The following is a 52,399-nucleotide window of genomic DNA, read 5'->3' on the forward strand; positions in this document are numbered from 1 at the left end:
CGGTTCCTCGGGACAATCTACAAGTCGTTCCCCACTAACCATAACACATGGTCACAACGACCGAACGGGACGGGACGACGTGGTTCGCGTGTGAGGTCTGTGGCATGCTGTTCGACGATCGCGAGGACGCACGACGCCACGAGGAGTCCTGTGACGGTGAGGATCCGTCGTATCTGCAGTAACCTGACCCGGTAGCCGGACTCGAGTGGATTATTTCTTGCTGGACAGCCGCATCCGTGCTCCGCCGTCGATTCGGGAGAGCGGGGTCGTTTCCGTTATCCGCGCGAAGACGTTCACGGGCGATGCGGCTCGTGGTTCGTCATCAGTACTGGCCGGCGTCGGTCCCCAAAAGAGGCACACGGCCTGCCCCTGTGGCCAGTAGGCGAGCGTCCCCGGTTCGACCGTCTCGCGAGCATTCTCGATCGGGACCTCGATATCGGTCGAGAAGTAGAGTTCGTCGCCCCATCGGGACGCCCGTCCCTCTATCGGGAGCGCATCCGCGATCGCTGCACGCGTTTCGGGATTCTCCGCCACCCATGTCGCCGTGAACTCGTGGTCGTCGACGACGACCGTGAACTCGTCCATGGATCCCCGTGTGTCCCCGACTGACAAACGCGTTTCGGGCCTGGCTGCAGGACGGAACCGACACCCGGATTCGCTTTGAGAACCCTCTATCGGAAGCGCATTTACAAGCTGGGTGTCTAACTCGATGTATGACCGACGGATCTACCGGCTCCGGCTGGTTCCACGACATTGATTCTCACGAGTTGGGTGCCGCACGTGAGGCTATCGAACAGGGAGAAGCGGAGGAACCGGCTGACTGGCCCCAACGGGCCGTCGACGCCGGCTTTGCGGACGATGAAGACGACTATTACGACCTGCTTCAGGAAGCCACGATACGGACGACTCAGGAAGTAGTTCGGGAGCGAGAACGGGCCGGTGACCAGCAATTAACGTATAGTATTCGTGCCATGGACGACTGCGAGCGGATGGCGAACGAACTGTCCGAACGCGCCGCTGAGTGGGCTGGTGGCCTGTTCACGGACGTCGGTTCGGGGGTTGAGGATATCCGTGTAGTCGCCGACCGCGATCCGGAGACGGCCGCCGAACGCCGGGCAGTTTCGATCGCCACCCGGGTGGCGGACCTCGCCGACGAGGCCGAGGCGATCCGCGCATTCATCGAGCGGACCGCTCCGAGCGTGGCGCCAAACCTCTCGGCGATGGCAGGTCCCGTGCTCGCCAGCCGGCTGATCGCCCTCGCGGGCGGCCTCGAGCCGCTCGCGAAGAAGCCATCGGGGACGGTACAGGTGCTCGGCGCGGAGGACGCGCTGTTCGCCCACTTGGAGGGGCATGCACCCTCGCCGAAACACGGCGTCATCTTCACCCACGAGTACGTTCGGGAGACGCGACCCGAGGATCGCGGCTCCGCCGCGCGAGCGTTCGCCGGCAAGTTGGCGATCGCCGCGCGAATCGATCACTACAGCGGCGACTATCGCGAGGAGATCCACGAGGAGCTTCGCGAACGCATGGCGACCATCCGCGCTCGTGCTGAGGATGAGCCGGATACAACGGAGGGAGACCGATGAACGACGATGGCGAACTTCCGGCTGGAGTCGAACGCCGGACGATCGGCGGACGTGAGCGGCTGGCGACGCGCGGCGAACCCGTCTCCGGAGAGCCCACGGATGGCGAGTGGCGGGCGTGGGATCCCTCACGCTCGAAGCTCGGGGCGATGATCGACTTCGGGATGGACGTCGGTCTCACTGGCGGCGAGCACGCGCTGTATCTCGGTGCGGCCGCCGGGACGACGGTCAGCCACGTGGCTGATTTCGCCGGACCGACCTATGCCGTCGAGTTCGCACCGCGTCCCATGCGCGATCTCCTCGACGTAGCCGCCGATCGAGATCGGCTCTTTCCGCTCCTGAAGGATGCCAGACGTCCGGAGACGTACGCACACATCGTCGAATCCGATCTCGACGTCGTCGTTCAGGACGTGGCGACTCGCGGGCAGGCAGCGGTCGCGATCCGGAACGCACGGTTTCTGTCCGAGGACGGCCGTCTGTTGATGGCGGTTAAGGCGCGAAGCGAGGACGTCACGGCCGAGCCGTCGGACGTCTTCGAGGACGTTCGATCGGAGCTCTCCGATGAGTATCGAATCCTGGAGAGTCAACGACTCGAACCGCACCACACCGATCATCTCGGGGTCGTCGCGACGCCGCGCTAGCAAGTCGAGCGCGAGCGTCCGCCTTCCGACCATATATGGTTCCCCACGAACAAGGGGGTCCTGATGGAACTCGGCTCACGGGACGCCTTCGACCGAATGGGGACGCTCGGTATCGAGGAGGAGTTCTTCATCGTCGACGAGACGGGACGTCCCACCTCTGGCATCTCCGATCTCGTGTACGGTCCCGATCCGCCGGAGCCGATCGCGGAGGCGGTCGACCACGAGCTGTTCGCGTGTACGATCGAGGTACAGACGCCGCTCATCGAGGATCCCTCCCGAGCGCGGGACCATCTCCGGCAGGTTCGGAACGCGCTCATCGACCACGCCGAGGACAACGGCTACCGGATCGCCGGCGCCGGATTACATCCGGCGGCGCGATGGCGGGAACTCGATCACGCACGGAAGCCACGGTATCGCTCCCAACTCGACCGGATCCAGTACCCCCAACACCGCAACACCACCTCGGGCGTTCACGTTCACGTCGGGGTCGACGACGCCGACAAGGCGGTGTGGATCGCGAACGAACTACGGTGGTACGCACCGGTTCTGCTCGCGTTGTCGGCGAACTCCCCGTTTTGGAACGGGTTCGATACGGGTCTTGCCTCCGCGCGAGCGAAAATCTTCGAGAACCTTCCCAACACGGGGGTCCCATCCCGGTTCGAGAACTTCGATGCGTTCAGACGGTACGAACGCCGAATGGTCGAGTACGGCTCGATCGAGGACCGCGGCGAGTTGTGGTTCGACGTGCGCCCACACACCGGACACGGTAGCGTCGAGATACGAGCACCCGACGGCCAGCGCGACCCCGACGTGACGCTCGCGCTCGTCGAATACGCACACGCACTCGTCGAGGATCTCGCCGAGCGCTACGACCGTGAAATATCGGCGGAGCCGGAATCGAACGCCGGATCCGACGGGATAGGGACCCGATTACGCCGGGAACTGCTCGATGAGAACAAATGGCGGGCGATGCGATATGGCCACGACGCCTCCGTTATCACCCGCGATGGAGAGGAGACGATCGATCTGGAGACGCTCGTCCACCGCGAGTGCGATCGACTTGACATCTCCGGGATTCAGGAGCTCATCGATCGGGAAAGCGGAGCCGAACGGCAGCGGCGGCTCCAGCGAACCGAGGGCGTCGACGCACTCCGTCGCGATCTCCTGCTCCGGCGGTGGTGATCCCAGTTCGGCCGGATCGGGGGCGGCGGATCCACGACGAATTTCGTCGGACTGGAAGCCACGAGAAACCCTTTTCCCCGCTGAGCGGTGAGTATTCGGTATCATGACCGAACACGAGGAGTCCGACGACGAGGCGTCCAGAACGGATCGGCCCCGCGAGGAGATCCGCAAGACCCGTGAGAAACTCGGTGAGGAGGCCGACAAGGCGGTCCGGGAGTTCGACGAGGGCGTCGTCGACCTGCTGTCGTGGCTGCTCGAGACGGAGACGCGCGCGCGCATCTACGTCTACCTTCGTGAGAACCCGAACAGCACGAGCGAGGAGATCGCGGACGGAACCGGACTCTACCCGAGTACCGTTCGTGAGGCGCTCGCGGAGCTTCACGAGGAGGAAACCGTCGATCGACGGAAACGCGAGAGCGAGGGCGCCGGCAACAACCCCTACGAGTACGAGGCGATCGCACCGAGCGAGCTGGTTCGTGACGTCGTTGGACAGGTCCAATCGGAGCTGAACACGGTGTTCAACCTCGACCAGCGCCTGGGCGGTAAGGTGACTGACGAGGCGGACGACACGACCGAGCCCGTCCAGATCTCCGTCGAGAGCGAGGACTCGACGGATTCGGAAGATGCGGACGCGGACGAGGAGACGGAACGCACTGATACCGATTCGGACGACCCGGTCGACGTCTGAGACGTCGTCGGTTCGGGACGTTTTAAGGTTCGTCACTGCGAGATGCGGGTATGGATGTCGCGTTGGGTGGCACCTTCGATCCGATTCACGACGGCCACCGCAAACTGTTCGAGCGCGCCTTCGAGCTCGGCGACGTCACGGTCGGGTTGACCTCCGACGAGCTCGCCCCGAGGACACGCCACGTCGAGCGGTACGTTCGGTCCTTCGAGGAGCGCAAACGCGACCTCGAGGCGGAACTGGAGCCGTTGGCGGACGAATACGATCGCGACTTCGAGATCAGAGAACTCACCGAGCCGACGGGGATCGCCACCGAACCGCAGTTCGACGCGCTCGTGGTCTCCCCCGAGACGAAGGAGGGGGGCGAGCGCATCAACGAGATCCGGCGTGAACGAGGCTACGATCCCCTCGAGATCGTCGTCGTCGACCACGTTCCGGCCGAGGACGGCGAGTGGATATCCTCGACGCGGATCGTCCGCGGCGAGATCGACGAACACGGAACCCTCACCCCCGACCGGGAGGGACGGGAAGCCACCCAACGGAAATGACCGCGATCGAATCGCTTCGCCGGCTCGCGGTGGGCGCGGAGCCGATCGAACGTCCCGTCTTATGGGGGATCGTCGGCGGATTGATCGTCGGATACGGCTCCGTGCCCATCGTGGGCGGTGGGCTCATACCTCCCGAGACGTACGTGCTCGCGATCGCGATCGTCTCGGCACTCGCATCGCTTGCACGGGCCTCCGGCGCCGGCGGGGTCCTCGCGTGTGTGTTCCTGGCGTGGGGGCCGATCGCGGGCGCGCTCGTGGGAGCGAGTCGGTATGGCACCCGATCGGAGCCCGGCGTCGGATCCGGACTCGTTCCTCCCGAAATCCTCGGTGGATCGATACCGGTGTCGCTCGGGATCGCGTTCGTAGCGGCACTCGTGATCGGAGGTCTGGCGTTCCTCGTGGGCGGGGCTGTACGCCGATTTCGGAACGATCGGTAGCTCCGGGATGGTCAGCGGAGACGCTCACCAGGTCGGGGGGCGAAATCCGGCCTCCTCAAGGACCGACTTCCAATGATTGTGGACGCTGAGGCGTGTGACGTCCATGGCGTCGGCGACGGCCGACTGTGATCGTTCGTCGCCGCGAATGAGTGCGGCTGCATAGAGGCTTGCTGCGGCGATCGTCCGTTTCGATCGGTCGGATTCTGGAACGTTCGACAAGAACAGGTCCCCTGCTGTGGTTCGAACGTCCTCGCCGAGATCGAGTCGGTCACAGGCCTCCCGGATCCGGTCGATCCACGTTTCGTTCGCGACCCGATCGCTCGCCCGGTACATGCGCGCTCGTAGACGGCGGGTGTATATAAACGATCGTCGACGGTGGCGCAAGGAGGGTGGACGTCGGATGGGGAACGCCGGATGATCGGGAGTCACGTCCGACAGGTTCTTGGGCGACGTTCGAGTACGTTCGGGCGCGCGTGGGTAGCCAAGCACGGAAACGGCGTAGCGCTTAGGACGCTATCCCGTAGGGGTCCGCCGGTTCAAATCCGGTCCCACGCACTGAGCGAACGACCGTGAGCGAGGGAGTCGGACCGGATTTGTGCCCAGAGGACGAGCGAAGCGACGTCCTCGCGGTTCAAATCCGGTCCTACGCATTCTGCTGCGAGCAATCTCGCGAGCAGCAGATAACTGCGAAGGGGTGACCCCAACGAGTCGATCTCTCTCGCGATCAGTCCTCGCCGCGGGCGGCCTCGAACATGGCGAGCGCCTCCTCGCGTCGCTCGGCGTGGTCGACGATCGGCGCGGGATACTCGGGGGCGACCTCCCGACGACGCTCATCGTCCAGTTCGGGCCACTCGTGAACGAGGTCGGGATCGACCTCGCGGAGTTCGGGGACGTACGTCGCGATGTACTCGGCGTCGGGGTCGTACCGTTCGCCCTGCGTCATCGGATTGAATATGCGGAAGTAGGGCTGGGCGTCGGTGCCCGTGGAGGCCGCCCATTGCCAGCCGCCGACGTCGTTGGCGGTGTCGTGGTCCCGCAGATGCTCGCGAAAGTAGGCGTATCCCGCCCGCCAGTCGAGGAGGAGGTCCTTCGTGAGAAAGGAGGCGACGATCATCCGAACGCGGGTGTGCATGTACGCCTCCGCGCGAAGCTGGCGCATTCCGGCGTCGACGATTGGATATCCCGTCTCGCCGCGTTTCCAGGCCTCGAGAGCTGCCGGATCGTCGCGCCATTCGATGGCGTTTTCATACTCCTTGTAGTTCGCCGAGACGGTCTCGGGGTTGAAAGCAAGCACCTGCAAATAGAACTCCCGCCAGGCGAGTTGGCGTTGGAACTCCGTCACGCTCGATTCCGGGTCGGCAGCTGCGGGAAGATCGAGCCCGTCGAGGGCTCCCTCGCGTGCGCGATCCATCGCCGTCTCCGTGGCCGCGTACGTCTCCCGAATCCCGATCGTGCCGAACGAGAGGTCCTGTGAGAGTTTCGAGGTCGCCGATTCGGCAGGGTGATCGCGCAACTCCTCGTAGCGAAACACGTCACGATCGGTGAACGCCTCCAGCCGGGACCGGGCCGCCTCGGTGCCGGCTGATGGAAGCGAGGCGTCCGGCTCCTCGAACCCGAGGTCGTCGATCGTCGGAAGCGATCCCACCTCGACTGACTCGTACGGTTCGAGCCGCGATCCCAGTTCCGTTGGGGCCACGAGATCGACCGCTTTCGGGCTCGGCTCGGGCGGGTCCATCCTTCGATCGTGCCACTTTCGCCAGTAGTAGGTGAACACGGAGTAGGGGTCACCATCGTTGGTGCGAATGGTACCCGGCGGATGGAGAACGGCGTCGGGGTGCGTCTCGTGGCCGATCGTCGGTTCGGCGTCGTCGAGTGAGGCCCGAACGCGACGATCGCGTTCGGCCGCGAGTCCCGAGTATCCCTCGTTCCACACGACCCGATCGACTGTGAGCGTGTTGGCGATCTCGGGGAGGACCACTGCCGGATCTCCGCGACCGATCACCAGATCGCTTCCGCGATCGCGATAGGCATCACGGAGCGCGGCGAGCGAATTGAGCAGGTAGCGCACGCGTGGTGGGCCGGCGTGTTCGAGAACGTCCTCGTCGAACACGAAGCAGGGAACGACTGGGCCGCGGTCGGCGGCGGCCGCGAGCCCGACGTTGTCCGAAACCCGGACGTCGCGTCGGTGCCAGAACAACTCCATACACCATGCTGGGGCGGGACGTCCCTGAAGTTGTTGACGGACTCAAGTGATCGATCCGGATGGAACCGCCCGAACCAAGATGCATCGATTTTAGTGGATCCACACCACTCCTCAACACGACGAACTCCGACCGGACGATCGTCGGTGGTCGCCGATCAGCCTGACAATCGCCGTTCAGCTCCGATCGGCCTTGCTCATCGACGATCATCCGGTCGACCTCGATACCCATGCAACAGTACCTCGATCTCGTCGACGAGACACTCACGGAGGGCACCTACAAGCCGAACCGCACGGGCGTAGACACGATCGCGAGCTTCAGCGGCCAATACACCGTCGATCTCTCCGAGGGATTCCCGCTTTTGACCACGAAGCGGATGGACGGCTATCGGTGGAACTCGCTCATCCACGAAGTGCTGTGGTACCTCTCGGGAGAAGAGCACGTGCGAACGCTCCGAGAGCACACGGGCATCTGGGACGCCTGGGCCGACGAGGAGGGACACCTTGATACCGCCTACGGAAGATTCTGGCGACGCTATCCGGTCCCCGACGCCGGGCTTCCCGGAGAGAGCTGGCCCGCGGACGCCCACCGATGGGTGACGGTCGAGGAGGACGAGGACGGCACCGAACGCCGGACCTTCGATCAGATCCGGTACGTGCTCGATACGTTACGTGAGAACCCCCACTCCAGACGGATGGTCGTGAACGCCTGGCACCCCGCCAACGCGACCGTTTCGACGCTCCCGCCGTGTCATTACACCTTCGTCGTGAACGTTCAGGACGGGCGGTTGAACCTCCACCTCACCCAGCGATCCGGGGACATCGCACTCGGCGTGCCGTTCAACGTCGCCGCATACTCGTTGCTGGCGACGGCGATCGCACAGCGGACGGGCTTCGAGATCGGTCAGTTCGGACACAGCATCGTCGACGCTCACGTCTACTGCGGGCAGGGCGACCGCGGCGAGTGGTACAGCGAGAACCTCGACCGTCTCCAGAACCGCCTGGTCGACGCCGACGGGAAGGTGGACTACCTCGACGTCAAGGCGTGGCTTGCGGACGTGACACCGACTGAACCCGACGAGAAGGAGGGGTACGACCACGTTCCCGGACTTCTCGAGCAGCTCTCCCGGGAGCCCCGCGATCGACCGCGGATCGAGATCGCCGACAAGCCGCTCGATGAGTTGGTCTTCGAGGACGTCGAACTTCACGACTATGACTCCGCGGACGGGATCACGTTCGCGGTCGCGGAATGATGGGGTCGTCCGATTCGGCCGACTCAGGCACCGGGACCGCCGTTCGGGATCTCGACGTCCCCGACGACCTCACGATCACGGTGATCGCGGCGGTGGCCGAAAACGGGGTGATCGGCGACTCGGGCGGGATGCCCTGGCACTATCCGGCCGACCTCCGTCATTTCAAGGAGACGACGACCGGTCACCCCGTGATCCTCGGACGCCGGACCCACGAGAACATCGTCTCCCGACTCGGGGAACCGCTTCCGGACCGGATCTCGATCGTCCTGTCGCGATCGGAACTCGATCTTGATGAGGGTGCCGTTCCAGCCGGAAGCATCCGCGAGGCGATCGAACGGGCTGAGAGTGCAGCCGAGGATCTCGACGTCGAAACCGTCTACGTGGCCGGGGGCGCGACCATCTACGAGGCCTTCCTCCCGATCGCGGACGAACTCTCGATCACTGCGATCCACGAGACATACGAGGGTGACACGACCTTCCCGACGGTGGACATGGACGAATGGGAAATGGTGGAACGTGAGGACCACGAGGAGCTGTCATTTCTCAGGTATCGACGGCGTTGACACTCCGGGTGAGCGGCACGATAAGGAGGGTTTTTCCCGGGGGAGATGTTACGGGTAGCCAATGATCGAGGACGCGATGGACCGGTATGGAGGGCGGCAACGATGAATCAGGACCAGCAGGCCTACGACCGAGGAACCTCGCTGTTCTCCCCCGACGGTCGTATCTATCAGGTCGAGTATGCCCGCGAGGCCGTCTCACGTGGGGCACCGAGCCTCGGAATTCGGACGGCGGACGGGATCGTCTTTGCGGCCATGAGTCGGGCCTCCTCGTCGCTGATGGAGGCCGAGAGTATCGAAAAGCTCCACAAGCTCGACGACCACGTCGGGACCGCCTCGGCCGGCCACGTCGCCGACGCGCGCAAACTGATCGACTTCGCCCGCAGGCGCGCACAGATGAACCGCCTGCGGTACGGCGAGCCGATCGGCGTCGAGACCCTGACGAAGGACGTGACGGACCACATACAGGAGAACACCCAACTCGGTGGGACGCGTCCCTACGGTGCCGCGTTACTGATCGGCGGCTTCGAGGACGGGGACCCACGTCTGTTCGGCGCCGATCCCTCCGGAACCCCCCACGAGTGGAAGGCGACCGTCATCGGCGACGGGCGCGAGGATATCCAGGCGTTCCTTGAGGACGAATGGAACGAGGAGGCCTCCCTCGACGAGGGGATAGAACTCGGCGTACGGGCCCTCTCGATGTACGAGGAGGAGTTAGTCGCCAAGGATCTCTCGGTCGCGACGATCACCGAATCGGACGGCTACCGCGTGTCATCCGACGAGGAAGTCGAAGCGGCCTTCGAGGACCGAGATTCGGACGCGGAGAGCACGGACGAGGATCCGTCCGACGACGGGTCCGACGAAAACTGACGGCCATCGTGGGGGGCGGGAGCGACGGTGCGCAAGCGCTTTTACGCGGCGGCGAGCGCTAACGAACGAATGAGGAGTTCGGTCTCCGTCCGCGCCGGTCTCTGTTTGCTTTTACTCGTCGTCGCGATGGCGGGAGCCGTCGGCGCCGCCGAACCGGCCGGTACCGGATTCGAACCGGTCGAGAACCCAACCGCGATCGACGCCGAGACCGGCGATCCCCAGATCGATCTCGCGGGGTTCGATCGAAGCGTGATCGATATTACGGTCGCGGAGTCGGGACGGGGTGTCTGGACGCTACGGTACGAACGAGCCCTGACGAACGAGACCGAGCGCGACAACTTCGAGGCGTTTGCAAGGGAGTTCAACGAAGAGGAAACCGACCTCTATCGGAACTTTCGGGCGGACGCGTCGGCGCTCGTCACTGAGGGTGAAAACGTGACCGATCGAGACATGGCCGCCACCGGCTTCGACCGGGAGGCATTCATCCACTCAAGTCTCGGCAACGACGTCGGCGTCGTCGAACTCACGTTCACCTGGCGCGGGTTCGCCGCCGTCGAGGCGGACACCGTCATCGTCGGGGACGTCTTCGAGGGCGGGTTCTACATCGGTCCCGACCAGGAACTCGTCATCCGCCCTGGCGATCAGCTCGCCTTCGAGTCTCACGATCCGGAGGGAACGCCGTCGAATCCCGATTCCCTTTCGGAGAGCGTCTCGATCACCTGGCAGGGCGAACGGCGATTCACGGACCGGCGCCCGCGCGTCGTGTTCACGAGGAATTCGACGGCGGATAACTCGACGACGGAGACCTCGACAACCACGGAGCCGGGGACAGCGAGTTCCACGGGTGGATCGGAGTCGCCGACGGTGACCGAGGGATCGTCGGCCGAGACGGAGGCCCCGTTCGATGGAGGTCTTCTCTGGGGGCTGTTCGGAATCGCCGCCGTTCTCGCGGTCGTGCTTGCCGTCGTGTTCCGATCGCGTGGCGGTGGGATCGATCGATCGCGGGCGAGCGGCCCGAGCGGCGGGGGGGTCGACGACGGGACGCCGCCACGGGCCGGGGTGAGTGGCGACGATCGCTCCTCCGAAGGCGACGGGAAATCGGGAGAATCGCCTGCCGCAACTCCCTCGTCCCTGTCGCCGCCCGCGATCGCCGACGAGGAGTTGTTGTCGGATGAAGACCGGATCGAGTCGATCCTTCGCGAGCATGGCGGCCGGGTGAAACAGTCACGGATCGTCGATGCGACCGACTGGTCGAAATCAAAGGTAAGCGTCGTTCTCTCGGAGATGGCGGAGGAGGGAACCGTCTCGAAGCTTCGGATCGGCCGCGAGAACGTGATCACCCTCGACGAATACGACTCCGACACCGAGGAGTCGACTTCCCAGGAGTGAGTTCAGTCGGCCGGAGTTGGAGTTCCGTCGGTCGGAGTCAGCCGCGAACGTACTCGGAGAGGCGGTCTCGCAGGGAGTCCCCTCCGAGTTTCAGGTAGTAGGCATTGCCTCCGTCCTCGTAGTACCCGTCGATCCGGCGTTCGACCTCGAATCCGAGGTGGCGATAAAATCCGATCGCGTTCTCGTTCGTCGTTCGAGCGTGACATGTAACCGACCGGTTATTCTCGGCGATATCCGCGATCAGCTGCTTGCCGTATCCCCGACCGCGTGCCTCGGGGGCGACCGCCAGAAACAAGACGTATCCATCGCGTCGGGCCGAGGCGAACGCAACGAGTCGGTCGTCCTCAAAGAGGAGATGCGTCGTCGAGCGTCGATACGCGTCAGTAAAGAATCCGCGTCGCTGCCGGAGAACGCCGTCCCTCGATCGAATTCGCTCTTTGAGGTCCCAGGCCTCGCCCACGTGGTCGGCGTTGCCCGGACGATCGACCCGCTTCTCCACGGTAACGCTCACTGGCGGAGACTAACGCGCGGATTCAATATAACTCCTCCGTCCCGACGACTGAGAACTGACCCGATTTCGGACGCCGACCTCGAATCCGACGGATCGAATCGATACCACTACCACGGGTCCCGACGAACCCGTGAATACGTGACGTTCGAACTCCGCGATCACACCGCCGACGTCGCAGTCGAGGCGACTGCCAGCACGCTCTCCGACGTCTTCGCGGACGTCGCAGCAGGGCTTACCGCCGCGATGTGTGACTCCTGGCCCGACGAAGGGGATCGGTTCTCGATCGAGGAGACGGCCGAATCCCGTGAGGCGCTGTTGTTCGATTACCTCGATCGACTCATCTACGAACGAGACGTCCGTGAGGTGCTTCCGGTCGACCATCGGTGTGATGTCCAGGAAACCCCCGAGGATGAATGGACCCTGTCCGCGAGCGCGCGCGGCATCCCGTTCGAATCGGTCACCGCCCGCGATATCAAGGCCGTGACCTACTCACAGATGCGTCTCGAATCCCGTGACGACGGTTGGTACGCCTACGTCGTCTTCGACGTGTGAGATCGTTGCTCGGTGATCGGCCGACGCCGTAACCCTATTCCACCTGCCCGCCCACGGTCCAGTATGACCACTCGCGAGATCGACGACATCCGTCTGCGGAAGATCCGGGACTACGTCTGGGAGATCCCGAAGGAAGGGGACATGAACGTTCCCGCGCGCGTCTTCGCCTCCGAGGCGCTCTTAGAGGAGATATCGGAGGACGATACCCTCACCCAGCTTCGAAACGCGACGCATCTGCCCGGCATATCGGGTCACGCGCTCTGTATGCCCGACGGCCACCAGGGATACGGCTTCCCCGTCGGCGGCGTGGGGGCGATCGATGCCGAGAACGGCTGCATCTCGCCGGGGGCGATCGGCTATGACATCAACTGCGGCGTTCGGATGGTAAAAACGAACCTCACCTACGACGACGTTCGCGGCCACGAGGTGGAACTCGTCGAGAAGCTCTTCGATCGGATCCCCTCGGGACTCGGTGGCGGCGGGGTCGTCGAGGGTGACCGCGACACGGTCGAGGCGGTTCTTGAACGCGGTGTCGAGTGGGCACTCGAGGAAGGGTACGGCGTTCCGGGGGATCTCGATCACTGTGAAGACGAGGGGCGCCGACTGGACGCGCGCCCCGAATACGTCCCGAAGAAGGCGAAAGACCGCGGGCGCAACCAAATCGGATCGCTCGGGTCCGGAAACCACTTCCTCGAGGTACAGCGCGTGACCGACGTCTTCAACGAGGATATCGCCGACGTCTACGGCCTCGAGACGGATCAGATCGTCGTGCTCATCCACTGTGGCTCACGGGGACTCGGCCACCAGACCTGTACGGAATACCTCCGCCGGATCGAAAAGCGCCACGACGGTCTCCTCGCGGAGCTCCCCGACAAGGAACTCGCGGCCGCGCCGGCAGGATCGGAACTCGCGACGGAGTATTACGGCGCGATGTGTGCGGCGATCAACTACGCGTGGGTCAACCGTCAGCTCGTCACCCACCAGACGCGGAAGGTATTCGGGCACGTCTTCGATGCCGATCCGATGGACGATCTCGGGATGGAACTGCTCTACGACGTCGCCCACAACATCGCCAAACGCGAGACGCACGTGATCGACGGCGAGGAGCGCGATCTGTACGTTCACCGAAAGGGCGCGACGCGTGCGTTCCCGGCCGGCCGCGAGGAAATCCCTGAGGTCTATCGCGATGTCGGCCAGCCCGTCATCATTCCCGGGAGCATGGGCGCGGGCTCGTACGTCCTCTGCGGCGGCGAGAATTCCCTCGACGTCTCCTTTGGATCCACGGCCCACGGAGCGGGTCGACTGATGAGTCGCACGCAGGCCAAACAGGAGTTCTGGGGGGAAGACGTCCAAGACGACCTCGAAGAACAGGACCACGTCTACGTCAAGGCACAAAGCGGCGCGACGATCGCCGAGGAGGCCCCCGGAGTCTACAAGGACGTCGACGAGGTCGTCCGCGTCAGCGACGAACTTGGGATCGGCGACAAGGTGGCCCGAACGTTCCCGGTCTGTAATATCAAAGGATAGTCCCCGTCGAACCGGCAGTCTCAGCTCCAAAAGCCGCCGGCGTCCGGGCCATTCGGTCCGGGCGGTCCGCGCGGTGCCGATGGACCCCGACCCAGGTCAAGGCGGACGCGCTCCCCGCTGGATTCGGCGTTCGGATCGACCTCACGTCCGTCCTCGAAACGGACGAACGAGAGGTAGAAGGGCTCCCCACAGCCGACGTCGACGGGCTGCTCGTCGTTTGCGTTCTCCGTTCCACTGCTGGCGTCGTTCATCTCACTGATAACGTCGTTCGTCTCATCGCCAGCGTCGTTCGTCTCGATCCGACCGTCGCCGAGCGTAGCGGGTGCTTCCTCCGCGGACACGGAATTTTTCGGACTTGGATTCCAGGTGACGCCCGCACTCTCCCCACAGACGAACCGCACGCCGTCGATCGACGTCGCTGCGTCGTCACCATCCGCCGTCTGATCCGCATCGAACTCCGCCGTCGGCTCCGCGTACGTCCACCCCTCGAACGGATACGGAGTAACCGATTTGTCCGCGAGATAGCCGTCCCGCTCGATGGAGACGAGCGTTCCACACCGCGGACAGTGGTAGGTGACCGGATAGCTCATACCGATCGAAAGCGGTCCATCGATAAGTCTTCATCGCCGGTCGAAAGCGGTCTGATCCGGTTCGATTCGACGTATCGATCTCCTGGAAACGCACGGTCCGTCCTCGACGACTGGACCATGCCGGACTAGCCCACGATCGCAAGGAGGGCCGATGCCACCGTTCCGATGGCAGCCTCCCAAAGGGACACCCCGGTCAGGGTGGCCTGGAGGGTGTCGATGCCGAAGAAGCCGAAGGCGGCCGCCGCAAGAAAGTGCGCCTTCCGGAGATCAAAGCGGTTCGCGAACCGGAAGAAGACGAATGCGTTGAGCAGGCTGACCGGAATGATGGCTGCCATTTCACCCATCCAGATGGCGGTCGGATACGCCGGATACTGGGCGGCCAGTCCGATCGTCACGAGCTGGGTCTTATCGCCGAACTCGCCGAAGGCCATCAACGCAAAGATGGGCAAAAAGCCGCCCATGACGTTCGGGACCTGCCAGTCGAGATAGGGAACCCGCACGTCGAGTTCTCCCTGGAGAATACGCGAGACTCCGCCATCGGACTGTGCGTCGGGACCCTCGTTGGAGGGCGCAGATCGGAACAACGCGATCGCGAAGAACAAAAACAGGATCCCGGTCAACACGTCGAGGTAGATCTCGGGAAGTACCGTCTGGATGTAACTCCCGAAGTAGATCTCAAGTACCGTCCAGCCGGCGAACGCGCTCCCGGCGGCCGCCACGACTGTGACCGGATTGTACCGCGTGGAGAGCGCCGCGATAATGAACTGGACCTTCTCGCCCGGTAACACCGCAAGCTGGGCCAGAAACGCGATCGTCGCGATCTCCAGCCAGCCGGTCATCCGTCGTCGCCCGGCGATAGCCGTTTCCGCCGATGGGCGGACCGATCGGTCCGCTGTCGGCCGACAACTGCACGTGTGATCTCGTTCGTTCGTCGAGGGGGGCGGTCGAAGCTCATTCGTTACTGTGAATTAGACGTGTCTAATGTTTGAATTCCGCTCACAAATACCATCTTCGATCGAGGCGATCCGGATCGATCCGATCGACGAGCCGACCGGCGATCCGGTGTTCAAGCCGCGATCCGGCATTTAAGCCGTGAAAACCGAACGGAGGTACGGCGACTACTGGAAGGCGCCGCCGGGGACGGGCTCGGTGTCCGTCTCGACCTCGGAGCGTTCGAACTGGCGTTCGATCTCCGCATAGCGTTCGCGGGTCTCCGCGGTGACGCTCGGGCTGATCTCGTCTAAGGCGTCCTCGAAGTGCGCCATCGTCACGCGGACGTTCCCGACCGACTCGCCGACTTCGTCAGGGGTGACGCTGGTTATGAACTCCCTGGAGGCATTCATCGAGGCCTCGCGAGCGACCGCCTCGATGTCGGCACCCACGTAGCCTTCCGTCCGGCGCGCCAGTGCATCGAGGTCGACGTCGTCGGCGAGCGGCTTCTCGCGCGTGTGGACCTCGAAGATCTTGCGCCGGGCTTCCTCGTCGGGAACCGGCACGTGGATGTGCCGGTCGAGCCGACCGGGACGCAACAGCGCCGAGTCGATGAGGTCCGGACGGTTGGTGGTCGCGATCACCACGACGTCCTCCAACGATTCGAGGCCGTCGAGCTCCGTCAACAGCTGGGAGACGACGCGCTCTCCGACGCCGGAGTCGCCAGTGCGTTGCCCGCGTTCGGCCGCGATCGAGTCGATCTCGTCGAAGAACACGATCGTCGGCGCGTTCTCACGGGCCTTCGAGAAGACCTCTCGAACGCCTTTTTCGGACTCGCCGACGAACTTGTTCAACAGCTCGGGTCCCTTGATCGAGATGAAATTCGACTCGGCCTCGTTGGCGACCGCCTTCGCGAGCAGGGTCTTCCCCGTGCCCGGCGGGCCGTACATCAATACGCCCTTTGCGGCCTGCATGTCGAGTTCGTCGAAGACCTCGGGGTATTCGAGGGGCCACTGGACCGTCTCGCGGAGCCGTTCTTTGGTCTCCCCGAGACCGCCGACGTCGTCCCAGACGACGTCCGGGACCTCGACGAAGACCTCACGGAGTGCGGATGGCTCGATGCCCTTCAGCGCCTCCTTGAAGTCGTGTTCGGTGACCTGGATCGACTGCAGGATGTCCGCATCGATCTCTTCGGATTCGAGATCCAGTTGCGGGCGGATCCGACGCAACGCGTGCATCGCCGATTCCTTGGCGAGGCTCTCGAGGTCGGCGCCGACGAACCCGTGGGTGTTCTCCGCGTACTCATCGAGATCGATCTCGTCGACGATCGGCATGTTCCGCGTGTGGACCTGCAGGATCTCCTTACGGCCGTCACGGTCGGGGACGCCGATCTCGATCTCGCGGTCGAACCGGCCGCCGCGCCGAAGCGCGGGATCGATCGCATCCACGCGGTTCGTCGCGCCGATGACGACCACTTGGCCGCGCTCCTCGAGTCCGTCCATCAGCGAGAGTAGCTGGGCCACGACGCGACGTTCGACGTCTCCGCCTGCCTCCTCGCGTTTGGGTGCGATCGAGTCGAGCTCGTCCATGAAGACGATCGCCGGCGCATCCTCTTCGGCCTCCTCGAAGACGTCGCGCAGTTGCTCTTCGGACTCGCCGTAGTACTTCGACATGATCTCGGGGCCCGAGACCGTATGGAAGCTGGCGTCGATCTCGTTGGCGACTGCCTTCGCGATCAGCGTTTTGCCGGTTCCGGGCGGGCCGTGAAGCAGGACGCCCTTCGGCGGGTCGATGCCGAGCCGCTTGAACAACTCGGGGTGACGCATCGGCAGTTCGATCATCTCGCGGACCTGTTCGAGTTCCTCGTCGAGGCCACCGATGTCCTCGTAAGCGACATCGGGGGTCGCCTCGGCGGCAGCACCGTCTCCGGTCTCTGCGCCCTCGACGATCTCCTCGGCGGGCTTTTCGGCGATCTCGATTTCGGTCTCGTCAGTAACCACCACGGTGCCCGAGGGCGTCGTGGAGGCGACTTTTAGCGGAACCGCCTGTGATTGCCCGCCCATGAATCCGAATCCGAGCGGCAGTTGGATGTTCTGGCCGGGCGTGATCGGCTGGCCGCCGATCTCACGGCGGATCAACGCGTCGATGTTGCCCCGGATCCCGAGCCGCTGTGGAAGCGCGATCGTGACCCGCTCTGCGGGCTTGACGTCCACTTTCTCGACGGTCACGCGGTCGTCGATCCCGACGTCGGCCTGCTGTCGTAGGCGGCCGTCGATACGCACGATACCGGTGCCATCGTCCTCGGGATAACCGGGCCAGACACGCGCGATCGCGCTACCGGTCGATCCCTCGATGCGGACGAAATCGCCGCTGGAGAGATCGAGCTCGTCGGCAGCAACGCGGTCTATCGCCGCGAGTCGACGGCCTGCATCCTTCTGTTTGAGTGGTTTGACGGTGAGTTTCATCTTTCGACCTCGATCGTCAATACGCCGTTTCGCAACTCAACGTTTGCGGCCGGTCCGGGGAGATCGAGTTCCCCCTCCGCGTCCTTCCCGTCCTGCTCGATTGCGATGATCGCCGTGTCTCCGACGGTGTCGACGGCGACCCGATCGTCGGCGACGCCGAGATCGGCTGCGAGGACCCATTGGTCCGGATACTCATAGCGGCGAATCTGCGCGTCGCCGTCGGTAAATTGGGTCTGATTCATTCTATTCCTAACCCCAAGTTAGGCGAGTAAGTATTTAAATCTTTCGTCGAATATCGCCTGATGGCGGCGTACCAGTGGTCGACTGATTGTTTGCGGTTCGTACGCGCGGGATGTGCTCGAATGGATCCTGTGTGGGTGTTCGAACGGATTCTGGAACGGTGTTCGAACGGATTCAGGAAGGGTATTTTTGCCCCTTGCGGCAGGAGTGATCACATGGAGCGGATCAGCCACCACGGCCGCGAGACTGCCTATCGGATCCTCGCTGATGATGGGACGGGTCCGACCACCCTGTGTATCCACGGCAGCGGCGGCACGCACGCCGTCTGGAAGGCCCAAGCGCGCCTGCGTGGGGAGTACTCGATCGTCGCACTCGACCTCTCGGGACACGGAGAAAGCGAGGACGTCGAGGCCGAACCCGGGGTGGAGACGCTCGCCGCCTACGCCGACGACGTGCTCGCCGTCGCGAACGCGACGGGAGCACGCGTTCTCTGTGGTAACTCACTCGGCGGAGCTATCGCCCAGTGGATCGCCATCGAACGCGCCTCCGAGATGGACCTCGAAGGGCTCGTCCTCCACGGAACCGGCGCAAAACTCACCGTCCTGCGAGACCTCCTGACGTGGCTCGCCGATGATTTCGAGCGGGCGATCGAGTTTCTCCACGGGGATGGTCGGCTCTTCTACGACGTGGCGGAGGAACACCGAGAACTCTCGCGCGCGGTGATGCGGGATACTGGTCAACCGGTCGTCGAGCGGGATTTCCGGACGTGCCACGAGTTCGACGTTCGCGACCGCCTTGCGGCGATCGACGTCCCCGCGATCGCGGTCGTCGGCGAACATGACCGGCTTACGCCGCCCTCGTACCACGAGTTCCTCGCGGCGGAGATCCCGAACTGCAACCGAGCAGTCATCGAGGATGCGGCTCACCTCGCGATGATCGAACAGCCGAGAGCATTCAATGCCGCCCTCACAGAGTTCCTCGATCGGCTGTAGGGTATGCCGTCACGGATGCATCGCTCGTGGTACGTCGTGAACGTCGAGAAACGCTCGCCGCTATCCTCGGATCAGTCGTCGTGAATCAGTTGTCGCCCGACTTCGACTGCCAGGCGTACTCGCGACGTTTGGCTGATTTCCCGAACCCACACGAGGAGCAGCGCTCCTTTTTGAGGTGATAGGACTTCTCGCCACAGCGTCGACACTTCACGTGGACCGTCTTATTCTTTTTTCCCTGGGAGGGCGTTCCGGCTCCAGTCATGCGTTGATCGTCACGACGTTATCGCCGCGTATAATCGTTGTGTCTTCGACCGCGACGGCGAAGTCCTCCTCGTCCGGAATTCGCTCCGTCTCCCCCGTTTCGGGGTCGATTACGAGGTTCATGTGTTGGTCGTATCCGGCCAATAGCCCGTGGTACGTCGTTCCGTCCTTGAGATGAACCGTCACCGGCTCGTCGAGCGACGATTCAAGTACGTCGAGAGGTCGGCCACTCATGCTTTAAATTGCCTCTCGATGGACTATTAAAAATGTCGGGTTGTCCGCCGGATCCGTCGGATCGATCGTTTCCGGAGGATACCGATGCGTCGAGATCAAATCACCGTCACAGAAACCGGAGAATATGACCTATTTCGCGGACGATTGAACCGGCATCAATAGGCTTAACTCCCGGAGACTGAAATTCAATGATAGTGACCCGCCGAGCGTCTCTTAGTGATGCGATTCGACGTTCCTGGAATGCCCTCGATCGCGGCTGGCAAGCGGTCTGCCTGTCGATCGTTTTCGTTCTTGCGAGCGTCGTCGGATTGCCGATCCCGTGGTAAAAATGGCCGGTATCGGTCGACTCATTCCGGGCCTGTTGATACTTCTCGTGGTCGGGCTTCTCGCGCGCGCGCTCACCGCGGTCGTGCCGATCGACAGTCACCTCGTGGTCGTCATCATCGTCGGTGCCCTTCTCGGGAACACGGTGGGGGTTCCCGAACGGGCCACTGCTGGAGTCGAAACGCACGGGCTCTGGTTGGAGACGGGAATCGTCCTGATGGGCGCAAGCGTCGCGCTCGATCGCCTGATCGAGGCGGGCGGGCTGTTACTGCTCGTCGTCGTCGGAACCGTCTGTGTAACCGTCCTCACCGTGGAGATCCTCTCGCGATCCGTTCTCGAGATTCCCGAGAAGCTCGGATCCCTTCTGGCGGCCGGCTCCGGGATCTGTGGCGTCTCCGCGGTCGCGGCGGTGGCTGGCAGCATCGACCCCGACCGGCGTCAGATCGCGTATGCGGCCGCGACGGTGTTGCTCTTTGATGCGATCACGCTCGTCGTCTATCCGGTTATCGGGCGGGCGCTCGGCCTCTCGGACGTCGTTTTCGGCGTGTGGGCAGGTGCGACGATGTTCAGCACCGGTCCGGTCACCGCGGCCGGATTCGCCTACTCGCAACCGGCCGGCGAGTGGGCGGTGCTTGTCAAGCTCGCCCGCAATGCCCTCATCGGTGCGGTCGCGATCGGGTACGCGATATACTACGCCCGGCGCGGCGAGGGGGACTCGATCGAGGGGAATCGGGTCGTGTATCTCTGGCAGACGTTCCCGAAGTTCATCGTCGGATTCCTCGCGTTACTGCTGGTTGCGAACCTGGGTGTATTCTCGACCGCTCAGATAGCCGTGATCGAGAACGCCTCGAACTGGCTGTTCCTCGTGGCGTTCGCCGGGCTGGGACTGAGCATCGACGTTCGGGAGTTCCGGAATGCGGGTTTCAAACCGGCTGCCGTCGTCTTCGCCAGTCTCCTCGTGGTGAGCACGTTGGTCCTGCTCGTGCTTCGAACCGTCCTTTGAGTGATCATCGGCGATCGTTTTGCGGGACAACCCACACAGTTTTTAACAGGTGCCCGTATAGTTGCACACACCACCTCCCGCGGGACACGGTGAGCCGGTGTCGGCTCGGCCGTAGCGGGGCCCTCGCCGACGGGCTGTAAGACGCCGGGGCCTTGGCCCCACGATGCGGGTTTCAGTGAGCAGTATCGCCGTGTACGCGGCTTTGGATGCTCGAGGAGACAACTATGGAAATAGAAATTGCAACAATAGGCGGATACGAAGAGGTCGGCCGACAGATGACTGCCGTCCGAGCAGGGGACGACATCGTCATCTTCGACATGGGCCTGAATCTGAGTAAGGTTCTGATCCACGACAACGTGGAGACCGAAAATCTGCATAGTCTCGATCTGATCGACATGGGCGCCATTCCGGACGACCGCGTGATGTCCGAACTTGAGGGCGACGTGCAGGCGATCGTACCCACGCACGGTCACCTCGACCACATCGCGGCCATCCCGAAACTCGCCCATCGCTACGACGCACCGATCGTGGCGACGCCGTTTACGATCGAACTCGTCAAACAGCAGATCCAGGACGAAAGCAAGTTCCAGGTCGACAACGACCTGATAAAGATGAATCCGGGCGGGACGATGCGCATCGGCGACTCCGAGCAGGTCGAACTCGAGTTCGTCAACGTCGCCCACTCGATCATCGATGCGATCAATCCGGTCCTCCACACCCCCGAGGGCGCGGTCGTCTACGGGCTCGACAAGCGGATGGACCACTCGCCGGTCATCGGTGATCCGATCGATATGGATCGATTCCGCGAGATCGGTCGGGAGGACGAGGGAGTCCTCTGTTACCTCGAGGACTGTACGAACGCTGGCAAGAAGGGTAGAACGCCCTCCGAGTCGGTCGCCCGCAAGCATCTCCAGGACGTGATGCGCTCGATCGAGGATTACGACGGCGGGATCGTCGCCACGACCTTCTCTTCGCACATCGCGCGCGTGCAGAGCCTCGTGGAGTTCGCCCGCGATATCGGCCGACAGCCCGTCCTGCTCGGCCGGTCGATGGAGAAGTACTCCGGGACCGCAGAGCGGCTCGACTTCGTCGACTTCCCCGGCGATCTCGGGATGTACGGCCACCGAAAGTCCGTCGATCGGACGTTCAAGCGGATCATGAAGGAGGGCAAAGGCGACTACCTGCCGATCGTCACGGGTCACCAGGGCGAGCCGCGCGCGATGCTCACCCGGATGGGCCGCGGCGAGACGCCCTACGAACTGGACGACGGCGACAAGGTCCTCTTCAGCGCCCGGGTCATCCCGGAGCCGACCAACGAAGGCCAGCGGTATCAGTCCGAACAGCTCCTGCGGATGCAGGGTGCTCGCATCTACGACGATATCCACGTCTCCGGACACCTCCGCGAGGAGGGCCACTACACGATGCTCGACGCGCTCCAGCCCCAGCACGTCATTCCGGCCCACCAGAATATGAAAGGATTTGCACCGTACGTCGACCTCTGCCGGTCGCAGGGCTACGAACTCGGGCGTGACCTTCACGTCACACAGAACGGGAACACCTTCCAGCTGGTCGAATGACGGACGACGCGACGGAGGAACGGGTCCTGGAAGCCATCGGCAGGCGGCGTGACCTCGTCAACGCCGCGATCGACGAGGAGTTGCCACTTGCGGAGCCGGAGCGCCTCTATGAGGCCTCCCGATACATCCTTGAGGCGGGCGGCAAACGGCTGCGACCGACGGTCGCGCTGCTTGCCGGCGAGGCGATCGCGGACGTCGACATCGATTCGGCGGATGTCACGTACCGGTCGTTCCCTTCCGTTTCCGGCGAGACCGTCGACCTAATGCGTGCGGCCGTCTCGATCGAGGTCATCCAGTCGTTCACGCTGATCCACGACGACATCATGGACGAAGACGATCTCCGACGTGGCGTCCCTGCGGTCCACGAGGCTTACGACACTTCGACGGCGATCCTCGCCGGCGACACGCTCTATTCGAAGGCCTTCGAGATCATGTCCGAAACCGGCGCCGACCCGAAGAACGGACTCGAAGCGATGCGACTGCTCGCCTCGACGTGTACGCGCATCTGTGAGGGACAGGCGCTTGACGTGGCCTTCGAGGGGCGCGAGGAGGTACTTCCCGAAGAGTACCTGGAGATGGTCGAGTTGAAGACGGCCGTCCTCTATGGCGCGGCCGCATCGACCCCGGCGGTCCTTCTGGACGCCGACGAGGAGGTCGTCGACGCGTTATACCGCTACGGGATCGACTCCGGTCAAGCGTTCCAGATCCAGGACGACGTTCTCGATCTGACCGTTCCCTCCGAGGAGCTGGGCAAACAGCGCGGCTCCGACCTCATCGAGGGGAAAGAGACGTTGATCACGCTTCACGCCCGCCAGCAGGGGGTTGACGTCGACACGCTCGTCGAGGCCGAGACGCCCGCGGATCTCACCGAGGCGGAGGTCGGTTCGGCCGTCTCGGCCCTTGAGAAATCCGGATCGATAGACTACGCCCGAAAGAAGGCGGCGGACCTCACCGCCCGGTCGAAACGACACCTGGAGGTCCTACCGGACAACGAGGCGCGCGAGCGGCTCGCCGAGATCGCCGAATACCTGATCAGTCGCGGGTACTGAGACCCCGTCGCCGGCTTCGACGATTCGCCTTTCTTCGACCTCGCTCGGATCGCGTGACTCCACCACGGACGAGCGCGTCATAGCCGGCAAGCCTGCCGGAGATGCCACGAGTTATGCCGTCCGGGCTCCGGGTTCTATTCGTGTCCCGCTATCGCGACGTTGCGTCGTTCTTCCTGCTCACGCTTCTGTGGGGCGGCTCGTTCGTGGCCATCGAAGTCGGCCTCGAATTCTATCCGTCGGTCCTTTTCGCTGCCTACCGCTTCGATGTCGCCGCGGTGATCTTGGTGGCGTACGCCATCGGCTACAAGGGGGGATCCCTGCCGCGGACGCGAGATGACCTGCTGGCGATCGCCTACAGCGGTGGCCTCGCGGTCGGCGTCAACAACGCCGCCCTGTTCATCGGACAGCAACACACGACGAGCGGGATCGCGGCCGTCACCTATAGTCTCGTTCCGATCGCCACCGCCGCCATCGCCACGCTCGTCGTCAGCGACGCCACTATCGACGGTCGCGACCTGACCGGGATCGCGCTTGCCTTCCTCGGCGTCGCAATAGTCGCCCAGCCTGATCCGGCGAACCTCTCTTCGGGAGTCTCCCTCGGGGTTTCGATCATTCTGGTCGGCGTTCTCTCGATCGCGATCGGAAGCGTCGGCCTTCAGAAACACCAGCCCACGTTCTCGAGCATGACGCTCACGGCGTGGGCGATGCTCTTCGGCACGGTCGTCTTACACGTGTTCAGCCTCCTCCGGGGTGAAACTCAGATGGCACCCTCCGTGGATCCCGTTGCGATCGGTGTACTCGTCTTCCTCGGCGTGTTTTCGAGTGCGATGGCCTACATCATCTACTTCACGCTGCTCTCGCGGCTCGGCGCCTTCCAGATCAACTTGAACTCCTACGTCGTTCCGGTGGTCGCGACCGTGACCGGGTGGGCGCTGTTGGGGGAGACAATAACTGCCTGGACGGTCATCGGGTTCGTCGGTATCGTGTTCGGGTTCGTGCTCGTCAAACGCCACGCGATCCGTCAGGAACTCCCCGGTATCCGTGCGGCGATCAGCGGCCGATCGTGAGATCGGGGGGGACCGATCAGGTCGATCAGTCCGATCGCAACGATCGGACGTCCGAGAGGATCCGTACGGCGTGTTCTTCGGGATCGACACCCTCGTAGGCGAGACTGATCTCGCCGTCGGCATCGATGACGTAGGTGTTTCGAAACACTCCCTCGACGACGTTTCCAAAGACGTTTTTCTCACCGTAGGAGTCGTAGGCCGACGCCACCGTACCGTCGGTATCAGAGAGCAGATCGAACGGGAGATCGTATTTCGCCGCGAACGATTCGAGATCGGCGACCGGATCATCGCTGATGCCGACGACGGCCACGTCGGTATCGTTGAACGCCTCCCATCGGTCTCGGAAGCCACACGCCTCGGTCGTACAGCCCGGCGTGTCGGCTCGCGGGTAGAAGTAGACCACGACGAACTCGGCGTCGATCGATTCGAGTGAGACCTCCTCGCCGCGGTGGTTCGAAAGCGAGAACGGTGGTGCGGTGGCTCCGATTTCGAGCATGTCCGAGGGTGGATGGGAGACGACAAAAGGACGCCGGTCGATTCTGTTGGGAGGGGTCGGACTGGTTGGGTTGGGACGGAATGGCTCGAACTGTGCGTTCTATTCGATCCGTTCCGCGGCATCCCGGGCCAAAAGCGGCTCGGCGTTGGTTGAAGGAAGACTCACCACGTCCTCGCTGGCGAGATGGTACTCCCGTTCATCGACGCCGAGTATCGACCCGACGTCCCGGGTAATTCGGACCGTCGTCCGCTCGGAGGTATCGCCAAGCGATGAGTTATCCGTCGCTTCAGCCGGTGTCGAGGTCGATCCAGTCTCGACTGCCGTTGATGCGACGGGGTTTTCCGGATCGTTCGAGTCGCTGGCGTGGGAGTCGTCCTCCTCCGAACTCGAACCGTCCGTGTCGATGTGTGGTGGATTCGCCGGGGGTCGCTGATCCGATCCCTCAACGTCGTCGGAAACGTCCTGCGGGGCTTCGTCCGTCGGAACTTCGCCCATCTGGGTCCCGTCCGCCGACGATTCATCCGATCCGGCCATCGCGTCGGCGAGCATTCCGACCTTGTTCTCCTGTGCCGTGTCGGTCCCACCGGCGGCGTCGGATTCCAGCGATTCCTCCGGGGGGAGCGGTGGGTCGTTCGTTCGGCTCGGCGAATCGGACGGATCGACGGTTCCTCCGGCCCCATGAGGGGCCTCCTCAGAGGTGGGTGCTGTCGGAGGTGATTCCGGGGCGAGACGATCGTCGTCCGGAGGGGCTGTGGATGCCTCGTCATCCGGGGACGCTGTGGACGCCTCGCCCTCCGGGTTCGGAGCCGTCGCTCCCGAGAGCACGTCCAGGACGGACGATTTGTTCCGCTCTATCCGGGTCACGAGGTCCTCGAAGAGGGCTCGCTCCTGGCTCGTCATTCCCTCCTGTTCGACGGGCATGTCCGCGGCTGCAAAGGAGGCCAGTTTCACGACCTTGCCGACGCGGCGTTCATAAAGCGCCTCGGCGACCTCCTCTGCGGTCTCGATCTCGTCGGATAGCCGTCGAACGTCGTCGTCGGAGAACGGGTTTTCGACTCGCTCGGCTCGCCGATCACGCGCGTCGCGCAGATCCGTGATGTATGCGGCGACGTCATCGTAGAACGCATCTCGAAGATGCTGGAGGCTATCCTTTCGTCGCTCTTTCGCCTGAACTGAGCGGAGTTCGTCGAGATTCATCGTTCCGGTGCCTTTCGGGCCCGTCCGCGGGCCATCGCGAAGACGCCCACGTATTCCGGGACCGTCGTTTCTCCGGGCTCCAGTATGAACCTGTCGCCGAGCAGTTCCACCGTCGTCCGCTCCGCACACGTGATCGCGATCGATCGCTCGGTGAATCGGTCGGGGATCGCATCCCTGAGGGGATCGAAGTCCGCGAGGTCCTCACGATCGATCCGGCGGACCTCGAGACCGGTTCCGCCGTGAAGGGTTCCCGGAACGCGAATGAGTCGATGCGTGTCGGTCGTCACCGGCTCGTCGACGGGCGCGGTTTGGCCGGCGGTGACGCGTTCACAAAGTGCCTCGACGAGCCGACGGACACCGGGGCCCCCTGCCTCGAGGTTCCCCGCCCGGATCGCCTCGGGGTTTCGATGAAACGCGCCGAGGATCGTTTTCGCTCGCCCGTCACCGATCCCGTCGAGTTCACGGAGGCGTGCCATCGCTTCCTCGTCCTCCAGTTCGCGTAGATCGTCGGCGTATTCGACGAGTGCCTCATGGACGCGTTTTCCCCAGCCCCCCCTGGTTCGAAGCACGCGTTTGTTCGTCCCGCGTTCCTGTACCGTGTGGATCAGGCCTTCGATGTCCAGGTCGATCGCACGGACGTAATCGACGATCTCCCGTCGTGCGTCACTGTCCAACTCGAGAACGTCCGGATCGCGAACGTGAACGTGGTAGCCGCGGCCCCCCGAAAAGACTATCTGGAGGTCCTGGAAGCCGAAATCGTCCTCGAGGAATCCCACGAGTCTGACGAGCGCGTCCTTACACGCGGAAAGCATCTCCGCGTAGGACGCTGCGTCCGGATCGATGCTCGGGAGGTGGTCGGCGTCGAGATCGAAGACGAGGTCCGCCGACCGCCAGCCCTTCTTCGACATCGTCGAGGCGCCGGGGTCGGCGTATCTGGCGGCCGAAAAGTACGCGTGACGCGGGGCCGTCTCGCGAAAGAACGCGTCCGGGCTCCCCAGATCGAAAAGCGAGCGGTGACGCACCATCGTGGTTCCCGTACCCGGCGTCCACGGAATGTGTCCCCACTCGCGCTTGTTCGCGTCCGGCGGCATCGACGGCGACGTGACACGGTAGTAGTCGCCGAACCGGCCGCGGAGGTACTCGCGCGTTCGGTCGTCCATCGCTTTCGGTTCGTAACACCGGTCAGCGTAAAGCCGTTCCGTTCCCACCAGATCGAGGGTTCATGTGGAGCCTATCGGGACGGCGAGAGGGACGCTTGGGGTGACGGGACGGACGCCCGTTGCGATCCGCGTTTCGCCGAGGAAACGAACGTCGAGACAGCAACCTGTACGATCGGGTATGCGTATGGGTCCCACGAGTGGTAACCTAATTGAACGGATCCGATATCGGAGTATACTGTGGTCTGAAGCGGGCTCTCCGGCACACAGACGAATCACGTTCCGACATATTTATGATAATAAGACATGTATAGATCAACGGAACTCACCGATGTACGATCTGACAGGATTCCAGCGGGATCTGCTCTACGTGATCGCTGGACTCGACGAGCCGCACGGACTCGCGATCAAGGACGAACTCGAGGACTACTACGAAAAGGAGATCCACCACGGACGCCTCTACCCCAATCTGGATACGCTCGTCGAGAAGGGACTCGTCGAGAAGGGACAACGCGATCGTCGAACCAACTACTACACGCTCACCCGTCGGGGAAAACGAGAGATCGATGCCCGTCAGGAGTGGGAAGCGCAGTACGTCGACGTCTAACCGACCCGAACCACACGCACGGAGCCCGTTTCATTTCGAACTCGAATTTCGATAGCCGGTCCGCCGATGACCGTCCCGCCTCACATCTGATAGCGCCGCTCATCGTCACGCTGTGGATACTGTGATCCTCCGGTCATCTCGTCGTAGGTCATCCCCATCAGGTATTCGTCGTAGGTCACGTCGTATCCGTTTCGCAACTGGAAGTCCAGATCGCCGGTGTCGACCGTCGATCGAAACAGCGCGTGGATCCCTCGTCGGACCAACTCGCTCGGGTCCGCGCCGGTTGCGGCGGTCAACATCGCCAGTTCGGTTCGGGTCTCCCGATCGAGATCGGCGGAGAAGGTCTCGTCGATATCGCCATAGACGTCCTCCACGTCCGCGGTTAGCTCCTCGAGCGTCATGGTTTTCGACAGCGGTGGGTCCCTGAAACCGGTTTCGCATCGTTCATCGCCGGGAGCGACCGTATCGCGCCGCGGGATCACCACCGTATAAGCGGTCGAAGCGTGAAGGTGGGACATGACGAGTTCGGGAGATGGATCGACGCCTGCCATGGACTCCGAGGGGGAACTGGCACGTTCCGATCGGGGTGATCCCGGCGACGACCCGCCGCTTCCGAATGACACGACGGCGATCCGGAACGGTCTGATCGAGTGGTACCGCCAGGACCACCGCGAGTTTCCGTGGCGTCGAACCGAGGATGCCTACGAGATACTCGTCTCGGAAGTGATGAGCCAGCAGACCCAACTCGACCGGGTCGTCCCCGCCTGGAGGGACTTCCTCGCGGAGTGGCCGACCGTCGAGGACCTGGCCGACGCCGACCAAAGCGACGTCGTGACATTCTGGTCGGACCACTCGCTCGGGTACAACAACCGAGCGAGATATCTCCAGGAGGCCGCACAGCAGGTCGTCTCGGAGTACGACGGGGAGTTTCCCCGGACGCCGGAACGACTCCAGGAGCTGATGGGCGTCGGACCGTACACCGCCAACGCCGTGGCCTCCTTCGCGTTCAACACCGGAGACGCGGTGGTGGAGACGAACGTAAAGCGCGTTCTCCACCGCGCGTTCGGGGTTCCCGACCGGGACGACGCCTTCGAGACCACCGCACAGACGCTCATGCCGGATGGTGACTCACGCGTGTGGAACAACGCGATCATGGAACTCGGCGCCGTCGCGTGTGGGACGACGCCACGCTGTGACGAGGAGGGATGTCCCTGGCGTGAGTGGTGTGGGGCCTACGAGACCGGCGACTTCACCGCCCCCGACGTTCCCACCCAGCCGACGTTCGAGGGAAGCCGTCGACAGTTCCGCGGACGGATAGTTCGGACGCTCGGCGAGTACGACGCGCTTGAGATCGACGATCTTGGACACCGGATCCGGGTCGACTACACTCCCGAGGGCGAATACGGTCGCGAGTGGCTCGCGGGATTGCTCGCCGATCTCGCCGAGGACGGGATCGTCGAGATCGATGAGGAGTCTGACCCCGTCGTCGCTCGTCTTCGCGGGTGATCCGATGCCCCCGATCGAGCGGTATGCGATCGACCAGGGATGTACCGACGAGGAGTTGTTGGCAGTCGCACGGGTGTACGCACGCGACGTCGTGGCCGAACATGGGCTCACGGTTTCGGTCGGCGACCTCGACTGGCGTCTCAGCACCCGAGCGAAGCGTCGGGCCGGTGCCGTTCGATACCGTGACGGCGATCCTCGATCGATCGTCCTCGCCCGACGTCAGTTCGAGAACCGGGGATGGACCGCCATGGCATCGACGATCCGTCATGAACTCGTACACGTCCACCTCCTGAACGAACGTGACGATCCGAGCCACGGTGAGACGTTCGAGCGGCTCGCAGCGGAGCTTGAGACGCACGTTCGCTGTGAGCGCTTCGTCGAGCCGACGTGGTGGGTCCGGTGTGTCGAGTGTGGCGATCAGCTCGCGAGATATCGCCGATCGAAGCTCGTCGAGCGTCCGGAGGAGTACTGCTGTGGGAACTGTGGCGGTCGATTCCACGTCGTTCGAAACGAGTGACTTCGTGGGGGCCGGTGTGCGACTCGTCCGTGGCGAACAGTCGGCACGTGGGGACCGCATTCTGGAAACGACCACGACGGCGTGCCGAACTCCCGCTTGGACCGTCGTGAACCGGCGTCAGATCACGGCGTCGGTGGGTCGCGATCCGGGATAAACCTCCGTGAAACGCCACATCCCTTCAGACCGATCGATCGAGTCGGATTCGTCGATCGTCGAGAGCGAGCAGAACGAGTGGGTGAGAACGGCGGACGGCTCCCGAGAACCGGCAAAACGTGCAAACAGTTATCAGGTCGCACCCATTATCGTGTTGTATATTCCCATGGTTCTCTATGACCGGATCCTGGTTCCGACCGACGGATCGCCCGAGGGGAAACGGGCGGTACGCCACGCACTCGAGTTAGCGACGATCCACGACGCGAGCGTCCACACGCTGTACGTGGTCAACGTTTCGAGTTACGCAGGGTTGCCGATGGAGACGACCTGGGATGGCGTCGACGACCTCCTCCGGTCCGATGCCGAGGCGGCCGTCGGGGAGGTTGAATCGATCGCGGCGGACTACGACGTCCCCGTGGAGACCGCGGTCGTGGAGGGGTCACCGAGCCGGGAGATCATCGACTTCGCCGAGCGGGAGGCCTGTGACATCATCGTGATGGGAACTCACGGCCGCGGCGGGATCGACAGGCTCCTTCTGGGTAGCGTCGCCGAAAAGGTGGTCCGCGGCTCGAGCGTCCCGGTGTTGACGGTTCGAGTCGACGCCGCGGACGCGAACGCCGAACCGGAAGTCGGATCCGCAAGCGACGAGACCGAAACGACGAACGCCGCGGGCGGCTCGGAAGCCTCCGGAAGCAGTTAACGCTCCGGCGATCGAGTGCCGTCCCCGTCGGGATTCTCGTCCGTATCTCCGTTCGATCCATTCGAGGTAGCGTCGGCAGCACCGATCGGTCGCAGATGTTGACAGTCCCCCGAAAGGATCCGTCGTCGGCCGGCTTCGGTCCGGACGACGAGCGCTCCGGGAAACTCGACGTCGATCGCCGTTCCCTCGATGACGTCGGTCGTCGTCTCGATGCGCACGCGCTCTCCGATCGTCATCGCGTGCTCGCGCCAGGCGGGAAGGACGTCCGTGGGCGTCTCGATCAATTCGTGAACCCGTTCGAGCAACCGCTGGAGGAATCGTCGCCGATCGATGTCGCTTCCAAGCACCGACCGCAGGCTCGTCGCACCGGGTGGCAATTCGTCGACATCGACGTTCGCGTTCACGCCGGTCCCGACGATCATCCAGGAGACGCGATCGGCCTCGCCGGTCATTTCCGTCAGGATACCGGCGAGTTTGGCTCCACCGCGGTCCCCCTGCCCGTCGGGATGAAGAACGTCGTTGGGCCACTTGATCCGGGCATCCACCCCGAGTTCCCGACAGGCGTCGGTCGTCGCTACGGCGGCTGCGAGGGTAACGATCGCCGCGTGTGCAGGGGGGAGATCCGGACGGATCACGAGCGACGAGTAGACGCCACCGGACGGTGCCGTCCACTCGCGGTCGAGGCGTCCGCGACCGCCGGTCTGTTCGTCCGCCACGACGGCGACGTCAGTCACACCCTCCTCGGCGAGTTCCCGTGCCCGGTCGTTCGTCGACCCGATCGATTCGTAATACGCTATCTCGTAGGGAGCGTCGAGCCCGAACCGGATCGCATCGGCGCCGTAGCTCGGAACCGACCGAACGACGTAGCCGTCCTCGGTAGCCTCGATCCGGAACCCGTTCTCGCGAAGCGCCTCGATCTGCTTCCAGACCGCCGCTCGGGAGACATCGACCCGTTCAGCGAGTTCGGGGCCCGCAACCGGGCCGGCAGAAAGCGCATCGAGCACCGCACGACGCGTGTCCATACCGTCCCTGATCGGCGCGACGAAATAGGGATTCGGGTTGGGACCCACGCCTCGGCCGAAACGAGGGACCGCCGGCAACGCCGACGTAGCATACATACCGGTGGCGGGCCATCCCTCGGTATGGTCACGTTTCTCGCCGGCGGAACGGGCACGCCGAAGCTCCTCCAGGGAGCACCGGCGGTGTTCGATCCCGGCTCGATCACGGTCGTCGGAAACACCGGCGACGACGTCGAGATCGGCGGTCACCTCGTGTGCCCGGACGTCGATACGGTACTGTTCCGGGAGTCCGGCCTCCTCGATCGCGAGACGTGGTGGGGGATCGAGGGCGACACGACGGCCACCCACGACGAGCTCACACGACTTGCCGAGGCGGCCGACCTCGATCGGCGTCCGCGATATCTCCCGGACGAAGCACAGACGGCGGGACGCGAGATCGCACGCTGGCGACGATTCTCGGGCGTCGCCGAGTTCATGGAGATCGGCGACCGGGACCGAGCGATCCACATCACGCGAACGAGCCTGCTCGATGCGGGACACTCACTCACCGAGGTTACTCGAATGCTCGCGGACGCCTTCGATCTCGACGTCGATCTCGTGCCCATGTCGGACGATCCGGTGGCCACGATCGTTCACACGGATTCCGACGAGATGCACTTTCAGGAGTACTGGGTTGCCGAACGCGCCGACCCGACAGTTGAGGATGTCGAGTTCCGGGGTGCCGAACGCGCCGAGGCGTCCCCGGCGTTCCAGGCGGCACTTTCGGATCCGGTCGTGATCGGCCCCTCGAACCCGGTCACGAGCATCGGACCGATGCTTGCGCTCCCCGGCGTCAAGGATGCGCTACAGGAGACGCCGGTGGTTGCCGTCTCACCATTCGTCGAGGAGACCGTCTTTTCGGGGCCGGCCGCAAAGCTCCTCTCCGGCATCGGCTACGACCCAAGTACCGCCGGTGTCGCGGATATGTACCCCTTCGTGGACGCGTTCATACTCGATACGGACGACGGCACCGACCTTGATCGTCGGGTGGTTCGAACCGATACACGGATCGACGACGAAGCGGACGCCGAGCGCGTCGTGCGGACGTGTCGACGCGCGCTCGAGGACGTGATCGGATCGGAGACGAACGGACGCACCAGTTCCGAGACGAACGGACGCACCAGGTCCGGAACGAACGGGCGCGATGTAAGCGACCCAATCACGGAGTCCGATCCGGAATGACCCGAACGGAGCCGACGAGGTCCGACGACTCCGGAGATTCGGGTGGTAGCGTCGACTCCGGAGAGTCCGATGGAAAGGCGCCCTTCGATCCGCCGATCGCGGCGGCGAGCCTCAGCGGCCGCTCCGACGCCGCATGGGCTCGAACGGCGGCGCCCTACGTCGGCTGTGCCTTTCTCGGTGGGATCGCTCTCGATCCGGCCAGTCGGTCGGCCGCACGCGATCTCGTGGATCGCGATCGCGAGGAATTCCTGCCAGCGGACCCGATCGCGTTCGTCGACGCGCAACTTGAGGCGCTCGCCGATGCCGACGTCCGCCCGGGTATAAACGTCCGGAGCGCGACGATCGACCCCATCTACGAAGTCGCTCGCCGGTGTGTCGATCACGGGGCGATCCTCGAGATCAACGCCCACTGTCGACAACCCGAACTGTGTGCAGTCGGCTGCGGAGAGTCGCTTCTGGCCGACCTCGATCGCCTCTCGAGGTACGTCGAGGCCGCTTCCGAACCCGGCGCGACGGTGAGCGTGAAAGTTCGCGCGGAGGTTCCGGAGGTCGATCTCGCCGAGGTGGCGACGGCGATCGAAACGGCGGGTGCCGAGATCATGCACGTCGACGCGATGGATACCGAGGGGGTGATCGCCGACGTCGATCGGGCAGCCGATCTGTGGATAATCGCCAACAACGAGGTGAGAGATCACGGGACCGTTCGCGAGTATCTCGAGTACGGTGCGGACGCGGTAAGCGTCGGTCGCCCGAGCGGCGATCCGGCGGTCCTCGAACGCGTCGAGCGTGCGGTGGCCGAGATCCGAACGTCTTCCGGAGCGGAACGCCGATCGAGACGGGAGGACGTTCAGCCATGAGCGACCGGCGCGAGGAGCGAGACGACGACCGAAGACGCGCTCGACACGCCCACCCGGATAGTGGCGGTCCAGGATCAGGAGGCCGGGGATCAGGAGGCCGATGGTCACGATCTTCTACGTCACGATCCTCTACCGCCCGGACACCAGCGGAGAACGCCCAACTCGCCCTGTTGCTCGAAGTCGCCGGGACTCCGAAGCCGGGAAACGTCGATCGCGAACGCGATCTGGAGGATCTCCGATTCGAGCATTTCCTGGCTGGAGCGATCGGCGCCGGCGACGGGCTTCGTCGAGCCGAACGTGGAGGGACCGTCGGGATCGCCTTCGAACGGGCGGTCGCTGGAATGAGCCGGCAATCCGGCGGAAACACACAGTTCGGCTGTCTGTTGCTTCTCACGCCGCTCGTCTCAGCGGCGGCAAGCGGCGATCTCACTTCCGCGGGTGTAGAGCGGATCGTCGAGCGGACGACCGCCGAGGACGCGGTGCGATTCTATCGCGCCTTCGAGCATGTGGACGTTTCGGTCGCTGAACCGCCGGCTGATGCCGACGATCTCGACGTTCGACGCGGCGCCGCGGCGGAACCGGCGCTCAGGGATCGCGATCTGACGCTCGCAGATGTGATGGCACTGTCTGCGGAGCCGCCTTCGGGGGATACCGCCGATGTCGATTCGGGCGAGGACATCGAAACTGGTCGCGACTCCGGCGATCGGATCCCCGACGGAAACGCGATCGAGTGGACGACCGGATTCGAGCGGACCTTCGAGGCAGCCGAGTCGATCCGTATCGACGAGGGCCCCATCGGCGATCGGGCCGCCAGAGCCTTCCTCCGGATACTGGCCGACCGCCCGGATACGCTGGTCGCGACCACTCACGGTTCGGACGTGGCACGAGTGGTCTCACGGCGCGCCGCCGCGATCGGGGACGATCTCCATGCGGCCGAGGCGCTCGCGGAAGCGTTCCGCGACGAGCGGATCAACCCGGGAACGACCGCCGATCTCACGGCCGCCGCGCTCTTCGTTGCGCTGGAACGGGGGCTTTGCGTGTGAGTCCCGAACGGAGCAGTGACTGGCCGGTTCGGCTCCGTGGCGTCACCGAATCGATCGTGACCACGCTCGGTCCAAACGACCGGTGGAACGTGGCCGCGCTGGGGCTGCACGCACCGACCGCGGAGAGGGCGATGGTGACTGCACGGACTTACGGTCGGACGCGGACGCGGCGCAACTTCGAACGTCAGGGCGGCGGCATCGTCCAGTTCACCGTCGACCCACGGGAATTCGTCGAGGCGGCGCTGGCGATCGACGAGCGTTCCGAACCGGTGTTGGAGGGGACCGACGCGTGGGTCGAGATCGAGGTGGAACACGTCGGAACCGAACGCGAGGGAGACACCGAGATCGCCACCTGGGAACTCGATGCGGTCGAATCGACGATACTCGAGGAGCGCGTCCCCACGATCAACCGAGGATTCGGAGCCGTCATTGAGGCGACCGTGGCTGCCTCGCGTCTCGACGTTCCGACGTATGACGAGACGGAGTTGCGTTCACGGCTGGCACACCTCGCCGAGACGGTCGACCGCTGTGGTGGCCCCCGTGAACGCGAGGCGTTCGCCCGGATCGACGAGCTCACCGGGTGGCGAGACCGGAACGAACCCTTTTAGTTCGAGCCGAGGATATCGCCCGTATGGCCATCAAACCCAAGTACATCAAACAGCTGGGTAACGTGCTCCTCGAGCAGTATCCCGACTCGTTCAACACGGACTTCGAGACGAACAAGGAGAGCGTCCAGACGCTGACCACGGTCGAATCGAAGGGCGTCAGGAACCGCATCGCGGGATACGTCACCCGGAAGAAGACCCAGTCGACCCCGACCGCATAGACGCGACCCGATCGCTCGACGTCGAGTTCTCACGCCCGAGGTTTATATCGGAAGCCGTGGCCATGTCCGCTGGATGGACCCCGTCGTGCGCCCGATCGCCGATCCGACGTTTACAGCCGCGGCGATCGGATTTCTCCTCGGCGGGGCCACGCTCGGAACGGTAAGTGGCCTCGTTCCCGGCCTCCATGCGAACAATTTTGCGCTGCTTTTGGCGAGTGCGGCACCGAGCGTCCCCGCCGACCCGCTTTTGATCGGCTGTGCGATGATCGGTGCCGGGGTCGTCCACACGTTTCTCGACATCGTTCCCGCGCTCGCGCTCGGCGTCCCCGATGCCGCGATGGCGGTGGCGTCGTTACCGGGTCATCGGCTCGTGATCGCGGGACGTGGTCGGGAAGCTATCCGACTTTCGGCGGTCGGCTCCGGCCTTGCAGTCACCCTGGCCGTGCCGCTTGCGATCCCGATCACGTGGGGAATGGTCCGTGCCTATCCGACGATCCGCGAGCACATCGTCGTCGTTCTCGCGTCGATCGTCGCGTTCCTACTCGTCAGCGAGTCCTCCTGGCGTGCGGCGGCTGCCGGCCTCGCTGTCTTCCTCGCGAGCGCCGCCCTCGGCGTGGTCACGCTCGATGTCGATCCGGAGGCACCGCTTTCGACGGGCGGAATGCTCACGCCCCTTTTCGCCGGGTTGTTCGGCGCACCCGTCCTGATCGATGCGATTCGGGGAACGGGCGTTCCACCCCAATCCGACGCCCGAATCGCGATGGAGCGGCGGGACCTCGGCGTGGCGGCCTCCGCCGGGTCGGTCGCGGGAGCGATCGTTGGCTATCTACCCGGCGTCTCGGCGGCGATCGCTGCGACCGCCGCGCTTCCGGCGATCCCTCGTTCGGCCGCCGACCGCGGGTTCGTGGTCGCAACCAGCGGTGCCTCGACGAGCAACACCGTCTTCGCGTTATTCGCGCTCGTCGCCCTCGGAACGCCCCGGACCGGAGTGATGGTCGCACTCGATGAAGCGACGGTCCCGTTCGCCCTGCCAGTGTTGCTCGCCGCGACGACGATCGCGGCGGCGGTCGGCTTCTGCGTGCTGCTCGCTGTCGGCGACACGTATCTCCGGGTGATCGGTCGCGCCGACTACACGCGGCTTTCGGTCGGTGTATTGACCTTTCTGGTCGGCCTCTCGTATCTCTTCGCGGGCGGGATCGGCATCCTGACGTTCGGACTCGCGACGATTCTCGGGATGATACCACCTCGGATCGGAACGCGACGCGTCCACTTGATGGGAGTGTTGATCGGGCCACTGATGCTCGCGTGAGCGCCGCCGGCGAGTTGGGTGGTCGATAGAACCACTCTCGTCGAGCAGCGGGACCATCGGATGCAAAGAACAACCGTTAAAAGCCGCGCACGGGTTCGTTGTACTATGAGTGAGAGCGAAACGGAGGCGGCACAACAGTGCGTCTCCTGTGGGATCCAGGTCGCCGGGATGAACGCTGCCCGGTTCAAATGTCCCGAATGCGGCACGAACATCAGCCGATGTGCCAGATGTCGAAAACAGAGTAACCTGTATGAGTGTCCCGACTGTGGATTCCGGGGGCCCTGATATGGGAGACGTCGCAGCCAAGATCAAGGTGATGCCGGAGAGTCCCGATATCGACCTCGACGAACTGCAGGTAAAACTCGAGGATTCGCTCCCCCAGGGCGCGAAGATCCGCGGGTTCGAACGCGATGACGTCGCGTTCGGTCTCGTCGCGCTGCTTCCGACCGTCATCGTCCCCGACGACGCCGGCGGCACGGAGGCGGTCGAGGAGGCCTTCTCCGACGTCGACGGCGTCGAATCCGTCGCGGTCGAGAACGTCGGTCGCCTCTGACTTCAGGGTCGTCCGGATCGGCCTCATACGTTCAATCGGTGACGCATTGATGCCATGAGGGACACACGCGATCAGCGAGGGGAAACCGGTTTATTGATGTCACGGGGCTAATACCCGCCCCTCAGGGCGGGGAGGATGTCAACGAGAGAACTCCGGTTCAGTGAGTGCCCAGATTCATCGAGAAACGTCCAACGCTGGAAGCGCAACGTGGGTTACGAGCCAGGGCAGGGATTTGAACCCCGGAAGTCTCGATTACAAGTCGAGTGCATGAACCGCCCATGCTCCCCTGGCACGGATCCGGGTTGATGGTCCACCCTTGAGTCAGTATCGTTTTCGCTCCCTGGTAGCCTCGTCTCCCCTTCGATCCCGGTCACGATTGTGCGGCTTTCATCCAGTTCACGATCTCGGAAACTCCGGACGACGATCAGCTTGAGGAGTTAGTTCTCATCGACGTCATCGACACCGCCATCAGCACCGCCATCGGCGTCGTCCTCATCGAGCCGCTTTTCGAACTCGATCCGGTGTGGATCGTAACCATGACGTCGATAGAATCGGCGTCCATCGACGTTTCCCGCGAGCGTTTCGAGGGCGACGGCGTCGACGCCGGCCTCCCGTAGCCGCGTTTCCGCGGCTTCGAGCAGTCGCGTCCCGATCCCCCGTCCACGGCTCGAGGATCGCACGAACAGCGCGTCGATAAGCCCCCGCGTGACGTCCTGTTCGTAGACGCCGTGTTCGTGTGAGAACATCACGAACCCCGTCAATCCCGGCGAAACATCCTCGTCGTCCGCGATCAGGAGTTCATCGGCGACGACGCGTCTCGCGATCGTCTCACGAACGGCCGTGCGGTTCGGTTCGGCCCGAAGATGGGATCCGTATCGTCGCTGATCGGTCGCGAGTTCGGCCCACAGATCGACCACCGGATCGGCGTCATCGGGCGTTGCCTCCCGTATTTCGACCGATGAGCGTCCACCCATCGGTCACTGCCGCTCCTCGAGATCGAGGGCCCTCAATCGTGTGATCATGGTGTTGAACGTGGCATCTCCCGTCAGAGTACGGAAGGGAGTGAAGGGGTATTTATGTATCCCCCATCCAACGATCGTGTGACGAAAACGCATGGGCCTTACTAAACCATTTGCTCGGGGCGGGCGGGTACTCCGCGAGCAGCCGTCTCTTCTCATCGCGGGAGCGATCGCGGCACTGTTCGTGTTGGATCTCCTCGCGCGACTGGCCGGATTCGAAGTCGGGGTCATCGGCGAGTACACGTTCGGCGGATCGCTTTCGACAAGCCGACTCGGGGGTCTCGTCTGGAACGGCATCGTCGTCGGACTCATCTTCGGTCTCGCCGGGATCGGACTCTCGATGACGTACAGCATCCTCAACTTCGCGAACTTTTCACACGGTGATCTCCTCACGACCGGTGCGTTCACCGGATGGGGAGCGGCATTGCTGGTCGCGGGCTGGGGAACCGGCGACGCGAGCGCCCTGTTGCTCGTCCGCGCGGGCAGCGCTCCCGGCCCGAATGCGATCGGTGCGTCGATTATTCAGGCACCGGCTGCGATCGTCGTCGGCGTCGTCGTCGCTGCGGCCGCGACGGTGCTCGTCGCCCTGGCGATCGACCGGATCGTCTATCGACCGATGCGCGATCGCGGCGGGATCCCGCTTCTCATCGCCAGCATCGGCGCCGCGCTCGCTCTCAGATACGTGATCCAGTTCGTCTTCGGCTCCAGTAGTCGAGGCGTGACCGCCACGGAGGGCGTTCGAACGACCGTCGCCGGCGTCAGCGTCAATCTCCACGAAGTGACCCTTCTCGTCGTCGCTTTGGCGTTGATGGCCGGCGTGCACCTTCTGTTGCAACGTACTACACTCGGGAAAGCGATGCGTGCGATGGCCGACAACAAGGACCTCGCGCTCGTGACCGGCATCCCCACGGAGCGGGTCGTCATGGCCACGTGGATCATCGGGGGGGCGCTTGCGGGAATCTCCGGGTACCTCTACGTGCTCGAGCGTGGGACCATCGAGTTCAACCTCGGCTGGTTTCTGCTGTTGTTCATCTTTGCGGCCGTCATCCTCGGCGGCATCGGATCGATCTATGGCGCGATCGTCGGCGGGCTCGTGATCGGCCTCGTTCACGAGATGTCGTTGATCTGGATCTCGGGCGACTTCAACGCCGCCGCCGCCTTCCTCATCATGATCCTGGCGCTGTTGTATCGACCTGAGGGTCTCTTTAGCGGGGTGAAAACCGCATGACTGACGACGCTCGCAGCGACGGTGGACGGGACGGCCCAGGATCGACACACACGGAACCGTCGGGCGTGATCGATGCCGTTCGACGCGCAGTGATTCGAACCATGGGCGGAAACGACCTCCTCGTCATCCTCGGGACGCTTGCGGCTATCTACTTGCTTTTCACCTTGTTCGTGTTGATCGCGAACGACTTCGCGCTTACCACTAACACGGTGAACGCGATCGTGAGCACCCTCCGGCTGCTCACGTTCTTTGCCGCCTCATATGCCGTGTTGGCGCTGGCGTTGAACCTCCATTGGGGATACACCGGACTGTTCAACATCGGCGTTGCCGGGTTCATGGCCATCGGAGTGTACACGATGGGACTGCTGTCGACGCCGCCGGATGCGACCTCCGGGATGGGCCTTGGCCTCCCGCTTCCGATCGGCGTCCTCGGCGGCATGATCGCCGCGGCTCTCGTCGGACTCCTCGCGGCGCTCCCGGCGTTGCGGCTTCGAGCGGATTACCTCGCCATCGTGACGCTCGGTCTCTCGGAGATAATCCGTCTGACGATGAACTCGGGAGGGCTCTCCCGGTGGACGGTGGCGACGTTCGGGTTCGGTACCGGCGGCGGATCGGGGTTGGATCTCCCGGCTCGGCCGACGGACGGCATCTTTGAGACCGGGGGCGGCGAGTCCTTGCTTGCGACGCTCACCGGTGCGGGGATTCGACGGTCGATCGTCGTCGACTGGACGTACACGCTCGTTGTGGTGGCGTTCGTCGTCGCCGTCTACTGGCTTTTGACGCGCATCGGCTACTCTCCGTTCGGTCGCGTCCTGAAGGCGATCAGGGAGGACGAGCTCGTCGCCCAGTCGCTGGGCAAGGACACACGCCTGTTCAAGATCAAGGTGTTCATGCTCGGCTGCGCGCTGATGGGACTCGGCGGAATCCTCTGGCAGGGGTCGTACGGCTACGTCAACCCCAACTCGTTCCGGCCGATCGTCACCTTCTACGTGTTCGTGGCGGTCATTATCGGCGGATCCGGATCGAATACGGGAAGCATCGTCGGTTCGATCCTGTTCGTCGGACTGCTCTTTGAGGGGCCCCGACAGCTTGGCCGAATCGTGCAAAACGCCCTCGATCTCGGCGGTGAACCGTCGACGTTCGCCGGTGCAGTCGGCCCGCTTTCGGCGCTGGATCCGACCCCGTTTCTTGCGTATTCGCTCGGAAACATCAGCGCGTTGCAGTTCGTGCTGCTCGGCGTCGTGTTGATCGTGATAATGCAACGGCGACCCGAAGGCGTGTTGGGCCATCGGACCGAGACCGCCGCCGCGATCGATCTGACCGAGACCCATCCGACGGCCGACGAGGGAGGTGAGACGAATGAGTGAGACGAACGACCACGACCGCCCATCGGACGCGATCGAGAACATCGAGGTGGACCGTGCGGACGCAGCGGGGGATATCGACGTCGAACCCGAGACGCAGGACTCGCCGATCGAACGGCAGGCGGCGCAGATACCACCGGAGGTGCCGCTTCGGGTTCAAAACCTTCGAAAGACGTTCGGTGGGATCGTCGCCGTCGACGACATGAGCTTCACCGTGGAGGCGGGAACGATCACGGGGCTCATCGGGCCGAACGGCGCCGGCAAATCGACGACCTTCGACTGCATCGCGGGCGCCCACGAGCCGGACGGCGGGACCGTCCAGTTCCGCGGAACCGACATAACGGGCTGGCGACCCGACCGGATCGCGACCAGTGGACTCGTTCGGACGTTCCAGATCGCTCGGGAACTCCCCGAGATGACCGTCCGCGAGAATCTGATGTTGGCCCCACAAGAACAACTCGGCGAGTCGCTCTGGCGGTCGGTCACGCCCGGCGCTCGAAAGGCGGTGATCGAACAGGAGAAGGAACTTCGCGATCGCGTTCAGGAAACCCTCGAGTTCTTCGAGATCGAACATCTCGCCGACCACGAGGCGGGCACGCTCTCGGGAGGCCAACGGAAACTCCTGGAGATGGCTCGGGCGATGATGACCGATCCCGAGATGCTCCTGCTCGATGAACCGCTTGCGGGCGTTAACCCGACCCTTGAGGAGAAACTGCTCGATCGGATCCACGACCTTCGCGACAGGGGATACACCTTCCTGCTCGTCGAACACGACATGGACGTCATCATGGAGAACTGTGAACACGTGATCGTGATGCATCAGGGATCGTTGCTCGCCGAGGGACCGCCGGAGGCGATCCGGGAGGACGAACGGGTGCTAGATGCCTACCTCGGGGGTGACCTCGAATGACCACACCCGATCCCGGGACGAGCGCGCGTCGCGATCCGGCGGCGACGGCCCCCGAAGACGCGATCCTCCAGGTCCGAGACCTCGATGCGGGCTATGGCGATCTGCAGATACTCTCCGGTGTCGATCTCGACGTCGGGACCGAAGAGTACGTTACGATCGTCGGGCCAAACGGGGCGGGCAAATCCACCCTGATGAAGTCGGTGTTCGGATTGACTACCTACATGGGGGGAACGATAACCTTCCGAGGGAAGCCGATCCACGAGTTGGCACCCGAGCGGATCGTCCATGAGGGGATAAGCTACGTTCCCCAAAGCGACAACGTCTTCGGCGAGTTGACCGTCCGGGAGAACTTGGAAATGGGAGCCTACGTTCTTGATGAGGTCCCTGAATCGCGTATCGAGGCGATTTATGACCGGTTTCCCGTGCTTCGGGATCGAAGCGACCAGAAGGCCGGAACCATGTCGGGCGGGCAACGGCAGATGGTTGCAATGGGACGTGCGTTGATGCTTGATCCTGAATTGCTGTTGCTCGATGAGCCCTCGGCGGGACTCGCGCCGGATCTCGTGGCGGACATGTTCGATCGAATCGACCGCATCAACGACGACGGAACCGCGGTGTTGATGGTCGAACAGAACGCCAAGCAGGCGCTTCGTCGATGCGATCGGGGATACGTCCTCACGCAGGGGGAAAACGGATACGTGGATACCGGTGATCGACTGTTGGCAGACGAGGAGGTTCGCAGAGAGTTCCTCGGGGGATGATTTATTCGACGTCGATCGTATCCACGTTCTCGATCTCGCCGTCCTGATACCGGAAGACGGTGTACGAGACTGCCTTCATGTCGCCGTTCTCATCGAAGTTGACCGGCGAGGAGGCTCCCTGGTAGTTGATCGCCTCTCCGTTGGCAGCCATCTCGACGCCCTCCACGAGGTTGTCGGGAGTGATCTCAGTTCCGTCAGGATTGGCGACGTCGCGGAGATGATCGCGGACGTCGACTCCGGAGGGGTCCCCTTCGCCGGAAGCGACGCTCGCGAGGACGATCACTGCCGCGGCGTCGTAGGCGTGAGCGTTGAACACGCCCGGTTCGGTGTCATACTGGTCCTGATAGAGTTCGCTGAAGCGGTCGGAACCGGGGCCGCTCGCACTCGGCGCGGTTCCCCAGACGTTGTTCATCGGGTTGCCGACCTCCTCGGGAAGCGTGGAGTCGTTTAGGCCGTCGGGGACGAGGATCGGGATGTCGTACTCGCTTGCGTATTCGTTGTAGAAGTCACGAAAGAGGGTGATCCCCGACTGCGGGAACCCGACCACCATCAGTACGTCGGGGGAATCGGTCAACGCCTCGCTGAGTTGGGAGGAGTAGGACGCCTGTTCGGCCTCGAACGAGACGCGATTGATGGCTTCGCCGCCGAGTTCCTCGAAGGCCGTGACGAACGCATCCTCAAGTGCCTGTCCGTAGTTGTCGTTGAGATACAACGTTCCCACGGTGGCGGCTTCAAAACGGTCGACAGCGATGTCCGCCATCACCGGACCTTGTAATGCGTCGGAGGGTGCAGTCCGGAAGATGAAGTCGTCGTCCTCAAGATCGGTAACGGCGGGCGCCGTCGACGACGGCGAGATCCCGACCACCTCGTTGGGGATGAACACCTGACGAGTCACCTGGAGGTTGACGTTCGAGGCCGCCGGTCCGACCACCGCGGGCATCCCGGCGTTGACCAGGTTGTTCGCCTCCGAGATCCCGGCTTGCGGACTCGTTTGGGTGTCACCGGTTTGGGTCTCGATCGTGTACTCCGTCTCGCCCTCGAGTTGGTGAGCCGGCAACAACGCACCGTCACGGATCCCAGGGCCCAGCGGACCGAGGTCTCCCGTCTCCGGCATCAAAACGCCGTATTGAACCGTTCCGGCGCCTGAATCGTCGCCGACTCCCGCACAACCCGCGATCGAGACCAGGGTGAGACCGGCGGTTCCCTTCAGGACGTCGCGCCGCTGGATGTCGCGTGTCATGTTAGTTTTCAAAACGGCACAGGGGATTATAAGTTTGCCGTGGATTCACGTGACCGTTCTGGACAGCTATCCATCGATATCGCGTTCGGGTGCCGCGTCGATCAGAACTCCTGACAGTCGGGACAGACGAGCCGACCGTTCGAGTTCGAGAGGGCCGCGGTGAGGGTCCCACAGACTTCACAGATGCTCTGGGTTGCCTCCGTCGCGACGTCGATCTCCTCCTCGCGGTCCGGAGGGATCTCGACCTCCTGTGTTCGATCCTCGGACCGATCCATCTCGCGTGCCGAGCCGGTCTCGGGTTCCGGATCGCTGCGTGTCCCCGCCGGATGCGTTGTGAGTACGTCCCGTTCGGTGAGTATTCCGACGGCCTCCCCGTCGGCAGTGACGATAAGCCGACTTGAGCCGCCGGTGATCAATCGGTCCTCGGCGAGCGAGACCCGATCGGTGGCGGCGATCGTCGGGGCAGGACCGTTCATTACCTCGCCGACGGTCGGTTCTCCATCGCTATCGAGTCCGTTCCCCATCGATTCCACCTCCAACATCGCCTCAAGCGCGTCACGCGCGGATAGATAGCCGACGGGATCACCACCACGAACGACGACGAGGCAGTCCGCCGTCTCCCGGACCAACAGTTCCGCGGCGTCGACGAGCGGATCGGATTCGCTGACTCCGAGGAACTCCCGGTTCATGATCTCCTGTACCGTGATATCGTCCCGCATACTCGCAAATAGTGCGGGGAGGTGTAAAACCTGCCTGCAATACAGTTAACACGGGCCATACCGTACAAACAAAATTCGGACGGTAATCGACCCTATCTGCATCCGTTCGTCGATCGCGAAGACGTCCGATCCGGAACCGATCAGGCTTCCGAACCGACGAAGGCCTCCGCACCCTCATAGAACCAGTGGCCGGCCTCACGCATTGCGCGGCCGAGTTCCTGATGGAACTCGATGAAGTCCTCGAACTCCTCGATTTCGACGTTTTCGAAGATCTCCGCCACGGAGACGACGGTCTCGTAGTCGATCCGAACGGGGTGATCGCCGTACTGCTCGACGTACTCCGTCGCCGAAAGCGGGAAGTCCTCCTCCTCGTCGATCTTCTTTGCGAGGATCGCGTGGCCGTACTTTCGGCCGCCCTCGCTCCCCTTCTCTCCGTCGGGGTCGTGTGGCCAGTCCATATCCCCGATTTCACGATCGGATGGCATAGTCGTTACGTTCGCTCCGCACCTCGGAGCGCGGCGCGCGACACTGGATCGAGCGATCAGCGATCGATCCCGCCGCGGGATTTGGTCTCGACGATATGCTCGACGTTTCGACATATCTTCTCCGGCGAGGTGTCCGCGTCGGGATCGTAGAGATCCGACACCCGATAGAGGAACGCGGCGACCTGTTGGCTCTCGGAACTGTCCGCGCGAACCTCCTCGGCTATCTTCCGGAGAACTCGCCGTTTCTCGGTGTCATCAGCGACCCGCGCGTTCGGATCGCGGTCGCGATCGGCGGCAGTCACGATCCGTCGATCACCTCGCGCCGGCGCACGATGCCGGCGTTGTTCGCGACGGTTTCGGCGATCTCCATGAACGCCGCGGCGGTTTCTCCCTCCGAGAGCACGATCGGCTCACCACCGTCTCCGCCGGCTCGGACGTCGGGATCGAGCGGGACGCCGCCGAGGAACGGCAGATCGTGATCGGCAGCCAGGTCGCGTCCGCCGCCGGACCCGAAGACGTCGTGGACGCTTCCACAGTCGGGACATTTGAAGCCGGCCATGTTCTCGGCGATTCCGAGCACGTTCGTTTCGTGCTCGCCGAACATTCGCAATCCCTTGGTCGCGTCGTCGATCGCCACTTCCTCCGGTGTCGTCACGATAACGGCCCCGGTAAGGGGGAGCGTCTGGAGGATCGTCAACTGCGTGTCGCCGGTTCCCGGCGGGAGATCGATCACGAGATAGTCCAACTCGCCCCAGTCGACATCCTCGACGAGTTGGGTCAGGATCTTGTGTACCATCGGACCGCGCCAGATGACCGGATCGTCCTCGCCCGTGAGAAAGTCCATGCTCATCAGGCGCATCCCGTGTCGCTCCGGCGGCACGATGGTCTCGCCGTCCGTTCGCGGCTGCGTGTCGGCGCCGACCATCCGCGGAACGTTTGGCCCGTAGATGTCGGCATCGAATAGCCCGACGCGGGCACCCAACTCGGAGAGTCCGGCGGCGATGTTGACCGACATCGTCGATTTCCCGACCCCCCCTTTTCCGGAGGCAACCGCGATGACGTTTTTGATCCCCGGAAGCACCTGCTCGTCGTGGGGCGCGTCCGTGGGGATCCGAGCCGACAGCTCCGGTTCGAACCCCTCGGCTGCCAGCGTCGATCGAACCTCCCCGGCGATGGCCGTCTCGGTCGGTGAGTACGGCGCGCCGAGCGCGAGCGAGACGTGAACCACCTCGTCCTCGTCGTCGACGTCCAGATCGTTTATCAGGCCGAGCGAGACGATATCGTCGCCCAGATCGGGATCCTCGATCGAAGAGAGGAGATCGCGTATCTCGGATTCGTCCATGTTCGTTTCGAGGGCCGTCCACCGAATAAGCGTGACGTCCGAGGGGACGCGTTCGCGATCGCGGACCCGATCGCTTTTTCAGCCGTCCGCGTCCACCCGGAGGTATGTTCGGAACGAGCGGCGTTCGTGGGCCGATCGGCGGGACGGTGACGGCAGAACTCGCCTTGTCGATCGGCCGGGCGATTGCCGTCGAGGCGGAGACGGTCGTGATCGGTCGAGACGTTCGTGACTCCGGCCGAGCGCTCCTCGACGCGCTCGCGGCGGGACTGGCCGAATCCGGCGTCGACATCCTTGAGACCGGCGTTGCGACGACGCCGACGATCGCCCGCGCGGTCGCGGAAAGCGAGGCCGACGCCGGGATCGTCGTCACCGCCTCCCACAATCCCCCGGAGGACAACGGGATCAAACTGTGGACCGCCTCAGGGATGGCCTTCGGCTCCGATGACGGACGCCGGATCGAGGATCGGATCGAGCGGTCGGGCTACGACCTCGCGGAGTGGGACGACCACGGACGGCGCCGCGAATATGCTACCGTCACGGGCACCACCGCGACGGCCGCTCATCGCCGGGCGATCGTCGAAGCGGGCGAGCGGACACTCACGTCGCTTGGAACCACGTTCGAGGGAACGACCGTGGTCGTCGATCTCGGAAACGGCACGGGCCGCGTGACGGCGGACGCGCTCTCCGATCTCGGCGCCGACGTCGAGACGCTCAACGGACAGCGGGACGGGCGGTTCCCCAGTCGTCCAAGCGAGCCGACCGCCGAGACCTGCGGATCACTTTCGGCACACGTGACCGCGATCGGAGCTGATCTCGGGATCGCCCACGACGGCGACGCAGACCGGATGATGGCGGTGGCTGAGGACGGCCAGTTCGTGGGCGGCGATTCGTTGTTGGCGATCTTCGGCCACGAGGCCGTTAATGCAGAATCGGGAGGTGATCGGGTCGCGGCACCGGTCAACACCAGCCTCGCGGTCGATGACGCGCTCGATTCGGTCGGCGGCGAAGTCGTACGGACGCGCGTCGGCGACGTCGCAGTGGCACGGGAGACACGCGAGGATCGCGTCGTCCTCGGCGGGGAGCCCTCCGGCGCGTGGATCTTCCCCGGCGAGACGCCGTGTCCGGACGGGCCGCTTGCCGCCGTTCGACTCACAGCGCTTTCGACCGCGAAATCGATCGGAGAGCGACTCGCCGAGACACCGACGTACCCCATCCGACGGGGAAACATCGAGGTGGACGATCGGTCCGCCGTGATGAACGCCGTCGAGGAGATGGTTACGGAGGAGTATGCCGACGTCGAGACGCTCGATGGAGTTCGCGTGGAGACGCCGGAGGGATGGTTCCTGATTCGTGCGTCCGGGACCCAGCCGCTCGTGCGGATGACGGCCGAGGCACGCGACTCGGAGACGAGCCAAGAACTTCTCGAGGAGGCTCGTTCGATCCTCGAAAACGCGATCGAGACCGTCTGAATCGGAGCGCTCCGGTCAGGTCCAGCCCGGTCCGTTTTGGTCCGTTCCGCTCCGTTCCAGTTCGTTCCGGTCCGTTTTGGTCGGCATCACTCGATCCGGGTTCCGGGATCCTCGCCGCGGAGGAACCCGGATAGCTCGTTGGGGCCGAACACGAAGGCCGGCGCATCGAGTGCGAGCAGCTCACGGACCTTGGCAGCCATTCCACCGGAGACGTCGGTCGCGTCGCTCGCACCGAGGACGTCCGCCACCTCCTCGAATTCCTCGATCAACGACACGACCTCTCCGTCGTCAAGCACGCCGGGAACGGTCGAACAGACTCCGACGCGGTCGGCATCAAGGGCGGCCGCGAGTTCGACGACGAGTTCGTCTCCGGAGATGACGGAAACCCCCTCGCCAGCCGTGGCGATCCCGTCGCCGTGGAGCACGGGAACGAACCCTTCCGAAAGCAGAGTTCCCGTCGATCCGATCGGCAGGGCGAGTTCCCCGTCGACGCCCTCCGGACGCGCGGCCAGGGAGAGGGGATGGATCGGAACCGCATCGACGCCCCGCTCGTGGAGTCGGTCGAGGACGAAGCGGTTGAGCGTCGTCATTGCCCCGTGGACGTCCATCACGGCACCGACGTCGTGGGTCCCGGTGGCCGTCGAGAGTCCATGTTCGCTAGCGTGATGGTGGCCGAAGCTGCCGCCGCCGTGGACGATCACGAGATCCCCGACCGTGTCGTCGGCGATCGCGCCCGCTATCGCGTCGCTGGCGGCATCGAGAGCCGGTCCGTCGAGCGTCTCGGGGCGGTCCTTGTCGGTGATCACGCTGCCGCCGAGTTTCACCACGAGACGATCCCCGGACATCAGGTCGCCTCCACGCGAACCCCGTCGATCGCGAGTTCGGCACGAAACGCATCGACACAGCCCTGGGTGAACGAGAGTGCCGTCTCCGTCTCCGGCGTCGGATCGAGCGCGACGATACATCCGCCGCCGCCAGCACCGGTCAGCTTCGCGCCGTGGGCGCCGGCGTTGCGTGCCGCCCAGACCATCGCGTCGAGCGAGCGCGCGGAGACGCCGAGGGCCGACAGGAGTCCGTGGTTGAAGTTCATCAAGCCGCCCAGTTCCGCAAGCAGTTCGGGGCCTGGATCGGCCTCCGGATCCGCTTTGGCAAGCAGGGCCTCTCCCTCCCGGACGATATCGCCGATCGACTCGACCGTGTTGGCGGCGAAGTCGTAGGATTCTTTCAGCTCGCGGACGCCACCGACGAGCTTCCCGGTGTCACCGGCCCCGCCGTCGAACCCAACGACCAGCGGGAGGTTCGGTGTCTCGATCGTCGTACAGTCATCGCCCTCGACGCGCACTGCACCTCCCATCGCGGAACAGAACGTGTCCGCACGCGAGGCCTGCCCGTCCTGGACCTCGTACTCGGCACGATAGGCGCGTCGTGCGATCTCTCGTCGATCGATCGGCTCGCCGAGCGCTCGGGTGGCCGCATCGATCCCGGCGACGACCACGGCCGCGGAGGATCCGAGTCCCGCCCCCAGCGGGATGTCGCTTTCGACGGTGATGTCGAATCCCGCGTTCGGTGCGTCGGCCGCCTCGCGGGCCTGACGAACCGCCGCGTCGACGTATCCAGTCGCGGCCGAAACAAGCGATTGGTCAACGTCGACGTCGGGTTGCGTCTCCGTGGATCCGTCGTACTCGACGGTAAATCCGTCCAACGAGAGGTCCTCGGCGGCGACGCGGACGTGGTCATCGGATCGCGGCTCGACGGTGACACGGGCCCGACGTTCGATCGCACACGGCACCGCAGGCTCCCCGTAGACGACGGCGTGTTCGCCAAAGAGGTACACCTTCCCCGGCGCGCTACAGACGGTCATGTTCGTCCACACAGGCTCCGCCATAACAGGCGTTGCGCTTGCCGTCGACGTGAGGGACCGAAAACGGAACTCGAACGGAATCGTAAAATGTCGGCCGAACTATAGCTCCGCCTCGAAGTCCTCGAGGGCGTAGAGCGTGTCGGCTCCACGGCGGTCGAGGGTCTCGTTGGCGAGCAGCCAGTAGACGATCGAGAGCGCGCGTCGTCCCTTGTTGTTCGTCGGGATGACGAGGTCGACGTTCGAAAGCTGGTTGTTGGAGTCGCACATCGCGATGACGGGGATACCGACCGTGATGGCCTCCTTTACCGCCTGGGCGTCGCCGATCGGGTCGGTGACGACCAGCACGTCCGGTTCGATGTAGCCGGCGTAATCGGGGTTCGTCAGCGTGCCGGGGATGAACCGTCCGGTTCGTGCGCGAGCGCCGATCGCGTCCGCGAACTTCTCGGCCGGGAATCGACCGTACTGTCGCGAGGAGGTGACGAGCACCTGCTCGGGGTCGTAATCGGACAGGAAGTCGGCGGCCACGCGGATGCGCCCGTCCGTCTTGGAGACGTCGAGCACGTAGAGACCGTCATCGCGAACCCGGTGGATGAACCGCTCCATGTCCTGGGTTTTCTGTTGAGTACCGATGTGGACGCCGGCGCCGAGGTAATCCTCGACGGGGATGAGGAGGTCGGCCTCCTCGTCGGGCATGACGTCCTCGTCGAAGGGGGAGCCGGCCTCCTCCGGCTCCTCCTCGGCTTCGAGGTCGTCCGTCTCCGTCGGCTCGTCCGCCGCATCGGTAGGCTGTGCTGCTGTCGTGTCGGTCTCGTCCTCGACGGATGCGGCATCGGCCTCCTCGGCCGCCGTCTCATCGTCGAGTTCGACCGCGTCGTTGTCCTCGGTCATCGGTTGTCCGTTGTCGTGTTGGTTGTCCGTAGTCTACGCATCGTCTCAGACCGCTCCCTCGGCGATCCGGATCAGCTCGTTGAGCTTGGCGGTTCGCTCGCCGCCAACCGTCCCCGTCTTGATGTAGGGGGCGTCGGTCGCGACGGCCAGATGGGCGATCGTCGTGTCCTCCGTCTCGCCGGATCGGTGGGAGATGACGGATTCGTATCCGTTTCGGGTGGCCAGTTCGACGGCGTCGAACGCCTGTGAGAGCGTGCCGATCTGGTTTGGCTTGATCAGAATGCTGTTTGCGGCACCTACGTCGATCCCCTCCTCGAGGCGGTCGACGTTGGTGACGAACAGATCGTCGCCACAGACGAGCGTCCGGTCGCCGACGCGTTCGGTCAGCTGCGCGAACCGATCATAGTCGTCCTCATCGAGCGGATCCTCGACGTACGCGAGATCATACTCGTCGACGAGACCGGCGACGTACTCGACTTGCTCGTCGGGCGAACGCGTCTCGTCGCCGTAGACGTACGTGTCAGTCTCGGCGTCGTACAGTTCCGCGCCGGCCATGTCGAGACCAAAGCGGATCGAGAATCCGACCTCGTCGGCAACGAGGTCCGTCGCCTCGGCCATCACCTCGAACGCCTCCTCGTCGGAAATGGAGGGGGCCAGCGCGCCTTCATCGCCCTTGGCGGCCGGAACGCCCCTGTCGGCCAGGATCGATTCCGCAGTCGCGTGAACGGCGGCGTTCGCAAAGACGGCCTCCGTCACGCTCGGGGCCCCGACGGGCGCCGCGAGGAACTCCTGGATGTCCGTTGCATCCGCCGCGTGTTCGCCTCCGCCGATGACGTTGCCAAGCGGGATCGGGAAGTTCTCCCCGCGGAAGGCGCCACCGAGGTGCTGATACAGCGGGGCGCCGAGGACGTCTGCGGCGGCCTTTGCGGCGGCCATGGAGATCGCGACCGCCGAGTTGGCGCCGATCTCCGAGAAGTCCTCGGTGCCGTCGGCGGCGCGCAGTGCGGCGTCGATCTCACGCTGGTCGCCCGCATACTGCCCCTCCAGACGGGGAACCGCGTGCTCGCGGGCGGCGGCGATCGCCTCGGATGGCGGCCGTTCGACGGCCTCGTACTCGCCGGTCGAGGCGCCCGAGGGCGCAGCCGCGCGTCCGAATCCCCCCGACTCGGTGAGAACGTCCGCCTCCACCGTTGGGTTGCCACGCGAATCGAGCACGCGGCGCAACGCGACCGACGTGACGCGCGTCATTACGCCTCCTCCCTCCGAACGGTAAAGGGGAGGA

General features: G+C 64.0%; 60 protein-coding genes, 2 tRNA genes and 1 pseudogene (1 of these 63 cut by a window edge). 36 read left to right on the forward strand and 27 right to left on the reverse strand.

Going from position 1 to position 52,399, the window contains the following annotated elements; translation table 11 throughout:
• The first annotated feature begins 47 nt into the window (after positions 1 to 47).
• Entirely contained in the window at positions 48 to 182 is a 135-nt protein-coding gene (locus ACERIT_RS11285) for a hypothetical protein (protein WP_373674962.1), read from the forward strand.
• A 28-nt stretch (positions 183 to 210) separates the two neighbouring features.
• Here the strand turns inward: ACERIT_RS11285 and ACERIT_RS11290 are convergent, their stop codons facing one another.
• Entirely contained in the window at positions 211 to 585 is a 375-nt protein-coding gene (locus ACERIT_RS11290) for a cyclophilin-like fold protein (RefSeq protein ID WP_373674963.1), read from the reverse strand.
• Positions 586 to 713: 128 nt separating this feature from the next.
• Here ACERIT_RS11290 and ACERIT_RS11295 point away from each other — a divergent pair, with 128 nt between their 5' ends.
• The 6 genes from ACERIT_RS11295 to ACERIT_RS11320 all read left to right on the forward strand — a co-directional run bounded on the left by ACERIT_RS11295 (position 714) and on the right by ACERIT_RS11320 (position 5,076).
• On the forward strand, positions 714 to 1,586 hold the full coding sequence (locus ACERIT_RS11295) for an NOP5/NOP56 family protein (protein ID WP_373674964.1): 873 nt from the start codon (positions 714 to 716) through the stop codon (positions 1,584 to 1,586).
• Positions 1,583 to 2,224 (forward strand): fibrillarin-like rRNA/tRNA 2'-O-methyltransferase, encoded by a 642-nt coding sequence (locus ACERIT_RS11300; protein ID WP_373674965.1) that lies wholly within the window; start codon positions 1,583 to 1,585, stop codon positions 2,222 to 2,224. Before ACERIT_RS11295 ends, ACERIT_RS11300 begins: the two co-directional genes overlap by 4 nt.
• A 63-nt stretch (positions 2,225 to 2,287) precedes the next feature.
• Positions 2,288 to 3,406 carry a glutamate--cysteine ligase gene (locus tag ACERIT_RS11305; protein WP_373674966.1) on the forward strand — a complete coding sequence of 373 codons (1,119 nt, stop codon included), beginning with the start codon at positions 2,288 to 2,290 and terminating at the stop codon, positions 3,404 to 3,406.
• Positions 3,407 to 3,509: 103 nt separating this feature from the next.
• On the forward strand, positions 3,510 to 4,094 hold the full coding sequence (locus tag ACERIT_RS11310) for a helix-turn-helix domain-containing protein (RefSeq protein ID WP_373674967.1): 585 nt from the start codon (positions 3,510 to 3,512) through the stop codon (positions 4,092 to 4,094).
• Between the two features lie 50 nt (positions 4,095 to 4,144).
• On the forward strand, positions 4,145 to 4,639 hold the full coding sequence (locus ACERIT_RS11315) for a phosphopantetheine adenylyltransferase (RefSeq protein WP_373674968.1): 495 nt from the start codon (positions 4,145 to 4,147) through the stop codon (positions 4,637 to 4,639).
• A complete protein-coding gene (locus ACERIT_RS11320; protein WP_373674969.1) occupies positions 4,636 to 5,076 on the forward strand; it encodes a hypothetical protein in 441 nt (146 codons plus the stop codon). Before ACERIT_RS11315 ends, ACERIT_RS11320 begins: the two co-directional genes overlap by 4 nt.
• 24 nt (positions 5,077 to 5,100) lie before the next feature.
• On the opposite strand, the gene ACERIT_RS11325 is transcribed toward ACERIT_RS11320, so the two are convergent.
• Complete coding sequence (locus tag ACERIT_RS11325; protein ID WP_373674970.1) at positions 5,101 to 5,409, reverse strand: transcription initiation factor IIB family protein; 309 nt, start codon at positions 5,407 to 5,409, stop codon at positions 5,101 to 5,103.
• A 138-nt stretch (positions 5,410 to 5,547) separates the two neighbouring features.
• Here ACERIT_RS11325 and ACERIT_RS11330 point away from each other — a divergent pair.
• Positions 5,548 to 5,631, forward strand: a tRNA-Leu gene (locus tag ACERIT_RS11330).
• A gap of 169 nt (positions 5,632 to 5,800) precedes the next feature.
• On the opposite strand, the gene ACERIT_RS11335 is transcribed toward ACERIT_RS11330, so the two are convergent.
• Positions 5,801 to 7,279, reverse strand: coding sequence for a deoxyribodipyrimidine photo-lyase (locus tag ACERIT_RS11335; RefSeq protein ID WP_373674971.1), 1,479 nt, complete (start codon positions 7,277 to 7,279; stop codon positions 5,801 to 5,803).
• 227 nt (positions 7,280 to 7,506) lie between these two features.
• On the opposite strand from ACERIT_RS11335, the gene thyA reads away from it, so the two are divergent.
• From thyA to ACERIT_RS11355, 4 genes are all read left to right on the forward strand, one after another.
• Complete coding sequence (gene thyA, locus ACERIT_RS11340; RefSeq protein ID WP_373674972.1) at positions 7,507 to 8,529, forward strand: thymidylate synthase; 1,023 nt, start codon at positions 7,507 to 7,509, stop codon at positions 8,527 to 8,529.
• Complete coding sequence (locus tag ACERIT_RS11345; protein ID WP_373674973.1) at positions 8,529 to 9,092, forward strand: dihydrofolate reductase; 564 nt, start codon at positions 8,529 to 8,531, stop codon at positions 9,090 to 9,092. Before thyA ends, ACERIT_RS11345 begins: the two co-directional genes overlap by 1 nt.
• A gap of 102 nt (positions 9,093 to 9,194) precedes the next feature.
• The gene (gene psmA, locus ACERIT_RS11350; RefSeq protein ID WP_373674974.1) at positions 9,195 to 9,959 is read left to right on the forward strand and encodes an archaeal proteasome endopeptidase complex subunit alpha; all 765 of its coding nucleotides are present in this window, start codon (positions 9,195 to 9,197) and stop codon (positions 9,957 to 9,959) included.
• Between the two features lie 69 nt (positions 9,960 to 10,028).
• The gene (locus tag ACERIT_RS11355; RefSeq protein ID WP_373674975.1) at positions 10,029 to 11,348 is read left to right on the forward strand and encodes a helix-turn-helix transcriptional regulator; all 1,320 of its coding nucleotides are present in this window, start codon (positions 10,029 to 10,031) and stop codon (positions 11,346 to 11,348) included.
• A gap of 37 nt (positions 11,349 to 11,385) precedes the next feature.
• On the opposite strand, the gene ACERIT_RS11360 is transcribed toward ACERIT_RS11355, so the two are convergent.
• Complete coding sequence (locus ACERIT_RS11360; protein WP_373674976.1) at positions 11,386 to 11,859, reverse strand: GNAT family N-acetyltransferase; 474 nt, start codon at positions 11,857 to 11,859, stop codon at positions 11,386 to 11,388.
• 138 nt (positions 11,860 to 11,997) lie between these two features.
• On the opposite strand from ACERIT_RS11360, the gene ACERIT_RS11365 reads away from it, so the two are divergent.
• Together ACERIT_RS11365 and ACERIT_RS11370 are read left to right on the forward strand one after the other, a co-directional pair.
• Entirely contained in the window at positions 11,998 to 12,411 is a 414-nt protein-coding gene (locus ACERIT_RS11365; protein WP_373674977.1) for an archease, read from the forward strand.
• 63 nt (positions 12,412 to 12,474) lie between these two features.
• Positions 12,475 to 13,938, forward strand: a complete 1,464-nt coding sequence (locus ACERIT_RS11370; RefSeq protein ID WP_373674978.1) for an RtcB family protein — start codon at positions 12,475 to 12,477, stop codon at positions 13,936 to 13,938.
• 20 nt (positions 13,939 to 13,958) lie between these two features.
• Here ACERIT_RS11370 and ACERIT_RS11375 read toward each other — a convergent pair whose 3' ends face one another.
• The 4 genes from ACERIT_RS11375 to ACERIT_RS11390 all read right to left on the reverse strand — a co-directional run bounded on the left by ACERIT_RS11375 (position 13,959) and on the right by ACERIT_RS11390 (position 18,165).
• Positions 13,959 to 14,528, reverse strand: coding sequence for a hypothetical protein (locus tag ACERIT_RS11375; protein ID WP_373674979.1), 570 nt, complete (start codon positions 14,526 to 14,528; stop codon positions 13,959 to 13,961).
• 125 nt (positions 14,529 to 14,653) lie between these two features.
• Positions 14,654 to 15,367 (reverse strand): TMEM165/GDT1 family protein, encoded by a 714-nt coding sequence (locus tag ACERIT_RS11380; protein WP_373674980.1) that lies wholly within the window; start codon positions 15,365 to 15,367, stop codon positions 14,654 to 14,656.
• 279 nt (positions 15,368 to 15,646) lie between these two features.
• Positions 15,647 to 17,923 (reverse strand): CDC48 family AAA ATPase, encoded by a 2,277-nt coding sequence (locus ACERIT_RS11385; protein WP_373674981.1) that lies wholly within the window; start codon positions 17,921 to 17,923, stop codon positions 15,647 to 15,649.
• A complete protein-coding gene (locus ACERIT_RS11390) occupies positions 17,920 to 18,165 on the reverse strand; it encodes an Hsp20/alpha crystallin family protein (protein WP_373674982.1) in 246 nt (81 codons plus the stop codon). The genes ACERIT_RS11385 and ACERIT_RS11390 overlap by 4 nt, the downstream gene beginning before the upstream one ends.
• 213 nt (positions 18,166 to 18,378) lie before the next feature.
• On the opposite strand from ACERIT_RS11390, the gene ACERIT_RS11395 reads away from it, so the two are divergent.
• On the forward strand, positions 18,379 to 19,155 hold the full coding sequence (locus tag ACERIT_RS11395) for an alpha/beta fold hydrolase (protein ID WP_373674983.1): 777 nt from the start codon (positions 18,379 to 18,381) through the stop codon (positions 19,153 to 19,155).
• An 85-nt stretch (positions 19,156 to 19,240) separates the two neighbouring features.
• Here the strand turns inward: ACERIT_RS11395 and ACERIT_RS11400 are convergent, their stop codons facing one another.
• Entirely contained in the window at positions 19,241 to 19,417 is a 177-nt protein-coding gene (locus ACERIT_RS11400) for a 50S ribosomal protein L37e (protein ID WP_021074254.1), read from the reverse strand.
• Positions 19,414 to 19,650: an LSM domain-containing protein gene (locus ACERIT_RS11405; protein WP_373674984.1), complete on the reverse strand. Its 237-nt coding sequence runs from the start codon at positions 19,648 to 19,650 to the stop codon at positions 19,414 to 19,416. Before ACERIT_RS11405 ends, ACERIT_RS11400 begins: the two co-directional genes overlap by 4 nt.
• Before the next feature lie 328 nt (positions 19,651 to 19,978).
• Here ACERIT_RS11405 and ACERIT_RS11410 point away from each other — a divergent pair, with 328 nt between their 5' ends.
• From ACERIT_RS11410 to ACERIT_RS11425, 4 genes are all read left to right on the forward strand, one after another.
• On the forward strand, positions 19,979 to 20,977 hold the full coding sequence (locus ACERIT_RS11410) for a YeiH family protein (protein ID WP_373675037.1): 999 nt from the start codon (positions 19,979 to 19,981) through the stop codon (positions 20,975 to 20,977).
• A 224-nt stretch (positions 20,978 to 21,201) separates the two neighbouring features.
• A complete protein-coding gene (locus tag ACERIT_RS11415; protein ID WP_373674985.1) occupies positions 21,202 to 22,554 on the forward strand; it encodes an RNase J family beta-CASP ribonuclease in 1,353 nt (450 codons plus the stop codon).
• Positions 22,551 to 23,603, forward strand: coding sequence for a geranylfarnesyl diphosphate synthase (idsA3, locus tag ACERIT_RS11420; protein WP_373674986.1), 1,053 nt, complete (start codon positions 22,551 to 22,553; stop codon positions 23,601 to 23,603). The genes ACERIT_RS11415 and idsA3 overlap by 4 nt, the downstream gene beginning before the upstream one ends.
• 140 nt (positions 23,604 to 23,743) lie before the next feature.
• A complete protein-coding gene (locus ACERIT_RS11425) occupies positions 23,744 to 24,670 on the forward strand; it encodes a DMT family transporter (RefSeq protein WP_373674987.1) in 927 nt (308 codons plus the stop codon).
• Between the two features lie 25 nt (positions 24,671 to 24,695).
• Here the strand turns inward: ACERIT_RS11425 and ACERIT_RS11430 are convergent, their stop codons facing one another.
• The 3 genes from ACERIT_RS11430 to priS form a co-directional block, all read right to left on the reverse strand.
• Positions 24,696 to 25,166, reverse strand: coding sequence for a peroxiredoxin (locus tag ACERIT_RS11430; RefSeq protein ID WP_373674988.1), 471 nt, complete (start codon positions 25,164 to 25,166; stop codon positions 24,696 to 24,698).
• A gap of 99 nt (positions 25,167 to 25,265) precedes the next feature.
• Positions 25,266 to 26,363 carry a hypothetical protein gene (locus ACERIT_RS11435; RefSeq protein WP_373674989.1) on the reverse strand — a complete coding sequence of 366 codons (1,098 nt, stop codon included), beginning with the start codon at positions 26,361 to 26,363 and terminating at the stop codon, positions 25,266 to 25,268.
• Complete coding sequence (gene priS / locus ACERIT_RS11440; protein ID WP_373674990.1) at positions 26,360 to 27,523, reverse strand: DNA primase small subunit PriS; 1,164 nt, start codon at positions 27,521 to 27,523, stop codon at positions 26,360 to 26,362. The genes ACERIT_RS11435 and priS overlap by 4 nt, the downstream gene beginning before the upstream one ends.
• Before the next feature lie 328 nt (positions 27,524 to 27,851).
• Between priS and ACERIT_RS11445 the strand changes: the two genes are divergently transcribed.
• Positions 27,852 to 28,127: a PadR family transcriptional regulator gene (locus tag ACERIT_RS11445; RefSeq protein WP_373674991.1), complete on the forward strand. Its 276-nt coding sequence runs from the start codon at positions 27,852 to 27,854 to the stop codon at positions 28,125 to 28,127.
• Positions 28,128 to 28,207: 80 nt separating this feature from the next.
• Here the strand turns inward: ACERIT_RS11445 and ACERIT_RS11450 are convergent, their stop codons facing one another.
• A complete protein-coding gene (locus ACERIT_RS11450) occupies positions 28,208 to 28,528 on the reverse strand; it encodes a hypothetical protein (protein WP_373674992.1) in 321 nt (106 codons plus the stop codon).
• 148 nt (positions 28,529 to 28,676) lie between these two features.
• Between ACERIT_RS11450 and ACERIT_RS11455 the strand changes: the two genes are divergently transcribed.
• From ACERIT_RS11455 to ACERIT_RS11465, 3 genes are all read left to right on the forward strand, one after another.
• On the forward strand, positions 28,677 to 29,633 hold the full coding sequence (locus ACERIT_RS11455) for an A/G-specific adenine glycosylase (protein ID WP_373675038.1): 957 nt from the start codon (positions 28,677 to 28,679) through the stop codon (positions 29,631 to 29,633).
• A 4-nt stretch (positions 29,634 to 29,637) separates the two neighbouring features.
• A complete protein-coding gene (locus tag ACERIT_RS11460; RefSeq protein ID WP_373674993.1) occupies positions 29,638 to 30,150 on the forward strand; it encodes a SprT-like domain-containing protein in 513 nt (170 codons plus the stop codon).
• A 319-nt stretch (positions 30,151 to 30,469) separates the two neighbouring features.
• Positions 30,470 to 31,003, forward strand: coding sequence for a universal stress protein (locus ACERIT_RS11465; protein WP_373675039.1), 534 nt, complete (start codon positions 30,470 to 30,472; stop codon positions 31,001 to 31,003).
• On the opposite strand, the gene ACERIT_RS11470 is transcribed toward ACERIT_RS11465, so the two are convergent.
• Positions 31,000 to 32,025: a biotin--[acetyl-CoA-carboxylase] ligase gene (locus tag ACERIT_RS11470; protein WP_373674994.1), complete on the reverse strand. Its 1,026-nt coding sequence runs from the start codon at positions 32,023 to 32,025 to the stop codon at positions 31,000 to 31,002. The genes ACERIT_RS11465 and ACERIT_RS11470 overlap by 4 nt on opposite strands.
• Positions 32,026 to 32,145: 120 nt before the next feature.
• On the opposite strand from ACERIT_RS11470, the pseudogene cofD reads away from it, so the two are divergent.
• From cofD to ACERIT_RS11510, 8 genes and pseudogenes are all read left to right on the forward strand, one after another.
• A pseudogene (cofD, locus tag ACERIT_RS11475) lies at positions 32,146 to 33,132 on the forward strand (2-phospho-L-lactate transferase); the annotation flags it as partial.
• A gap of 107 nt (positions 33,133 to 33,239) precedes the next feature.
• Positions 33,240 to 34,100, forward strand: coding sequence for a tRNA-dihydrouridine synthase (locus ACERIT_RS11480; RefSeq protein ID WP_373674995.1), 861 nt, complete (start codon positions 33,240 to 33,242; stop codon positions 34,098 to 34,100).
• Entirely contained in the window at positions 34,097 to 35,143 is a 1,047-nt protein-coding gene (locus ACERIT_RS11485) for a triphosphoribosyl-dephospho-CoA synthase (RefSeq protein WP_373674996.1), read from the forward strand. Before ACERIT_RS11480 ends, ACERIT_RS11485 begins: the two co-directional genes overlap by 4 nt.
• Entirely contained in the window at positions 35,140 to 35,751 is a 612-nt protein-coding gene (locus ACERIT_RS11490) for a DUF447 domain-containing protein (protein WP_373674997.1), read from the forward strand. Before ACERIT_RS11485 ends, ACERIT_RS11490 begins: the two co-directional genes overlap by 4 nt.
• Before the next feature lie 23 nt (positions 35,752 to 35,774).
• The gene (locus tag ACERIT_RS11495; RefSeq protein ID WP_373674998.1) at positions 35,775 to 35,969 is read left to right on the forward strand and encodes a 30S ribosomal protein S17e; all 195 of its coding nucleotides are present in this window, start codon (positions 35,775 to 35,777) and stop codon (positions 35,967 to 35,969) included.
• Positions 35,970 to 36,042: 73 nt separating this feature from the next.
• Positions 36,043 to 37,278, forward strand: coding sequence for a tripartite tricarboxylate transporter permease (locus ACERIT_RS11500; protein WP_373674999.1), 1,236 nt, complete (start codon positions 36,043 to 36,045; stop codon positions 37,276 to 37,278).
• A gap of 105 nt (positions 37,279 to 37,383) precedes the next feature.
• Complete coding sequence (locus ACERIT_RS11505) at positions 37,384 to 37,563, forward strand: HVO_2753 family zinc finger protein (protein ID WP_373675000.1); 180 nt, start codon at positions 37,384 to 37,386, stop codon at positions 37,561 to 37,563.
• 1 nt (position 37,564) lies between these two features.
• The gene (locus tag ACERIT_RS11510) at positions 37,565 to 37,831 is read left to right on the forward strand and encodes an elongation factor 1-beta (protein ID WP_373675001.1); all 267 of its coding nucleotides are present in this window, start codon (positions 37,565 to 37,567) and stop codon (positions 37,829 to 37,831) included.
• A gap of 217 nt (positions 37,832 to 38,048) precedes the next feature.
• Here the strand turns inward: ACERIT_RS11510 and ACERIT_RS11515 are convergent.
• Both ACERIT_RS11515 and ACERIT_RS11520 read right to left on the reverse strand, forming a co-directional pair.
• Positions 38,049 to 38,122: transfer RNA gene (locus ACERIT_RS11515), tRNA-Thr, on the reverse strand.
• Positions 38,123 to 38,268: 146 nt separating this feature from the next.
• Entirely contained in the window at positions 38,269 to 38,805 is a 537-nt protein-coding gene (locus tag ACERIT_RS11520) for an N-acetyltransferase family protein (protein WP_373675002.1), read from the reverse strand.
• A gap of 139 nt (positions 38,806 to 38,944) precedes the next feature.
• On the opposite strand from ACERIT_RS11520, the gene ACERIT_RS11525 reads away from it, so the two are divergent.
• The 4 genes from ACERIT_RS11525 to ACERIT_RS11540 are packed head-to-tail and all read left to right on the forward strand — an operon-like array spanning position 38,945 to position 43,113.
• On the forward strand, positions 38,945 to 40,078 hold the full coding sequence (locus ACERIT_RS11525; protein ID WP_373675003.1) for a branched-chain amino acid ABC transporter permease: 1,134 nt from the start codon (positions 38,945 to 38,947) through the stop codon (positions 40,076 to 40,078).
• A complete protein-coding gene (locus ACERIT_RS11530) occupies positions 40,075 to 41,445 on the forward strand; it encodes a branched-chain amino acid ABC transporter permease (protein WP_373675004.1) in 1,371 nt (456 codons plus the stop codon). The genes ACERIT_RS11525 and ACERIT_RS11530 overlap by 4 nt, the downstream gene beginning before the upstream one ends.
• A complete protein-coding gene (locus tag ACERIT_RS11535; protein WP_373675005.1) occupies positions 41,438 to 42,352 on the forward strand; it encodes an ABC transporter ATP-binding protein in 915 nt (304 codons plus the stop codon). The genes ACERIT_RS11530 and ACERIT_RS11535 overlap by 8 nt, the downstream gene beginning before the upstream one ends.
• Positions 42,349 to 43,113, forward strand: coding sequence for an ABC transporter ATP-binding protein (locus ACERIT_RS11540; protein ID WP_373675006.1), 765 nt, complete (start codon positions 42,349 to 42,351; stop codon positions 43,111 to 43,113). The genes ACERIT_RS11535 and ACERIT_RS11540 overlap by 4 nt, the downstream gene beginning before the upstream one ends.
• Position 43,114: 1 nt before the next feature.
• Here ACERIT_RS11540 and ACERIT_RS11545 read toward each other — a convergent pair whose 3' ends face one another.
• From ACERIT_RS11545 to ACERIT_RS11565, 5 genes are all read right to left on the reverse strand, one after another.
• Positions 43,115 to 44,353: an ABC transporter substrate-binding protein gene (locus ACERIT_RS11545; RefSeq protein ID WP_373675007.1), complete on the reverse strand. Its 1,239-nt coding sequence runs from the start codon at positions 44,351 to 44,353 to the stop codon at positions 43,115 to 43,117.
• 101 nt (positions 44,354 to 44,454) lie between these two features.
• Complete coding sequence (locus ACERIT_RS11550) at positions 44,455 to 45,072, reverse strand: CBS domain-containing protein (RefSeq protein WP_373675008.1); 618 nt, start codon at positions 45,070 to 45,072, stop codon at positions 44,455 to 44,457.
• A gap of 140 nt (positions 45,073 to 45,212) precedes the next feature.
• The gene (locus tag ACERIT_RS11555; RefSeq protein ID WP_373675009.1) at positions 45,213 to 45,530 is read right to left on the reverse strand and encodes a DUF5785 family protein; all 318 of its coding nucleotides are present in this window, start codon (positions 45,528 to 45,530) and stop codon (positions 45,213 to 45,215) included.
• Positions 45,531 to 45,613: 83 nt separating this feature from the next.
• On the reverse strand, positions 45,614 to 45,859 hold the full coding sequence (locus ACERIT_RS11560) for a hypothetical protein (RefSeq protein WP_373675010.1): 246 nt from the start codon (positions 45,857 to 45,859) through the stop codon (positions 45,614 to 45,616).
• Entirely contained in the window at positions 45,856 to 46,899 is a 1,044-nt protein-coding gene (locus ACERIT_RS11565; RefSeq protein WP_373675011.1) for a P-loop NTPase, read from the reverse strand. The genes ACERIT_RS11560 and ACERIT_RS11565 overlap by 4 nt, the downstream gene beginning before the upstream one ends.
• A gap of 104 nt (positions 46,900 to 47,003) precedes the next feature.
• Between ACERIT_RS11565 and glmM the strand changes: the two genes are divergently transcribed.
• Positions 47,004 to 48,368 carry a phosphoglucosamine mutase gene (glmM, locus tag ACERIT_RS11570; RefSeq protein WP_373675012.1) on the forward strand — a complete coding sequence of 455 codons (1,365 nt, stop codon included), beginning with the start codon at positions 47,004 to 47,006 and terminating at the stop codon, positions 48,366 to 48,368.
• A gap of 86 nt (positions 48,369 to 48,454) precedes the next feature.
• Here the strand turns inward: glmM and ACERIT_RS11575 are convergent, their stop codons facing one another.
• From ACERIT_RS11575 to ACERIT_RS11595, 5 genes are all read right to left on the reverse strand, one after another.
• Positions 48,455 to 49,213: an isopentenyl phosphate kinase gene (locus tag ACERIT_RS11575; protein WP_373675013.1), complete on the reverse strand. Its 759-nt coding sequence runs from the start codon at positions 49,211 to 49,213 to the stop codon at positions 48,455 to 48,457.
• Complete coding sequence (gene mvk, locus ACERIT_RS11580) at positions 49,213 to 50,229, reverse strand: mevalonate kinase (protein ID WP_373675014.1); 1,017 nt, start codon at positions 50,227 to 50,229, stop codon at positions 49,213 to 49,215. Before mvk ends, ACERIT_RS11575 begins: the two co-directional genes overlap by 1 nt.
• 99 nt (positions 50,230 to 50,328) lie before the next feature.
• Complete coding sequence (gene rpsB, locus ACERIT_RS11585) at positions 50,329 to 51,117, reverse strand: 30S ribosomal protein S2 (RefSeq protein ID WP_373675015.1); 789 nt, start codon at positions 51,115 to 51,117, stop codon at positions 50,329 to 50,331.
• Positions 51,118 to 51,162: 45 nt separating this feature from the next.
• Positions 51,163 to 52,365: a phosphopyruvate hydratase gene (gene eno / locus ACERIT_RS11590; RefSeq protein ID WP_373675016.1), complete on the reverse strand. Its 1,203-nt coding sequence runs from the start codon at positions 52,363 to 52,365 to the stop codon at positions 51,163 to 51,165.
• On the reverse strand, positions 52,365 to 52,399 hold the 3' end of the coding sequence (locus ACERIT_RS11595; protein WP_373675017.1) for a DNA-directed RNA polymerase subunit K. 142 nt of this gene lie beyond the right edge of the window; the window shows 35 of its 177 coding nt (coding positions 143-177); its start codon lies off the right edge, out of view; the stop codon is at positions 52,365 to 52,367. The genes eno and ACERIT_RS11595 overlap by 1 nt, the downstream gene beginning before the upstream one ends.

It is taken from the genome of Halopenitus sp. H-Gu1, assembly GCF_041821145.1.
Lineage (GTDB): Archaea > Halobacteriota > Halobacteria > Halobacteriales > Haloferacaceae > Halopenitus.

Coding starts and splice junctions, on each gene's coding strand:
- ACERIT_RS11325 (WP_373674970.1), bottom strand. CDS start 5,409: ATGTACCGGGCGAGCGATCGGGTCGCGAACGAAACGTGGATCGACCGG.
- ACERIT_RS11415 (WP_373674985.1), top strand. CDS start 21,202: ATGGAAATAGAAATTGCAACAATAGGCGGATACGAAGAGGTCGGCCGA.
- ACERIT_RS11345 (WP_373674973.1), top strand. CDS start 8,529: ATGGGGTCGTCCGATTCGGCCGACTCAGGCACCGGGACCGCCGTTCGG.
- ACERIT_RS11285 (WP_373674962.1), top strand. CDS start 48: ATGGTCACAACGACCGAACGGGACGGGACGACGTGGTTCGCGTGTGAG.
- ACERIT_RS11370 (WP_373674978.1), top strand. CDS start 12,475: ATGACCACTCGCGAGATCGACGACATCCGTCTGCGGAAGATCCGGGAC.
- ACERIT_RS11320 (WP_373674969.1), top strand. CDS start 4,636: ATGACCGCGATCGAATCGCTTCGCCGGCTCGCGGTGGGCGCGGAGCCG.
- ACERIT_RS11555 (WP_373675009.1), bottom strand. CDS start 45,530: ATGGACTGGCCACACGACCCCGACGGAGAGAAGGGGAGCGAGGGCGGC.
- glmM (WP_373675012.1), top strand. CDS start 47,004: ATGTTCGGAACGAGCGGCGTTCGTGGGCCGATCGGCGGGACGGTGACG.
- ACERIT_RS11450 (WP_373674992.1), bottom strand. CDS start 28,528: ATGACGCTCGAGGAGCTAACCGCGGACGTGGAGGACGTCTATGGCGAT.
- ACERIT_RS11495 (WP_373674998.1), top strand. CDS start 35,775: ATGGCCATCAAACCCAAGTACATCAAACAGCTGGGTAACGTGCTCCTC.
- ACERIT_RS11380 (WP_373674980.1), bottom strand. CDS start 15,367: ATGACCGGCTGGCTGGAGATCGCGACGATCGCGTTTCTGGCCCAGCTT.
- ACERIT_RS11480 (WP_373674995.1), top strand. CDS start 33,240: ATGACCCGAACGGAGCCGACGAGGTCCGACGACTCCGGAGATTCGGGT.
- ACERIT_RS11335 (WP_373674971.1), bottom strand. CDS start 7,279: ATGGAGTTGTTCTGGCACCGACGCGACGTCCGGGTTTCGGACAACGTC.
- thyA (WP_373674972.1), top strand. CDS start 7,507: ATGCAACAGTACCTCGATCTCGTCGACGAGACACTCACGGAGGGCACC.
- priS (WP_373674990.1), bottom strand. CDS start 27,523: ATGGACGACCGAACGCGCGAGTACCTCCGCGGCCGGTTCGGCGACTAC.
- ACERIT_RS11540 (WP_373675006.1), top strand. CDS start 42,349: ATGACCACACCCGATCCCGGGACGAGCGCGCGTCGCGATCCGGCGGCG.
- ACERIT_RS11435 (WP_373674989.1), bottom strand. CDS start 26,363: ATGAATCTCGACGAACTCCGCTCAGTTCAGGCGAAAGAGCGACGAAAG.
- eno (WP_373675016.1), bottom strand. CDS start 52,365: ATGACGCGCGTCACGTCGGTCGCGTTGCGCCGCGTGCTCGATTCGCGT.
- ACERIT_RS11430 (WP_373674988.1), bottom strand. CDS start 25,166: ATGCTCGAAATCGGAGCCACCGCACCACCGTTCTCGCTTTCGAACCAC.
- ACERIT_RS11375 (WP_373674979.1), bottom strand. CDS start 14,528: ATGAGCTATCCGGTCACCTACCACTGTCCGCGGTGTGGAACGCTCGTC.
- ACERIT_RS11455 (WP_373675038.1), top strand. CDS start 28,677: ATGGACTCCGAGGGGGAACTGGCACGTTCCGATCGGGGTGATCCCGGC.
- ACERIT_RS11510 (WP_373675001.1), top strand. CDS start 37,565: ATGGGAGACGTCGCAGCCAAGATCAAGGTGATGCCGGAGAGTCCCGAT.
- ACERIT_RS11505 (WP_373675000.1), top strand. CDS start 37,384: ATGAGTGAGAGCGAAACGGAGGCGGCACAACAGTGCGTCTCCTGTGGG.
- ACERIT_RS11305 (WP_373674966.1), top strand. CDS start 2,288: ATGGAACTCGGCTCACGGGACGCCTTCGACCGAATGGGGACGCTCGGT.
- ACERIT_RS11520 (WP_373675002.1), bottom strand. CDS start 38,805: ATGGGTGGACGCTCATCGGTCGAAATACGGGAGGCAACGCCCGATGAC.
- rpsB (WP_373675015.1), bottom strand. CDS start 51,117: ATGACCGAGGACAACGACGCGGTCGAACTCGACGATGAGACGGCGGCC.
- ACERIT_RS11460 (WP_373674993.1), top strand. CDS start 29,638: ATGCCCCCGATCGAGCGGTATGCGATCGACCAGGGATGTACCGACGAG.
- ACERIT_RS11405 (WP_373674984.1), bottom strand. CDS start 19,650: ATGAGTGGCCGACCTCTCGACGTACTTGAATCGTCGCTCGACGAGCCG.
- ACERIT_RS11465 (WP_373675039.1), top strand. CDS start 30,470: ATGGTTCTCTATGACCGGATCCTGGTTCCGACCGACGGATCGCCCGAG.
- ACERIT_RS11500 (WP_373674999.1), top strand. CDS start 36,043: ATGGACCCCGTCGTGCGCCCGATCGCCGATCCGACGTTTACAGCCGCG.
- ACERIT_RS11290 (WP_373674963.1), bottom strand. CDS start 585: ATGGACGAGTTCACGGTCGTCGTCGACGACCACGAGTTCACGGCGACA.
- ACERIT_RS11535 (WP_373675005.1), top strand. CDS start 41,438: ATGAGTGAGACGAACGACCACGACCGCCCATCGGACGCGATCGAGAAC.
- ACERIT_RS11390 (WP_373674982.1), bottom strand. CDS start 18,165: ATGAATCAGACCCAATTTACCGACGGCGACGCGCAGATTCGCCGCTAT.
- ACERIT_RS11355 (WP_373674975.1), top strand. CDS start 10,029: ATGAGGAGTTCGGTCTCCGTCCGCGCCGGTCTCTGTTTGCTTTTACTC.
- ACERIT_RS11445 (WP_373674991.1), top strand. CDS start 27,852: ATGTACGATCTGACAGGATTCCAGCGGGATCTGCTCTACGTGATCGCT.
- ACERIT_RS11525 (WP_373675003.1), top strand. CDS start 38,945: ATGGGCCTTACTAAACCATTTGCTCGGGGCGGGCGGGTACTCCGCGAG.
- mvk (WP_373675014.1), bottom strand. CDS start 50,229: ATGACCGTCTGTAGCGCGCCGGGGAAGGTGTACCTCTTTGGCGAACAC.
- ACERIT_RS11410 (WP_373675037.1), top strand. CDS start 19,979: ATGGCCGGTATCGGTCGACTCATTCCGGGCCTGTTGATACTTCTCGTG.
- ACERIT_RS11530 (WP_373675004.1), top strand. CDS start 40,075: ATGACTGACGACGCTCGCAGCGACGGTGGACGGGACGGCCCAGGATCG.
- ACERIT_RS11400 (WP_021074254.1), bottom strand. CDS start 19,417: ATGACTGGAGCCGGAACGCCCTCCCAGGGAAAAAAGAATAAGACGGTC.
- ACERIT_RS11300 (WP_373674965.1), top strand. CDS start 1,583: ATGAACGACGATGGCGAACTTCCGGCTGGAGTCGAACGCCGGACGATC.
- ACERIT_RS11545 (WP_373675007.1), bottom strand. CDS start 44,353: ATGACACGCGACATCCAGCGGCGCGACGTCCTGAAGGGAACCGCCGGT.
- ACERIT_RS11550 (WP_373675008.1), bottom strand. CDS start 45,072: ATGCGGGACGATATCACGGTACAGGAGATCATGAACCGGGAGTTCCTC.
- psmA (WP_373674974.1), top strand. CDS start 9,195: ATGAATCAGGACCAGCAGGCCTACGACCGAGGAACCTCGCTGTTCTCC.
- ACERIT_RS11470 (WP_373674994.1), bottom strand. CDS start 32,025: ATGGACACGCGTCGTGCGGTGCTCGATGCGCTTTCTGCCGGCCCGGTT.
- ACERIT_RS11575 (WP_373675013.1), bottom strand. CDS start 49,213: ATGTCCGGGGATCGTCTCGTGGTGAAACTCGGCGGCAGCGTGATCACC.
- ACERIT_RS11295 (WP_373674964.1), top strand. CDS start 714: ATGACCGACGGATCTACCGGCTCCGGCTGGTTCCACGACATTGATTCT.
- idsA3 (WP_373674986.1), top strand. CDS start 22,551: ATGACGGACGACGCGACGGAGGAACGGGTCCTGGAAGCCATCGGCAGG.
- ACERIT_RS11315 (WP_373674968.1), top strand. CDS start 4,145: ATGGATGTCGCGTTGGGTGGCACCTTCGATCCGATTCACGACGGCCAC.
- ACERIT_RS11485 (WP_373674996.1), top strand. CDS start 34,097: ATGAGCGACCGGCGCGAGGAGCGAGACGACGACCGAAGACGCGCTCGA.
- ACERIT_RS11310 (WP_373674967.1), top strand. CDS start 3,510: ATGACCGAACACGAGGAGTCCGACGACGAGGCGTCCAGAACGGATCGG.
- ACERIT_RS11385 (WP_373674981.1), bottom strand. CDS start 17,923: ATGAAACTCACCGTCAAACCACTCAAACAGAAGGATGCAGGCCGTCGA.
- ACERIT_RS11395 (WP_373674983.1), top strand. CDS start 18,379: ATGGAGCGGATCAGCCACCACGGCCGCGAGACTGCCTATCGGATCCTC.
- ACERIT_RS11565 (WP_373675011.1), bottom strand. CDS start 46,899: ATGGACGAATCCGAGATACGCGATCTCCTCTCTTCGATCGAGGATCCC.